Origin of the sequence: Sphaerochaeta halotolerans (assembly GCF_003429665.1) — a bacterium.
GTDB lineage: Bacteria > Spirochaetota > Spirochaetia > Sphaerochaetales > Sphaerochaetaceae > Sphaerochaeta > Sphaerochaeta halotolerans.
In genome coordinates this window covers 1-56131 of record NZ_QUWK01000003.1, presented here as the reverse complement: position 1 = coordinate 56131, position 56131 = coordinate 1, and the positions used below count along the sequence as shown (strand labels likewise).

The window sequence follows — 56131 nt, the reverse complement described above, 5'->3', positions numbered from 1 at the left end:
ATAGGAATTGAGACCATATGGTCGCAAAGGCGCTGGGTCAGCTGACCAATTCCCTTCCCTTCATTACCCATGACCAACACAGTTCGATTAGGGAATGTAGTTTTATAGACTGCCTGACCATTCATGGCTGCCCCATAGACCCAGAAGCCCTGACTCTTCAGGTACTCAATCTCACGGTTGATGTTAGTCACCTGTGCCATCGGAACATAATGGGCAGCCCCAGAGGAGACCTTGATCACCGTGCTGTTTGCATGGGCACTCCGTCTATCAGGAACCACCACCAAGGATACAGAGAATTGGTCTGCCGAGCGGAGGATTGCTCCAAGGTTTTGCGGGTCGGTAATTTCATCAAGCACCAGAATCAGTGCACTGTCATCATCGTGAAGATTCTTACAAAAATCCTTTACAGAAAGATTCTGAACCTTTCCACCCAGCTCTTGTGCAGAACTCACAAGATCCAGAACAGCACCACGGTGGTCCGCTTGACTTACCATACGGTCCATCTCAACCTTTGCAATCTTCTTAACCACAACTTTCGAACTCAGTAGAGCTTGCCGTTCCAAATCTTGGGTATGCCCACCCATTCCCCTGGCGATGTAGAGCACCGACCCTGAGGAAGCCTTCTTCAGCCCCTCTTCTATAGCATGAAAACCAATGATTTTTTCACCCATGCAATGCTCCTATGCATTACGCTATAAAAGGGCTACCAACCATGGCAGCCCAATTCACTACGCTTCGAAAGGAACTGGATTGGGGGATTCGTCCTCACCCAATGCAGCACTTAATTCCTGCATCAGCTTCTTTGCCTTCATTCCCAATCGCTTGGGAATCTGGACCTGTAGCTTGATGTACATATCACCCCGGTCATTTGTATTGAGTTTGGTAACTCCCCGACCCTTCACTCGTAGCATTTTGCCGCTCTGGATTCCAGAAGGAATGTTCACCTTGATGGAATTCCCATCAATGGTAGGAACCTTTATCTCCCCGCCTAGTGAGGCCTGTGTTATTGATATAGGTATCTGGCAGAAAAGATCATAGTCTTGACGAACGAAATACTTATGGGGTTTGACAGTGATATATACATACAAATCCCCGGAAGGTCCCCCATTGGGACCTGCATCACCCATTCCTCTCAGTACAACTCTGCTACCGGTATCCACACCAGCAGGGATGGCCACTTTCACCTTCTGCTGCTTTCGTTTCAAGCCAGTGCCATGACAGGATGAACAAGGATTCTCAATGACATGACCGGAGCCTCCACAGGTCGGACATGTACTAGCAATTGCAAAGAATCCACTGTTCCGTCTGACTTGTCCTGAACCATTACAGGTAGGACAGACTTTGGTTCCAGAGCCTCCCTCGCTTCCACTTCCATGACAAACATCACATGCTACTTGGTGGGAATATGCTACTTCAATTTTCGTGCCGAAAACAGCATCCTTGAAATCGACGTCCACATCATACCTAAGAGAGGATCCTGCTTCCGGACCTCGCTGGCCACTCCTGCCTTGAGCTCTGCCACCACCACCTCCAAAGAAGGAGCTGAAGATATCCTCAAAGCCACCACCACCAAAACCACCACCAAAGATGTCGCTGAAATCACGGTACACGTTGGAGTAGTCGTGACCACCACCATTGGCTCCATCAACTCCTGCAAAACCGTATTGATCGTACATCTTGCGTTTCTTTTCATCACCAAGGACATCATATGCTTCAGTTGCTTCCTTGAAGCGGTCCTCGGCTGCCTTGTCTCCCGGATTACGGTCTGGGTGGTTGGCAATTGCCAATTTGCGATAGGCCTTTTTAATTTCGTCTAGTGTTGCAGTCTTTCCAACTCCAAGCACTTCATAATAATCACGTTTCGCCACGGTGCGACTTCCTTAGAACAGATTGGCTTTAGAAACATCATGTCGGCCGAAGCCGACATGATGGTAAGCCGTTCACTATAGTACCTTGTAATCGACTCCTTAGTCTACGACTTCAAAGTCAGCATCTTCGACGCCATCCTTAGGCTTCTTGGTCTCCCCGGTTGACTCCTGGGAGGAAGAATCCTGTGCCTGCCCTTCCGCGCCTTCAGCACCGGAAGCAGCACTCTGCTTGTAGACTTCCTCAGCCAGCTTGTAGGAAGCTTGCTGCAAAGTCTCGACTTTGGCCTTAATCTCTTCTGCAGTTGCGCCTTGGTTGTCCATGACGCCCCTGAGGTCTGCTACAGCACGTTCGATAGTAGCCTTATCCTCACTACTGATCTTGTCACCATAATCCTTGAGGGATTTCTCAGTGGAGTAGATCAAGCTGTCAGCTTCATTGCGGGCATCAATACGGGCACGTTCTCTCTTGTCCTCTTCAGCGTGGGCCTCTGCTTCTTTGACCATCTTGTTGATCTCATCTTCGCTTAGTCCGCTGGAGGATTCAATACGAATCTTCTGTTCCTTACCGGTACCCAGATCCTTTGCAGAAACGTGCACAATGCCGTTAGCATCAATGTCGAAGGTAACCTCAATCTGAGGTACACCACGTGGGGCAGCAGGAATACCGACCAAATCGAACTTTCCGAGTGTCCTGTTCTGGCTGGCCATCTCACGCTCACCCTGCAGGACATGAATACTTACTGCAGTCTGACCATCAGCGGCTGTGCTGAAAATCTGGCTCTTACGGGTTGGGATTGTCGTATTACGCTCGATCAAACGGGTGCAGACACCACCAAGCGTCTCAATACCCAAAGAGAGCGGAGTAACATCCAACAGAAGGACATCTTTGACAGAACCACCAAGGATACCACCCTGGATAGCAGCTCCCATAGCCACTACTTCATCGGGGTTAACTCCCTTATGAGGTTCTTTCTTGAATAGCTCTCGAACCATTGTCTGTACTGCTGGAATTCTTGTGGAACCTCCAACCAGAATGACCTCATCAACATCAGCAGCACTCAGCCCTGCATCACGAAGTGCATTCTGTACAGGAAGTTTGGAGCGTTCAATCAGGTCGGCAACCAGTTGCTCAAACTTCGAGCGGGTCAAGCTCATCTGCAAGTGCTTCGGGCCGCTGCTGTCAGCGGTGATGAACGGCAGGTTAATATCAGTACTTGTTGAGTTGGAGAGCTCAATCTTTGCTTTTTCTGCTGCTTCTCTCAACCTCTGCAAGGCCATCTTGTCAGCAGCCAAGTCGATTCCATTGGATTTCTTGAACTCACTCACCATCCACTCGATAATTCGCTGGTCAAAGTCGTCACCACCAAGGTGTGTATCACCATTCGTAGATTTTACTTCGAATACGCCATCACCAAGCTCAAGGATAGAGATATCAAATGTACCACCACCTAGGTCATAGACGGCAATTTTCTCTTCACGAGTAGCGTCCTTGCCCAAACCATAAGCCAATGCAGCTGCAGTCGGCTCATTGACGATACGCTTAACATCAAGACCAGCAATCTTACCAGCATCCTTGGTAGCCTGTCTCTGGGCATCATTAAAGTATGCAGGGACGGTGATAACGGCCTCAGTGACCGGTTCCCCAAGGTAGTCCTCAGCTGTCTTCTTCATCTTCTGCAAGATTGCTGCTGAAATTTCCTGAGGAGAGAACGACTCTCCACGGATTTCAACTTTTATTTCATCGCCACTTCCAGCGGTTACCTTATAGGAAACCTTCTGGAGTTCAGAAGGAACTTCACGGTATTTTCTTCCCATGAAACGCTTGATGGAATACACGGTATTCTCAGCATTGGTAACAATCTGGTTCTTGGCAGGCTGCCCAACCAGGCGGTCTCCCTTGGCGGTAAATCCAACAACACTGGGGGTAGTCCGCTGACCTTCGCTGTTCGCGATGACCACGGGATCATTTCCTTCCATTACTGCTACGCAGCTATTGGTAGTCCCCAAGTCAATTCCAATAATTCTTCCCATGTTATATTTCTCCTCTCCAAATTAACTATCAAATATTTAATTTCGGGTATCTAGCCCGTAAACCAAAGGTACTCATACCATCACCAATCGTCAAATGTTTGGCTTACCAACCTTTACTTTAGCAGGTCTGAGCACCCGGCCATGCAATTTATACCCAACGGCGTACTCTTCAAGTACTACTTCATGTTCCAGGGAGTCATCAACTGCCACTTGGTATGCTTCATGTTCCAGTGGGTCAAATTCCTTGCCTACAGAATCAATTTTCTGTAGACCCCAGTTTTTTTCCAGAGTGGAATAAAGCTGCTTATTAACCATCACCACCCCATCATGCACTTTTTCATAGTCTTTAGTGGACTCTGCAATCTGAATGGCCCTACCCAGATCATCCAGTGGTTGCAGAAGATCCCTAATCAGGTTTTCATTTGCAAACTTTACCGTCTCTTCCTTGTCACGGATGAGACGTTTCCTATAATTCTCTAGATCTGCACGATCCCGAAGCATTTGCTCCTTCAAAGAGGCAGCTTCCTCCTGTGCAGTAGCAAGCTGTTCTTTTAATCGCACGATTTCCAACTCCTTCTGTTCCAGTTCAGACATTTCCTGTACTTCTTGTTCTTGTGCAGGCTGATTTTCACTCTCCTGTGGGTGAAGTTCTTCTTTCACTTCTGGTTCAACATCAGGTTGTGCGCTTTTGGACTTGCTTTTTTCTTTCTGTTTCTTTTCCATTCCATTCCTCAATTTCCCATATACCCACGAAAGGCGCAGGCACATGTCTATTCACAAGCCCAACCTGCAATTACTTGCAATATGTCAGGCCAAAGGTCTTAATAGTGTATAGCGTAAAGAGTAGCCCACCCCTGGGCTTGCCGATAACATACTCACACCGATGTGTAAGCGTCAAGTAGTTTTATCGTCTTCATCCTCTAAAGAGATTTCTTCCTCATCTCCCTCAGGAACGTATTCGACCCAAGGGGTACGTTCATCCTCCACCTCAGCGACTACCTGGTCCTGTTCCAGGGAAGCAAGTTCTTCCTGTTTTGATTGCAATGTTTGTTCAATACTGTGCAAGGCTTCTTGTTCTTCTGTTAGGTGTAGGGCTAGGGCCTCAAAAGAAGCTGCTTGAAGCCCTTCAGCATGCTCAGAGGCTAATGCCTCGTGCTTTTGCTTCATTACACCCAGCTCACCCTGCAACGCACTAGCCTCTTCCCTCAGATAAAGAATGATTTGCTGAAGTTCCTCTTGCTTGCGCCCACTTTTCCGCAAGTTTTCTGTTGCGCGATCATGTTGCTCACATAGTTTTTGGATTTCATCACTGAAACTATGCAAGCTGTCATATTCCTGTTGTTCCAGCTTCTTGCTTATTGTTTGAGCCTGATCCATCCGCTTTTGCAGTTCCTCAAGATAGGAAGAAATCGTATGAACCATGGTTTGGAACGCTTGGTCAGTCTTGGTTATGGTATGCGTGAATACAGCTTCCATATCGTGATCGCATTGCTGGCTGAATTGGGTTAGAGACTCAGTAACACGGTTCTTGACTTCCTCAATCAAAGATAAGAGACTTTCTTTCTCTGTCATGAAGAACTCCCGGCTCTCTGTCTTTATAGCCTCGTACTGGCTCTTTTGTTCCTGTACATCCTGGAAGGACTGCTCTCTTACAGCTTCCAACTCACGTTTGCTGTTGGTGATGATCTGCTCTGCATCATCCCCGATTTGCCTGATTTTTGCCAATTGTGTGGTCAATACAGAGAGCGAGTCTGCTTCATTGCTCTTCAGTGTCTCTGCATGGGAAGCTACTCGATTCTGGTTTTGCCGTTCGACTTCTTGCACCTCTGCTTCATATTCCTGTAACGTAGCATAGGATGCATCAAGAAGTTGCTTCACCTTCAGCTGTTGTTGGCTGATGGAATTGGTACTCTCTTCAACTGCATCCTGGAGCATCCGCTTGAAGGCTTCTATACGTTCATCAAATTGTTTGATTGTTGTATCAACGGCCTCGATACGCTGAATTTCATTCTTTGTATGCGCTATACGAGCTTCAATCTGTGTGGTGGTTGTTCCCAATTTGGTGAGTGAATCGCGATATGTATTGAGAACATCCTGCAATTTTGCAAGATCATCACTCCTCACTTCAAGTTCCGTCATCTGGTCTTCTATTCTAAGCATCATCTGGTTGGCAGCATCGATTCGGTGGTTGATCCGCTCTTCCACTTGCTGGGAGGTATCCTTGAACTGATTACGCGATGCTTCCAGTTCCCGAGAAAACTGCCCTACCTTCTGTTTCATGAGATCCAGACGTCTATCACGCTTATCCTCGACACGGAGCATATAGATAATGATTAACGTGATGATAAACAGGATTACCGGAAGCAAAAGCTCAAGTCCCATAGAGAAACCTCCTACCAGAACATCCTCAGAGTACCAGAGAAGCAAACTCCTTCCAAGAGCTTACCACTAGGTCAGCCTCAGGGAAGCTTTTGTATGTAGCCTTGGTAATCAGACAGGAATGCATCCCTGCTCGCTTTGCTCCCTTGCAATCCTTGGAGTAACTATCACCCATGTAGAGTACCTGGTCAGGATCCACCAGTAAGCGATCAAGCAAGAAATTGAATGCCTTTGCACTCGGTTTCAAGTATCCACTCGCCTCTGCACTGTAGGCACAGTCTACCAGACCATCAATGCCAAGTGCCTGCAACTTACCAGCAACGGGAAAATCACTGAAAACAGCTATCCTCACCCCTTGGGAAAGCACTTGCTCAAGTGTCTCAACCATTTCCGGATACGCCTTGATACTCATGAAAGAACGTTCCCAAGCCTGATAAAACTGCTTGTCAACAGCAGCCTTAACCTGGTCAGTTGTTTTATTCCCCTTGAGACGGGAAGCTACAAGCTGAGCCTGACGATCCAGAAATCCCTCTCGATTTTCAGGAGTAGTAGGGTACATCTCCTGCACCCTACGATACTCCTTTCTTGCCCAGTTGAAAGCCTTGGCAAGAGAAAGGGAGGGAACCATGGAACGAACCATTCTTGCATTGAGCATCCTTTTAGGATACAGCGTCCCATCAATATCGAGTGCGAGAACCTTGATACCTTTCTCTCCAAGATACCCCATTCTCAACCTCGTTTCTTGCCGGTGGTGCGCTTTGCCTGCTTTTCAATACGCTTACGAGATTTATCAACTGAAGCTACATTGCCCGGTTTGTTTGCCATGGGCTTTGCAAACGCCCTTCCTCCGACATTTCGCTTCTGCTCGGGCTTCGGACCTTGAACCAATGGTTTCTTTGGACCTCTCTCATGTAAGGAAGGATTACGCCGACGCTCTCGGAGATCTACCTCGATGGGAATCTGGGTAAACCCGAGGTCTCTTCGAATACAGTTCTTCAAATACTGGATGTAAATCGGCGGAAAATCCTTGATTCGATTGACGAACATTAGGAATTTCACCGGGTTGGCACTAAACTGGGTACCATAATAGACCTTGTAATGGCCCATGCTTCCACGAGGTGGCTGATATGCTTCTCCCCACTCCTTGATTGCTTCGTTCAGCTGGGAAGTATCGACACGCTTGTTGAGTTGCCTCCATACCCCCCATACTGTATCGAGCAATTTCCCAATATCCTGCCCCTTGAGTGCACTGATTGAAGTGATGGGTGCAAAACCAAGAATGGGAAAGAGGAATCTTATTCTGTCCTTGATCGCCTGCAACTCATTACCAATTCCGGTGAGCAAATCAATCTTGTTCAGTACCAGGATGATTCCCTTACCCCTTCGGACAATAAGATTAGCAATCTTTTTATCCTGGTCCGAAAGTCCTTCGATTGCATCCACCATCAACAACACAACATCTGCCTCATCAATGGTCTTGATGGCACGATTGACGGAGTAATATTCCACATCCTCCTCAACCTTGCTCTTACGCCTGATTCCTGCAGTATCGAGTACAGTGAAATCACTTCCCTTGTAGGAGAAAGTACCCATGACAACATCGCGGGTGGTTCCCGCAATTTCACTGACTATTGAGACATCCGAACCAACGAGAAGGTTGGTAAGTGTGGACTTGCCTGTATTGGGTTTCCCCATGATGGCCAACTTGACGCGCTCGGTCTCTTCTGGCGCCTCATCAAGGCTTACCATATTGAGCATACCAAGCAGGGTATCCTCAAGGTCCTCGATACCCAGCCCATGTGTTGCAGAGATACCCACCACGCGCTGGAATCCATACTGGTAATATTCCCAGACCAGATCATCACGCTTGGGACCATCTACCTTGTTTACGACGAGCAACACCTTTTCGCTATAGGGACGCAAGGCTGTAAGCAACTCTTCATCCTCAGCGGTGACAGCAGTACATTCCATCATGAAAAGGATGGCATCACTCTGTGAAAGGAGGCTCAAACTCTTGTTGGCAACCAAGTCATCAAATCCTTCTCGCTCGACCTTTACACCGCCACTGTCGACAAGCGTAACAGGGTGGTTCCCCAAATACCAGCGCTCAGGAATCAAGTCACGGGTAACCCCTGGGGTTGGATCGGTAATTGCTCGTCTCTTGCCAATCAAGCGATTGAACAGCGTGGACTTACCCACATTGGGACGGCCTACAATAGAAATAACCGGAATCTTAGCCGGTGAATCTTGTGTGTCAAATGGTGGTGAAATGATCGAATCGGTCATGCATCCACTCCCTTATAAACGTATTAATCGTGAGATAAGAGTCCATTTCCAGAGCCTGCTGTGCCAGTGCTCTCGCCTCTTCAAAGGAGACCGATCGCAAGATTTTTCGCACTTGCAGGAGGCTTTGGGACCCCATGCTCAGTTCATCCAACCCTATACCGGCCAACAGCACGGAACAGAGAGGATCAGAAGCCATCTCCCCGCAGAGGCTTACCGGTATATTATTCTGGTGGGCTTTCTCCACGATCATTTGGATCAATCGCAGCACCCCGGGGTGAAATGGCTGATATAGGTAGGCTATCTTCTCATTACCCCGATCGACAGCAATTGTGTACTGGATCAGGTCATTGGTTCCGATAGAGAAGAAGTCTACCTTTTTTGCCAATATATCTGCACACAAGGCTGCAGACGGTACCTCAATCATGGTTCCTATTTTGATATCAGGGTCGAAGGGGATCTGCTCATTGCGGCAATCCTCCTTGACATGTGCAAGGAGATGCAAGACCGCATTCAACTCCTCGATGCCGCTGATCATAGGAAACATGATCTGCAACTTACCATATACGCTGGCACGGAGCAATGCTCTCAGCTGTACGATAAAGATATCCTTCCGGGAGAGGCAGAAACGTACAGCCCTCCACCCAAGTACAGGATTTTTCTCATCAATTCCCAACCCTTTCACAATTTTGTCACCACCAATATCAATGGTACGAATGGTGACCGGCTTGGGTGAAACGGCTTCCAGGACTTGCTTGTAAGCCTCAAACTGCCTTTGTTCGGAAGGGAGTTCCACGGATTCCATGAAAAGAAATTCCGAGCGGAACAAACCAACTCCACTCGCACCACTCTTCTTGGCTGCATCCACCTCGATACTGGTTTGGATATTTGCCTTCAGCAACATGGTATGCCCATCGGTCATCTCGGTGGGAAGATCAATCATCTTCTTCAGTTCGGCTTCATGCTCCTGCCAGAGCGCAAAACGCTCATCGAGCATCTGAGCAACAATCAGGTCAGGACGGACATAGACTTCCCCATATGATCCATCGAGAATAATCTCATCGCCATCCTTCACATTCCTCGAGGCGGTTCCAGTCGCCAGGACCGTCGGGATATTAAAAGCGCGCACCAGGATTGCCACATGGCTAGCCCTTCCACCCCCATCCAGACTGATTCCCAAGATATGGGTCTTGTCCATGCTGAACAATTCAGAGGGCATGAGAGAATCGGCAATCAGGACGACATCCTCATCAAGCGATTCCAGCGGTCGCTGTCCATCTCCCTTGACTGCATCAATCAAATGAAGGGAGACATCCTTGAAATCAAGAGCCCGCTCTCGCAGGAGTTCATCCTTGGATTGTTCCAACAGACGTACCATTTCATTTGTCACTGAATCTATGGCCCATTGGCTACAGACCAGATTGGTTGTGATGTATGCCTCAATCTGTCCGATGTATTCGGGATCATCGAGCATCATCAGGTGGGTCTCCAGGATATCCTTTGACTCTTTGGAAATTTTGCTGGTGTTGTGTTCTTGCAGATGAGTTTTCGCTGAATGAACAGCTTCCTTGAACGTATCAAGTTCAGATGCCACTCCATCTGCAAGGATATGCCGTTTTTCCGCAACACTTGCGGCGTTGCGATGCACCAACGCCCTACCCTTTGCCAGCCCCTCTGAGGCCGCTATACCCTTGAATATCCTCATATGTAATGTACTATACGGACTTTATGGTCAGATGTAAAGCTGGAAACCCTCCTACAGTTCTGGTAGAATGGCTTGCATGGAAATGGATGAAGCCCCCAAACCAAGACGCTCTGTACGCCCCCTACTCATACTGCTAGCATGGATACTTTTCTCCCTAGTAATTTTCGCCCTTGGGTATCCCAGGGTCCGCCAGGCAGTCATTTCCAGTGGTGTCTTACAATACGCAAACCAGGGGAAAAACAGTACCTTGCTACCCGATCAGGTTAGGTCTGTGCAAGTTGCATTCATCACAGCGAGCGGAGAAAGCCAACTTATATCCCTCCAAACGCAACGCATGGGTGGAAGTCGATACCATGACAGTTTTGAAGCTCTCCTCAAGGGACCAACGAGAGATGCACTCAACTTGGGAATGGTTAGTTATATTCACCCAAAAACTTCCCTCATTGGGATAACCCTCTCGAACAAGATTCTGTTTGTCAGCGTGAGCAAGGAATTCTTGCAAAGCATGGATCTTGAAAAAGCTACAGAACAACTTAAGGCCACGGCTCTCGCATTCGACCAAGTCAAGGACTTGGTGGTATTGGTGGAGAATAAGCCGTTAATCCAATAGCGAATGTACCCGAAAAGCAAACAAATCCTTATCCATTCCGACTTCCCGTTTCAAGAGTGCTAGGAATTCAACGTTACCTTTGTGCCCCTTGATCGGGCTTTTTGCAAGTGCATGGATTCCCACTCCGTCTTCAGCGAGCAAATCATACACCCTCTGCATCACTTCCATAAGAACCTGGGAATCCTCCACAACACCGTTGAAATTCTCCAAACCCTTCGGAACTTCAAACTGTGGCTTGATCAGAGACACCAACCAATTGTTGTTGCAGAGTGAAAGGATGTGGCTGGCAGCTCCAGCAATTGAACGAAATGAAAGATCACACACAGCAGCATCACAGGGAGGGTCCAATACCTCGAGCGTCATGATATTCTGCCGTTCATGTACCAGCACCTGGGCATGGGTACGGAGCCTCCAATCGAGCTGGTTGTACCCTACGTCTACACTATGCACCAATGTTGCTCCGCGCTTGAGCAGGCAATCAGTGAAGCCTCCTGTGGAAGAGCCAGCATCGAGCATAACCAATCCGTGCACATCCAAGGAGAACTCATGCAATGCATGTTCAAGCTTGTATCCTCCACGCGATACATAGGTGTCGAAGGTAAAAGAAAAGGTCGCTGTAGAGGGGACCAATTGTTTGGGATCGGTGGTCAACACCCCATCCACCAATACATTACGGCAGACGATGTATGCAGTGAGTTGGTCCTTGGTGTACTCATCGTACTGCTGGCTTAGTGCCTGCAGTAGCGTTACCTTCCTCTCTTTCATCAGATATCGTACAACCTCGTAAATCGTTCAATACTGAGCGCCTGTCCGCTCGCGGTATCCAGGGTAACACAGACCCCTTGGATGAGTGGTGCAGTATCGGCAATCTCACTACGAAGAGGCATTTGCGTAAGTTGCCTGGCAATTGATATATCAGGTTTCGAGCCAATGACACTCTCCGAAGGGCCACAAAGACCCAAATCAGTGATATACGCAGTCTTATGGGGGAGAATTTTCTCATCCGCAGTCTGTACGTGGGTATGCGTACCAACTACCGCACTAACCTTACCATCAAAATGGAGAGCCAGTGCTTCCTTTTCCTCAGGGTTCTCTGCATGGAAATCCACCAAAATCAAAGGAGTCTGCTTTCGCAATTTTGCCACTTGCTCAGAACCAACACGAAAAGGACAATCGATAGAGGGCAGGGACTGCCTCCCCTGTAGATTGAGCACTCCTACCTTATGGCCCTTGATTTCAACAATTACAGAACCATGGCCAGGCGCTGCAGGTGGATAATTGGCGGGACGAAGCAAGCGTTTCTCACTATCCAGCAACGGCCTTAAGTCATCCTGTTGCCAGATATGGTTCCCACTGGTTATAACATCTACACCAAGCGAGAAGAATTGGTTCATCAATTCTGCATTCAGGCCAAACCCACCGGCTGCATTCTCGCCGTTCACAATGACCATGTCAGATCGATAATCCTTGACCAACGTATGCAATCCAAGAAAGAGAGCCCTGCTCCCGGGCTGTCCACAGATATCGCCCAAAAGCAGGACTACCATTGTTTTTGTATCAGACACAAACAACCTACCTAGCGTACTCGACGACCCGCATCTCTCGGATGATGGTCACCTTGATTCTGCCCGGATACCTCAGTTCAGCTTCGATGCGGCTGGCGATGCCTTTTGCAATCTCCTTGGCCCCATCATCGTTCACCTGGTCGTTATTTACCAGAATTCTGAGCTCTCTACCGGCTTGGATGGCATATGCCTTATCCACCCCTTCAAAGCTCTCAGCAATGTGTTCCAGCGATTCAAGACGCTTGATGTAATTATCAAGTGTTTCCCGTCTTGCTCCTGGCCGCGCTGCACTGATGGCATCCGCTATCTGTACAATTACCGCTTCCAAGGTCTGCGGTTCCGTATCGTTGTGGTGGGCAAGGATGGCATTCACAATCTTGGGGTCTTCTCCAAGCCGTTTTGCCATTTCTGCACCCATCTCAGCGTGGTTTGCATCACTCTCCGTCTCAGTACCCTTTCCAATGTCATGCAGGAGTCCGGCACGGATCGCCATCTCACTGTTTGCACCGACCTCACTGGCGATCATACCAGAGAGAATGGCCACTTCTTTGGAGTGATTCAACACGTTCTGACCATAACTGGTCCTAAAGTACAGCCGGCCAAGCGCACGAATCATCTCGGGACTTACATTGTGTACCCCTAGATCGAAGATGACTTTCTCCCCTTCATCTGCAATGATTCTTCCTACTTCCTTCGATACCTTGTTCACGACTTCTTCGATTCGAGCGGGGTGGATTCTTCCATCCTGGACCAGCCTCTCAAGGGCAACACGGGCAATCTCCTTCCGAACTGGGTCAAAACAGGATATGACTACAGCCTCAGGTGTATCGTCGATGATTACGTCTACACCAGTGAGTGTCTCCAGAGTACGGATATTCCTGCCTTCACGACCAATTATCCTTCCTTTCATCTCATCACTGGGAAGATTCACCGAACTGACCGTCGCATCACTGACTACCTCAGTTGCCAACCTTTGAATCGAGGTAACGACGATATCCCTTGCTTTTTTGTCAGCGGAGAGCTGAGCCTCTTGCTCAATCTTATTGATCATGAGCTGTGCATCTCTCCTCGCATCGTTGTACATGGTCTCCATAATGATGTTCTTAGCCTCATCAGCGGAGAGCCCAGCGATACGTTCAAGTTCAGTAATCAAGCTGCCTTCTTTCTCGGCAATCTCTTGTTCTTTCTTGGAAAGGTTTCCTTCCCAATCTCCCAATTGCTTTTTGATAGCATCCAATTCTGCCTGCTTATGCTCAAGATTCTCCTCTTTTTGCGTGAGTCGTCTCTCAGAACGTTGCAGTTCAATCCGTCTTTCTCTAGCCTCTCGTTCCTGCTGTTGTTGTTCTTTCAACAACTGATCCCGAGTCTCAAGCAAAAGCTCTTTGCTTTTCGCTTCCGCTTCCTTTATAGCTTCCTCATTCAACCTAATAGCTTTCTGTTCAACGGAGGTAAGCTTAAATTTCGCATACAGCCAACGGCCTAACCAACCAAAGATGATACCAATAAAACAACTTAGGAGGATCAAAAGTATATTGTTCATATACCACCCCCTATTATAATGGTACAATAATACGTATGACCATCAGAATTGTCAAGGCTAAACCTATCTGTTATCTTGTCTTACAGTACAAGTTATACAACAGTTCGTCAAGAAATACTGTTTCCTGAAGCAAAACAAAACCGCTGTCGTTGAAACAGCGGTCTTACCCATATGGGTATATAAAACAGGTGAAGAGACCCAATAGAGGCTTATTTCTCCTCTTTGTCCTTCTTCTCAGCCTTCTTGGCTGGTTTTGAGGCCTTTTTTTCAGTCTTCTTATCGGCCTTCTTCGCGGGTTTTGAAGTTTTCTCCACCAGCTCGAGGATAACCATCTCGGCAGCGTCTCCGAGACGATTGCCGGTCTTCAGGATACGGGTATACCCGCCCTTTCGCTCGACAAACAAGGGAGCGATCTCTGTGAAGAGCTTTGCAACAATAGCTTCATCATAGATATCCCGTGCGATCTGGCGGCGATTGGCCACACTGTCGACTTTTGCACGGGTAATCATTTTCTCTGCCATTCTGCGTACTTCCAGAGCCTTTGCCTTGGTGGTCTCAATCCGCTCATATCTGAACAGACTGGTCACCATGTTGCGCTTCAAAGCCTTGCGGTGAGCAGAGCTTCTACTAAGCGCATTGAATCCAATCTTATGCTTCATTCTCTTCTTCCTTGTTCCCAGGTACTTTGATTGCAGTTTTCAGGACACTGTAGTCGGTCATCCCAAGGCTGAGATTCCATTCCTTCAGTTTTTCCTTAATTTCTTGGAGGCTCTTCTTGCCAAAGTTCCTCGTCTTTGCAATCTCTTCCTCAGTCTTCTTGGTAAGATCGCCGATGGTGCGGATATTTGCGTTCTTCAGACAGTTGCTGGAGCGCACCGTCAGTTCAAGCTCCTCAACGGAAGTGTTGAGAATCTTGCGGACGCGTTCCTCTTCCTCATCTACTTCGTCATTGTTGTTGATCAACGTTTCATCGAAGTTAATGAAGATCTGGAAGTAATCCTTCGCAATCTTAGCGGCCTCTGCCAGTGCATTCTGAGGAACAATCGTACCATCAGTGTAGATTTCCAGTGTGAGTTTGTCGTAATCACTACGATAGCCGACACGGGTGGGTTCAATCGAATACTTTACGCGGGTAACCGGTGAGAAGCTGGCATCAATGGGGATAGTCCCAATCTCTTCCACATACTTCTCGTTGATTTCAGACGGGACATAGCCCCTACCAAGGTCTATCTGGACTTCCATCTCGATGTTGGCATCATCCATCATCGTGAAGATTATCAGATCCTTGTTGGTGATCTCAACCTGGTCACGCTCGAAGTTTGCGCCGGTGACAATGCCGGGACCCTTGCACTCGATAAGGAGGTTTGTTCCCTCCGAATCATCAGGCATCTTGATCTGCAGTTTTTTCAGTGCAGCTATGATATCCGCGATATCTTCGCGAACACCAGGAAGTTGCTCATACTCACTGGAGATCAAGTGGGGAACACCATCTTCATTGAAGCTGGTGAACTTTACGGCAGTGACGGCATACCCCTGGATCGATGAGAGGAGCACCCTCCTAAGCGTGTTACCGATAGTGGTGCCAAAGCCTCTCTCAAATGGATAAGCGATGAATTTCCCATAGTTCGGCTCAACTGCGCTATGTTCGAAGGTTATCCCCTTGGGCTTCTTAAAGCCCTTCAGAAGGTTTTTGCGTGCCATGGTTACTCCTTATCTGGAATACAACTCGACAACCAGCTGCTCGTTTATCTTTTCGAGCTCGGTGACTTCACTTCTTCTCGGAACTGCGATGAAAGTGCCTTTCATGGCATCTACATCTAGGTTCAGCCACTGGCATACGCCACTCTTGGTGTATTCCTTGAGGTTTTCTTTAATAATCAACATCTTCTGACCACTCTTGCCTAGGGAAACCTCATCACCTGGGCGAAGGCGGTAAGAAGGAATGGAAACACGCTTGCCATTCACGAAAACATGTCCGTGATTAACCAGCTGTGCAGCCTGGCTGCGGCTTGAAGCAAAGTGGAGTCTAAACACCACATTATCAAGCCTCTGTTCAAGAAGCATAATCAAGTTTTCACCAGTTTTGCCGGGAATTCTAGTTGCTTCATTAAATGTAAGCTTGAACTGCTTTTCAAGCATACAATAGGTTCTTTTCAGTTTCTGTTTCTCGCGCAACTGCAGACCGTAGTCGGTCGGCTTCTTGGAACGCGCACGGGGATCCTTACCAGGAAGCCCAGTGGACTTGATGTCATTAAGCGGGCATTTACCGCCGTGGCATCGATCACCCTTGAGGAACAACTTGGTCCTCTCTGCTCTACAATATCTGCACTTAGGTCCAGTATATCTAGCCATGTATCTGCTCTCTCCTCATCAGACTCTTCTACTCTTGCGAGGTCTGCATCCATTGTGTGGGATAGGGGTGACATCACGAATGGATCGGACCTTTAGCCCGAGCACACCCAACGTCCTGATGGCGCTTTCACGTCCAACACCGGGTCCCTTCACAAATACGTTCACTTCCTGCAATCCACTGTCCATGGCAGCCTTGGCAGCCTTCTCGGCAGTAACCTGGGCTGCATAGGGAGTGGACTTCTTAGCACCACGGAAACCAAGTCCACCGGCGCTCGCCCAGGATACCGCATTCCCGTTTAGGTCGGTAACGGTAACAATGGTATTGTTGAAGGTCGCCTGGATATAGACATTGCCTTCATATACCGTTTTCTTGACTTTACGTTTAATAGTAGCCATGTGCTATCTGCTCCTTATTTCTTCTTGGACGCAACGGTCTTCTTCTTACCCTTGCGAGTACGGGCATTGGTTTTCGTCCTCTGTCCGTTAACGGGAAGACCCTTACGATGACGAAGGCCACGATAGCAACCAATGTCCATAAGGCGCTTAATGTTCAGAGCGACCTCTGTTCTCAGACGTCCCTCTACTTTGTACTCTTCCTCAATAACCTTACGCAATACTGCGAGGTCATCACTGGAAAGGGTGTTAATACTTGTATCGGGATCAATTTTTGTTTTTTCACAAATCTCAACCGCCGAACACCTACCAATCCCATAAATATAGGTCAAGGCTATTTTTACTGCCTTGTTCGGCAAATCTACACCTGCAATTCTCGCCATTCATGGCCTCCTGAATTTCTCTAATAGAGTGGAAGGCTTGCGCCGGACCCTGTTTATTTCTGTCTCTGCTTGTGCTTGGGGTTCTCACAAATAATGCGGACCACCCCATTCCGTCTGACTACTTTGCACTTGTCACAAATCGGTTTGACACTTGCTCTTACTTTCATGTTCTAGCTCCTAGCCTAAATGTGTTTCGACTTCCTCTTCTTGCCGTCGACATTGAAACCATCGTAGTGGTGCATCTTCATAACACCTTCAATTTGTCGCATGGTATCCAAGTCAACACCGACAAGAATCAGCAGTGACGTTCCACCGAAAAGCATTGCAACAGATGAAGGAAAGTTGAAAAACATCTGCACCAGCGTAGGAATCAAGGCGATAAAAGCCAAGAACAGGGAGCCAGGGAGAACAATGCGGTTCAGTACCTTGGTTAGGTACTCTTCTAGTTTCTCGGAACGTACGCCGGGAACTGAACCACCATTCTCACGAATCTGTTTGGCCATCTCCACCGGGTTCATTGAAACCTGGGTATAGAAGAAGGCAAACCCTACGATCAACAGGGCGTAGATAATCAGATAGGGGGCACCCTGTGGATTCAACCAATTAGCGAAGGTAGCAAGCCACCTCACCTCTTGTCCCAATGTAGTTGCAATCTGCAACGGGAAGGAAAGCAAAGCACTTGCAAAGATAACCGGGATAACACCTGATGGGTTGACCTTGATGGGGATGTACGTACTTTGGGCACCATACATCTTACGGCCTACCACACGCTTGGCATAGTTCACGGGAATCTTTCTTACGCCCTGCTCTTCATACACCACGAGAGCAACAACCACCAAGAACATCACCAAGACCACCAAGACGACGATTGGGTTCAGAACACCCGCGGAGATATTCTGGAACAAAACCGAAACAGCCTGAGGGAATCTTGCAACAATACCGGCGAAGATCAACAGGCTGATACCGTTTCCGATACCCCAATGGGTGATCTTGTTACCAATCCATATCAACAGCATCGAACCGGCTGTCACAGTAAGCATTGCTATCAACGTGAACGGAACGATGTTCATTGTCATCACGCCGGGAATGGAATTGGCGTAGATGGTAACTACATACGACTGAATCAGACAAACTACAATCGTACCATATCTGGTGTACTGCTGTATCTTCTTATGCCCGGAGGGGTCCTGAGACAGCTTCTTCAGTGAAGGGACAACCAACATCAACAGCTGCACAATAATCTGTGTACTGATGTACGGCATGACACCCAACATAAACAGGGAGAAGTTGGAGAACGCACCACCCGAAAAGAAGTTCAAATATTCGGTAAGACCAATATTTGAATTTGAACTCTGGGATAAAAAAAACAGTTTCAGAACTTCCGGATCAATCCCAGGGATAGGAATCACAGCCCCAATCCTGCTGACAACCAGCAGGCCCAGGGTAATGAAAATCTTCTTCCGGAGATCCTTAATTCTATACATCTCAACTAAGGAGTTTGCCATAAAGCCCTTCTTTGTTATTTAATCTCGCCACCCGCAGCTGTAATCTTTTCGATTGCAGTAGCGGAAACCTTCAAACCGTCAATGACTACCTTCTTGGTAAGTTCCCCGTTACAGAGAACTTTCGCCTGTGTATTGTAGCCCTTGACCAACCCAACGTCCTTCAAGGCGTCGAGGGTAACAACATCTCCATCTTCGAAGTTAGCAGAAATAACATCAAGGGAGACAACGGCATACTCTTTCTTAAATACGCTGTTGGAAAAACCTCTACGAGCGACACGGCGGTACAAAGGCATCTGCCCGCCTTCAAAGCCAAGACGAACACCACCACCGGAGCGGGAATTCTGTCCGTCATGACCCCTACCGCAGGAGCGACCCTTCGAGGAAGCGCCACGTCCTACGATTGTCTTCTTCTTATTGGCACCTTTCGGTGCATGAATTTGTCCCATCTTACATCTCCTCGACTTTCACAAGGTGTGCTACTACACGGACCATCCCAAGCGTTGCGGGAGTAGCATCGTGTACAACCGAGCTGGAAATCTTGCCAAGTCCGAGAGCCTTCACCGTTCTTCGCTGCTTAGGCAACGACCCGGCAAGTCCTCTGACAAGGGTAACCTTGATTTTCTTTGCATCAGCCATCTCTTACCCCCACATCTCATTCAGGGATTTACCCCGATTCTTTGCAACCACTTTGGCATCGAAAAGATTCTCGAACCCGTTAAAGGCAGCCTTTACAGTATTGATTGCATTCTTGGAGCCAAGTGACTTACCCTGGATATCAGAAATACCACAGACGTCACAAATGGCGCGCACTGCACCACCGGCAATAACACCCGTACCAGGCCTTGCAGGCTTCAGGAGCACACTTGCACTCTTGTAGTTACCCAAGATCTCGTGAGGAATGGTTGTCTTCTTCATCGGTACCACAATCATGTTTGACTTAGCACGATCAACAGCCTTTCTGATCGCCTCAGTGACGTCATTGGCCTTACCGAAACCATATCCAACCTTACCATTCTGGTCACCAACGACCACCAGTGCGGAGAAGGAGAACCTTCTACCACCCTTGACAACCTTGGCAACACGGTTCAGCTTGACCAGCTTCTCGACATACCCGTCGTTCTTATCTCTATCTCTATCTCTCGATCTATCCACAGTATCCCCCTAGAACTTTACGCCAACTTTGCGTGCGCCATCTGCGATGCTCTTGACAACTCCATGGAACAGATAGCCATTGCGATCAAACACACAAGTGTCGATCTGCTTCTCGAGCATTCTCTTACCAATGGTTTCCCCGAGTTTTGCTGCATCTGCAACCGTGTTCTTCAAGCCCTTGAGCTCTTTTTCCATGGTGCTTGCAGCAACAAGGGTGTTACCAGCTACATCGTCGATGACCTGTACATACATGTGGGAATTGCTGCGGAATACGCTCATTCTCGGCTTACTTGCGGTACCGGAGATGTGCTTACGAATATGATACTTACGACGAGCAAGTTTCCTTCTTTTATCGATAACTCTATTCATCTTATCTACCTACCCACTATTTCTTAGCAGAAGCTGTCTTACCAGCCTTGCGCCTAATTACCTCGTCCTCATACCGGATCCCCTTGCCCTTATATGGCTCAGGTTCTCGGAGGGAACGAATCTCTGCACAAGTCTGCCCAACGAGCTGCTTGTCGATACCGCTGATGGTAACCCTATTGGGGTTTTCCACGGTAGCAGTGATTCCCTGGGGAAGTACAACTTCAATCAATTCAGAGTACCCGAGGTTGAGGGTCAAGATGTTAGCCTTCAGGTCTGCACGAAAACCAACACCATTAATTATGAGGGTCTTGGAGAATCCCTTGGATACTCCAATAACCATGTTGTTGACCAACTGGCGGTAGAGCCCCTGGAAACTATTACTTTCCTTGGACTCATCCCTGGGAAGCACCTTGATTGTGGACTCCTCCATGTTGATTACAACCTCAGGGCGGGTTGGGCAACTGAGCTTTCCTTTCGGACCTTCAACATTAATCAAACCACCGTTGATGGCAACTTTGACCCCTTGCGGTACTGTGATTGGCAATTTTCCAACTCTGGACATTCTTTACCACCTTACCAAATAGAGCAGATCAGCTCGCCACCGACCTTGTTCTCTGTAGCCTTCTTCCCGGTGATGACACCCGAAGAAGTAGATACTACAACGACGCCATGCCCATTGTACACACGGGGCATCCCACGATAGCCGGTGTACACACGACGGCCGGGAGTGCTGATGCGTTGAATCCCATGGAGCACTGGACTCTGATTATCATCATACTTCAGGAAAACTCGGATATAGGAAATCCCATCCTTGGTCACCTTCTTGAAGTTCTTGATATATCCTTCATTCTTTAGAATCTTCACTATCTGAAGCTTCATCTTGGAAGTAGAAACATCTACTTTCTCATGCTTGGCCATGTTAGCATTTCTAACCTTAGTCAGCATATCAGCTACTGGATCACTTACAGCCATTTTTCTCTCCTACCAACTGGATTTGGTAACACCAGGAATCTGGCCTTCACTAGCCAATTTACGGAAACAGATCCTGCACATGTCGAACTGGCGCATATAGCCACGGGGTCTCCCGCAAATTCTACAGCGATTGACGTGTCTGGTGCTGAACTTAGGCTCTCTCTTGGCCTTTACGATCATTGATTTCTTTGCCATATGTCTCTTACCCCTTATTTACTGAAGGGCATGCCAAGCTTTGCAAGCAGGGCGTAGCCTTCTTCATCGGTCTTTGCGGTCGTTACAATGGCGACATTTAAACCGCTGACGCGTTCGATCTTATCGAAGTCAATCTCAGGGAAAATAATTTGCTCGGTGATACCGAGTGAATAGTTCCCGTGCCCATCAAAAGCGTTGGGTTTGACACCTCTAAAGTCCTTAACGCGGGGAAGAGCGATGCTGATCAGCCTCTCCAGGAAGAACCACATGTTTTCACCACGCAGTGTCACCATGGCACCAATCTCATAACCTTCACGAACCTTGAAGTTTGCGATGGACTTTTTGGCCTTGGTTTTCAATACATGCTGACCGGTAATCTGCTCAAGCTCCTTGACAGCAGCATCGAGGAGTTTCTTATTGGTAATGGCTTCGCCGACACCGACACTGACGACAACCTTCTCGAGAGCGGGGATCTGCATTTTGGAGCTATAGCCAAATTCTTCGGACAGAGCAGGAGCTACTGTTTCCAGGTATTTTTTCTTAAGGTTTGGTATAAACTTTTCCATTAGATTACTTCCCCGGTTTTCTTGGCATAGCGGACTTTTTTGCCGCTTTCATCAAACTTGTATCCAATCCTTGTAGTTTCACCTTTTCCGGTGACGTAAGCTACATTTGAAACATGGATTGGTGCCTCAATTTCCACGATGCCGCCTTTATCCTGTTGGTTCTTCTTACGCATGGACTTTTTCACCATGTTGGCACCCTGGACAACGACCCTCTCTTTCTCACGGTCTACCTTCACAATCTTGCCGGACTTTCCTTTGTCTTTACCAGCAATGATCATTACGGTGTCGTTCTTCTTAAGCTTCATGTGTATACTCCTACAACACTTCCGGCGCGAGAGAAACAATCTTCATGTACCCATTACGCAGCTCTCTAGCTACGGGTCCAAAGATACGCTTACCGCGCGGGTTATTGTTGGCATCAATGATAACGCAAGCGTTGTCATCGAACCTGATATAGGTACCGTCAGGTCTGCGGTATTCCTTCTTCGTTCGAACAATGACTGCCTTCATAACGTCACCCTTCTTGATGGCGCCATTTGGCAATGCGGCCTTTACAGCCACAACAATAATGTCACCAACACCGGCAACATAGCGATGGCTTCCGCCAAGAACCTTGATGCACTGCACACGCTTAGCACCACTGTTATCCGCTACATTCAAATAGGTCTGCATCTGTACCATATCGTCTCTCTCCTATTAGCGAGCGCGCTCGACGATCTGCACGAGACGCCAGCACTTATCCTTGCTGATGTGGCGGCATTCCAAAACACGTACGGTGTCGCCGATTTTTGCCTCGTTCCTCTCATCATGTGCCTTCACCTTTTTGGTGGTAGTCACATACTTCTTATACAGGGGATGCAGTCTTCTTGAGGAAACAGCAACGACAATCGTCTTATCCATCTTGTCACTGACCACCCGGCCGGTAAAACTTTTTTTATTAGCTTCCATCTGAATCGCTCTCCCTTACTTTGCCACGTTCCGAATTCCGAGTTCATACTCACGAATACGGGTATTCACACGAGCGATGTTCCTCCTGACGGTACGAACAGCAAGTGGATTCTCCACATGTCCGAGCACTCTTCCCATACGAAGGTCGAAGTACTCCTTGTGAAGTTGCTCCTTCTTGGCTACCAGCTCGTCAAGGGTTAAATCTTTATATGAATTTTTCATACTCTTACTCCACTTCCCTTCTGGCGACAAACTTCGTCTTGATCGGAAGCTTGGAAGCTGCAAGCTCCAAAGCCTCACGAGCGAGCTCTTCAGGAACGCCACCCATTTCAAACATCACAGCGCCTGTCTTCACGACAGCGACCCAACCTTCAGGGTTCCCCTTACCGTTACCCTGTCTGGTTTCAGCGGGCTTCTTGGTATAGGGCATGTCAGGGAAAATCCTAATCCATACCTTACCACCACGCTTAATGTGACGGGTCATGGCGATACGGGCTGCCTCAATCTGGCGATTGGTGATCCACTTCGGCTCAAGTGCGAGCAAACCGAATTCACCGAAAGCAATAGTAGTCCCGCGATGTGCAACACCATCAGTGGTGCCACGCTGTTTCTTTCTGTGTTTAATTCTCTTTGGACTAAGCATGGCCTACTAACTCCTTGCCTCAACACCATCGCTCTTGGTTGGCTTTTTCACCAAACCACCAGCGTCGTTCTTGACTGCACGATCGTAGATTTCACCATTGTACACCCACACCTTGACGCCAATGACACCGAAGGAGGTATTAGCTGTAGTGAATCCATAGTCGATGTCGCTGCGCAGCGTGTGAAGGGGAATTCTTCCTTCCTTCATCCACTCCGAGCGTGCAATTTCTGCACCACCGATACGACCGGAGAGCCGGATCTTAACACCCTGAGCACCATTCTGCATTGCCTTGGAAACAGCCATTTTCATTGAACGGCGGAATGAACCGCGACTCACAAGCTGTCTAGCAACGTTTAAGGCGATCAGCTGGGCATCAGCCTCTGGCTTCTTGATTTCCTTGATCTTAATCTGCACTTTCTTGTCGGAAAGCTTCTGGAGACGTACTCCAAGCTTCTCAACATTTGCACCCTTGCTACCAATGATGATACCAGGGCGGCTGGTGGTGATCACGATCGTGATGCGCTGGGGCTTACGAATGATTTCAACATCCGAAATCTCAGCACCCTGGACTTCAGGGCATTCAACCAAAGCCTTTCTCAGCTTCAGATCTTCATGCAGAGTGTCCGCATACTCCCTGGGGTCCACATACCATTTGGACTTCCAGGTCTTGTTGACTCCAAGACGGAGCCCAATAGGATTGACTTTCTGACCCATTTACTTCCTCACGCTTGCTTTTTCGTCAACGACGACGGTAATGTGTGACATCCTCTTAAGCAGAATATCCCGTCTTCCATGGGATCTCGGCCAGACTCTCTTGAGCCTTGGCCCCTCGTTAACCTGCAACTCCTTGATCACAAGATTCTCTTCATCGATCTTCTTGTTCTGATCAAGCGCATTTGCACAAGCGGATTGCAAAACTTTCAGGATCAGATTAGATCCTTTCTGAGGCATAGCCTCAAGAATTGCTACTGCTTCCACATACGACTTATTCCGAACAAGATTGGCAACCGGGCGAACCTTGGAAGGAGATACCATCAAAAATTTGGCAGTTGCTGAATACCCTTTCTTATCTTCCATTTTACTACCCATACCGCTTACCCAACCTTCTTGTCGGAAGCATGACCGCGGAAAATTCTGGTGGGAGAAAACTCACCGAGTTTGTGTCCTACCAAGTTTTCCGTTATATATACTGGAATCCAGGTTTTTCCATTGTACACAGAAATCGTGAACCCCACCATTTCAGGGATGATCGTGGAAGAGCGGGAATAAGTCTTAATCATCTGCTTCTGATTTGTCTTAAGAGACTCCTGAATCCTCTTATACAGTTTCTTTTCAATAAAAGGACCTTTTTTGATTGATCTAGCCACTTTCTACTCCTACTTCCGCTTCTTAACGATGAATGCACCGGAAGGTTTTTTCTTGGAACGGGTTTTTCCACCCTTTGCCGGCTTCCCCCATGGGGATACAGGGTTTCTACCTGCAGCAGTCTTACCTTCACCACCACCATGCGGGTGATCGATCGGGTTCATTGCTACACCACGAACCTTCGGCCGTCTTCCAAGGTGGCGACTTGCACCAGCCTTTCCGAGCGAGACGTTCATATGATCTTCGTTGCCAAGCTGCCCGAGGGTAGCATAGCACTCACCAAACACCATGCGCATTTCACCTGAAGGCAGGCGGAGGGTGACATAGTCCCCTTCCTTTGCAACCAGGGTAGCTCCCAAACCAGCACTGCGGACGAGTTGTCCACCGCGACCGAGGGTCAACTCCACATTATGCACCACCAAACCGAGGGGTACTTTCTTCAAAGGAAGAGCATTCCCTACTTGAACCGGAGCATCCGGTCCACTCAGCACTGTGGTTCCCACCTTGATTCCCCGGGGAGCAATCATGTAGCGCTTCTCACCATCGGCATAAAATACCAATGCAATGTTTGCACTGCGGTTCGGATCGTATTCGATTGTCTTCACAACGCCGGGAATCCCGTATTTGTCGCGTTTAAAATCGATTACACGATATGCACGCTTATGGCCACCGCCTCTACGGCGAACACTGATGCGCCCGAAGGTATCCCGACCTGCCTTTTTGCTAAGACCACTGGTCAACGACTTCTCAGGCTTGCTGGCAGTCAGCTCGCTGAAGACCAGAGTGGTCTTCTGGCGAAGGCCGGGAGTATTGGGCTTGTATGATTTAAGTGCCATAATCCAACTTCTCCTTATACGCCTTCGATGGCCTGGATGGTATCACCCTTGGCCAGGGTTACGACAGCCTTCTTCCAGTTACCGGTGTTACCAAGGATGGAACCACCCTTACCACGGGAATACTTTGGCTTGCCCTTCACAATCATTACGTTACAAGCTGCAACCTCAACACCAAAGAGCTCTTTAACAGCTTCCATGATCTGATACTTGTTGCTATCCATACGGACCTTGAACGAATACTTCTTTGTTTCGCCCTCACGAGCAAGATTGGTTTTCTCACTCAGGACGGGTTCAATAATTACTTGGTCAGCTCTCATCTCCGGTCCCCTTATTTGTCGCCGTAGAATTCATTCAAATTCTTAGCAGCCCCTTCCAGAACCAGGAGCTTTCTCCCATACAACAATTCCTTTGCAGAAAGCCTGTTGTAAGAAAGAACACGCAGGTACGGAATGTTCCTTGCAGCACGGCGCACCATAGCATCGTCATCCTTGAGGATCAGAATGGTTCTGCTCTCATCCTCGACGAAATTCTTGAGGATCTTATTCAGATCCCTGGTTTTGCCACTTTCGATGGAGAAATCCTCTACAACAACGAGACGATCCTCCTTGACTCCCATAGACAACAGGCTCTTCATAGCAAGCCTCTTCATCTTCTTGGGGAGGGTAATACTATAATCACGCGGCTTGGGTCCAAAAATCGTTCCACCACCAACTCTGATAGGGCTTTTTTTATCACCGGCACGTGCGTTACCAGTACCCTTCTGCTTGTATGGTTTATTATTGCTGTATCTGACCTCTGCGCGGGTCTTCGTACTTGCAGTACCAACGCGGTGGTTTGCAAGCTCGCTGTTCACGGCATAATAAATGGTACCATCACTGATCTCTCTGTTGAACACTTCATCATTCAACACGAGGGTTCGGACCTCTTTGCCGTCGATTGAAAAGACTTTCGTTTCCATATATCTCGCCCCTACTTCTTGATCGCTTTCTTGACGATGACGACACTCTGGGCGGGGCCAGGGATAGCACCCTTAACCATAAGGACCTGCATCTCTTCATCGACACGGACTACCTTCAGGTTCTGGACCGTCGTCCTCTCATTACCCATATGGCCAGCCATCCGAGTACCTTTGAACGTACGGGAAGGGGTCGAAGACATAGACGTACCGCCGATATCGCGATGGAATTTGGAACCGTGGGTAGCACGACCGCCTTTAAAGCCATGTCGTTTCATACCGCCGGCAAAACCCTTTCCCTTAGAAGTCCCAGTGACATCCACAAATGAGATGTCCTTAAATATATCCACGCCCAGCACCTCGCCGACTGCAACCTCTCGGTCATAGTCACGGAATTCCACAACATGCTGCTTCGGTTCACATACTTCCTTGAACTGGCCAGCATACGGTTTGGTGACAGTGCTTTTCTTTTTGTCAATCGAACCCAATACAGCAGCAGAATATCCATTCTTCTCCTCATTGCGGTCCGAGACAACAACGTTGCCCTCTATTTTTATTACAGTCACGGGTGTGAGCCTGCCTTGCGCATCAAACACCTGTGTCATTCCAACTTTTTTGCCGATAAGCCCTAACATCTCTTACCTCAACTCTCTTACTGTTTAATCTCTACATCCACACCGGCAGGGAGCTCAAGCTTCATGAGGGCATCCATGACTTTTGATGTAGGATCCAAAATGTCAATCAACCTTTTGTGGGTTCTCATCTCAAATTGTTCACGAGACTTTTTGTTGACAAAGGGCGATCTCAGGACAGTGTACTTGTTGATACGAGTCGGGAGAGGAACAGGACCTGACACAGTGGCTCCAGCCCTGACAACGGTATCTACGATAGCTTTTGAGCTCTGTTCAACCAGCTCAATATCAAAACCTCTCAACCTAACTCGAATTCTCTCTTTAGCCATTATTCCTCCAAAAAACGGGCCCTGCCACCATCATATGATGATGGCAAGACATTCGTCGGTACAGTTATTCAATGATCTCGGTAACCTGGCCGGAAGCAACGGTTCTACCACCCTCGCGGATAGCGAAGCGGAGTCCCTTGTCCATAGCAACAGGGTGAATGAGCTCAACATTGATGTCGGTATGATCCCCAGGCAGAACCATCTGCTTGTCTTCAGGCAGAGTTACCGTACCAGTGATATCAGTGGTGCGGAAATAGAACTGCGGGCGATAGCCGCTAAAGAATGGGGAGTGACGACCACCCTCGTCCTTGCTCAGTACGTATACAGTACCGGAGAACTTGGCATGTGGATGGATGGACTTGGGCTTTGCCAGAACTTGGCCTCGAACAACGTCCTTCTTGTCAACACCACGAAGCAATGCACCGATATTATCACCAGCTTGACCTTCGTCGAGCAACTTGTTGAACATCTCAACACCAGTGACAACAGTGTCACGGGTATCGCGAATACCAACGATTGAAGCAGGATCGTTAACCTTGACGATACCACGCTCGATACGACCGGTCACAACAGTACCACGGCCGGAAATGGAGAAGATGTCCTCAATCGGCATCAGGAAGGGCTGATCGATAGCGCGCTCCGGAAGCGGAATGAAGTTATCCATAGCATCAAGCAGTTCGTCGATGCACTTGGTTTTTTCAGGATCATCAGGGTTGGTCATTGCATCGAATGCAGAGCCGCGAATGACAGGAGCATTGTCACCGTCGAAACCATACTCGCGGAGCAGGTCGCGCATCTCTTCTTCAACGAGGTCAATCAATTCAGGATCATCAACCTGGTCAGTCTTGTTGATGAACACGATCAAGCAAGGTACACCAACCTGGCGTGCGAGCAGGATGTGCTCTTTGGTCTGTGCCATAGCACCGTCAGTTGCTGCAACGACGATGATGGCGCCGTCCATCTGCGCAGCACCGGTGATCATGTTCTTGATGTAGTCAGCGTGTCCCGGACAGTCAACGTGTGCATAGTGTCTATTTGTAGACTGATACTCAACGTGTCTGGTGTTAATGGTAATACCACGCTCTTTTTCCTCAGGGGCGTTGTCGATTGAATCGTAAGCAAGTGCCTTATCGCCAAACAACTTAGCACAGTGCATGGTAATTGCTGCGGTAAGGGTAGTCTTACCATGGTCAACGTGACCGATGGTACCTACGTTTACGTGTGGCTTCGTCCTCTGAAATTTCTCTTTTGCCATCATTTCCTCCTTGTGACATCCAATGTTAGTCACAAAAAATAATTAATATGTGCTCATAAAGGCGCAAAGCCTTTACCATTTCGATTGAGACAAACTAATTATAGGGAAACAAAAACATAAGAGGATTCCAGAGGTCGGCAGGTCTGGAGGACCCATCCTGACGACATAGTATAAGTTTATAAAAAACTTTGTACTGCCTGAAACCACCTTATCATTGCTCCAGCAATAATCGGTTTGGCTCTACATACTGCCACATAGACGTACCTATGCGGACACCTTTAGCAATATACGGGAAAGCAGTTTTTATGTCAAGCGATTAGGTATAATTCTATTAAGATAAAGAAAAACCGGCTCTTCACAATGGAAAAGCCGGACTTTTTCGGTTTTTTTACCAACGGTAATGACTGAAAGCCTTGTTGGCCTCTGCCATTCTGTGGGTATCTTCCTTCTTCTTGAAGGCAGAACCGGTGTTCTGGTAAGCATCCAAAAGCTCTGCACCTAGCTTCTCGGCCATACTGTGTCCGTTACGGGAACGAGCAGCGGCGATAATCCAGCGCATTGCAAGGGCTTCGCGGCGATTCTCGCGAATCTCCACAGGAACCTGGTAGGTAGCACCACCAACACGGCGGCTCTTAACCTCAACGACCGGCTTTACATTTTCCAATGCCTTGAGGAAAACATCGAGCGGCTTTTCGCCGGTTTTCTCTCCAATGGTCAGCATGGCATTGTAAATGATCCTGGTGCTGAGGGACTTCTTTCCATCATACATCATGCGACGGATGAATTTCTCAACAACAACACTCCCATATACGGGATCCGGCAACACTTCCCTGACGGGAGCAGTAGTTCTTCTAGACATATTCCAACTCCTCCCTTATCAAGCCTTGGGTTTCTTGGCGCCGTATTTGGAGCGGCTTCTCTTACGATCTGCAACACCAAGAGTATCCTTGGCACCACGAACAATGTGATAGCGAACACCAGGAAGGTCTTTGACCCTTCCACCACGAAGGAGTACTACCGAGTGCTCCTGCAGGTTATGTCCGATACCGGGGATATAGGCGGTAACTTCAATTCCATTGGAAAGACGCACACGTGCGACCTTTCTCAAAGCAGAGTTCGGCTTCTTCGGGGTTACGGTCATGACCCTGGTGCATACACCACGCTTCTGGGGACAACCTTCGAGGGCTGGAGACTTTGTCTTCTGGACAATGGTCTTCCTTCCCTTTCTGATCAGCTGATTAATAGTAGGCATCTTATAGACACACTCCCTTTTCTTTCTTTGACCCACTGCTTCTCACAAAAACAGGGATCTGCGCCACCCCTACGGGCAACACGTCATATGTAAAATCCGTACCCAGCATGGACACAGTGGTGTGGTTTTACACGATCCGGCAAGGCTACCAATGCGCCAACAGGCGCATCAATCAATCCTCGTAGGAATCGTCCACATCCACGGTATCACCCACGGATTTCATGTCTGCCAAATCTTCAACATCGAACTCATCATCTGCAATCATCTCCTGATGTCTTGAAGCTTTTACTGCATCAACTCTCTGCTGCAGTCTCAGCAACTCTTCATCCTTGAGCTTAATATCGCGATAGATGCGCATACCTGTTCCCGCAGGAATCAAATGACCGATGATGACGTTCTCTTTCAAACCACGCAACTCATCTTTACTACCAGCTATTGCTGCATTTGTCAAGACCTTGGTTGTTTCCTGGAAGGAAGCTGCACTAATGAAAGAATCGATACTCAGGGACGCTCGAGTGATGCCAAGAAGCAGTGGTTGTGCAACAGCAGGCTCACCACCTTCAGTAATCACCCGGTCGTTCTCCTCGAAGAACCGGTACTTATCCACCTGCTGGCCGTGTATCAGGTTGGTATCACCAACATGAACCACCTCGACCTTACGCAGCATCTGCCTAACTATAACTCCCAAGTGCTTATCGTTGATCTGCACACCCTGCATTCTGTAGACTTCCTGGACTTCATCCACAAGGAAGGACTGCAATGCATTTTCCCCAAGGATATCTAGGATATCATGTGGGTCCACAGCACCGTCACAGAGAGGCTCTGCAGCCTCAACCGAATCACCATCTCGTACCAACAGATTCTTCCCCATCGGCACCATATGCTTGTATTCGGTACCGAACGGATCGGTTACCAGTATAGTACGTTTGCCCTTCACAATATTGCCAAAACTGATTAAGCCGGCAACTTGTGCAAGAACTGCAGCATTCTTCGGCCGACGAGCCTCAAACAACTCTCCGACACGAGGAAGACCACCGGTGATATCTTTGGTTTTTGTACTTTCCTTGAGCAACTTGGCAAGAATCATGCCCTTTTCAATCCTCACATTGTCCTGGGTCTGGATGTAGGATCCTCCAGGCAACAAGTAGACTGCGAGCACCTCACCTTTGCCATGTTCCTGACTGGCAATCTCAATGCGAGGCTGCAAGGACTCGAGGCTGTGTTCGGTAATCTTCTTTTCGATATTACCGGTTTCCTCATTGACCTCTTCAGCCAAGGTTGTACCCAGCTTGATATCAACGAAGTGGGAGAAACCTCCCTCTTCAGCAATTACCGGCTCACTGAACGGGTCGAAGGTTACAAGTGGAGTCTTTGGTTCCAGATAGTCCCCCTTCTTGACCAAGAGCTCTGAACCAGCCTTCACCACCTGACTGGTGGAGTGACCGATCAAATACACCTTGGATTCGTGAATCCTGACAGTTCCGTTCTCCTCACTAGTAATCACTTCCCCGTCTTTTTCATAGAACGGAGTACCCTTGGCAACAATTTTTCCATCCTCAACAAGGAGTTTGTCATAGAATGTATCATCTATGATGGTGTTCACGCGGAAGTACTCAATATGGCCCTTACGGGTAAAAACTTCCATCTTGTCACTCTCACGAATCACCCTTGAACCAGTGATGGTCCCAATGATAATCGGATAGTTGAAGGTGAGCTTACTTTCCTCGGAACTGGTAGAAGCTGTACCACCAACGTGGAACGTACGCATGGTAAGCTGAGTACCCGGCTGGCCAATTGACTGGGCGGCAATGATACCTACAGCCTCACCAATTACTACTGGCCGGTTTGTGGCCAAGTTTCGGCCATAACACTTACGGCAAACACCATGCTTAGCCTCACAGGTGAGTACTGTCCTCAGGAGGACCTGTTCAATGCCAGCTTCCTCAATCTTTCGAGCAGTAATCTCATCAATCTCCTCATTTGCAGGGGCAAGGACTTCACGAGTAAAGGGATGAAGAATATCCTCTACCGGACAACGCCCAACAATGCGGTCCGCAAGATTCTCCACGATTTCATCACCATCCTTGAGTGCTCCACGCCAAATACCGTTGATGGTGTGACAGTCATCCTCATTGACCACAACGTCCTGACTGATATCAACCAGACGACGGGTGAGATACCCTGCTTCAGCAGTCTTCAATGCAGTATCGGAGAGACCCTTACGAGCACCATTGGTGGAGATAAAGAACTCGATGATTGACAACCCTTCCTTGAAGTTCGATTTGATGGGGAACTCAATGACATCACCACTGGGCTTTGCCATCAAGCCACGCATACCACCGAGCTGCCTGATCTGGGTCTTCGAACCACGAGCACCTGAGTCTGCCATAAGAAAGAGCGGGTTGAAGCCATTCTGGCTAATCTTCAGTTCCTTCATCAACTCATCGGTCAGAAGATCATTGGTCTGAGTCCAAACCTCAATAACCCTGTTGTACCGTTCTTCCTGGGTGATGTGGCCCTGACGATACTGATCAAGAATCTTCTGTTGCTCAAGATTGGCCTTTGCCATGAGCGCTTCCTTGCCAGCTGGAACAATCATGTCAGAAAGGCCGATGGTGGCACCGAAGAATGTTGCATAGTGGTATCCGAGATCCTTGATGGAATCAAGCATCTCTACAGCGATTGAGTTGTTATTTGCTTTCAGTGTATCACCAATGAGAGCCTTCAACTCCTTATCACCCATTGTTGTATTCTGGAAAGGAATCCCTTCTGGCAGAGCTGCGTTGAACAACACTCTTCCTGGAGTTGTTTCCAAACGAGTACCATCCTCGAATCTATAGCGGATCTTTGCATTGTGGGAGAGCAACCCACTGTCGATGGCCTGCTCCAACTCACCAATGTTGGTATAATACTTGCCTTCACCAGGTGCGCCGTCCATCTCACGGGTCAGATAGTTGATACCCATGACCATATCCTGGGAAGGATACACGATTGGCTTACCGTTTGCAGGGTCCAGAAGATTGGTAACCGAAAGCATCAAGGTCCAGCATTCCAACTGGGCAGCATGCGTCAGGGGTACGTGTACAGCCATCTGGTCACCATCGAAGTCAGCATTATATGCATGACACACCAAGGGGTGTAGCTTAATGGCTTTTCCGTCAACCAATACCGGTTCAAAGGCCTGGATACCAAGGCGGTGTAGCGTAGGTGCACGGTTGAGCAGCACCGGGTGATCCTTGACGACATCGTCAAGAATTGACCAGACGGCATCCGTCTCTTCCTCGACCAGACTCTTCGCCTTCTTGATATTGTAGACAACACCATCCTGTACCAACTTTTTCATAATGAAAGGCTTGTACAGTTCGAGAGCCATCTTGGAAGGAAGACCACACTGATGCATCCTCAACTCTGGGCCGACAACGATAACAGAACGACCTGAGTAGTCGACACGCTTTCCGAGCAGGTTCTGTCTGAAACGTCCCTGCTTTCCCTTGAGCATGTCTGAAAGGCTCTTGAGTGGCCTATTGCTTGCACCTTTGACTACCCGCTTTCTCTTGGAGTTGTCAAACAATGCATCTACAGCCTCCTGCAACATCCGCTTCTCATTGCGAATGATGATATCAGGGGCATTAAGCTTGACCAAACGGTCAAGACGATTGTTTCTATTGATTACCCTGCGGTAGAGATCATTGAGGTCACTGGTAGCAAACCTTCCTCCATCGAGCTGGACCATAGGTCTCAGGTCTGGTGGAATAACAGGAATAACCGTAAGAATCATCCATTCAGGGCGATTGCCACTGTCTCGGAAGTTCTCACATACCTCAATGCGCTTGAGCAGGCGCTTGTCAGCCTTGTCGGCTTTCTGGCGCATCTGTTCACGCAGTTCACGGCTGAGTTCTTCAAGGTCGAGATTCACGAGCAATTTGCGAACCGCCTCTGCCCCCATACCTGCCTCAAAAGAGTCTCCATACTGCTCACGAGCTTGCCAGAACTCCTCCTCGCTGAGCAGCTGCTTGGGCTTCAAGCTGGTGTCCCCAGCATTGATGACCACATACTTCTCATAATAGAGAACACTCTGCAGAGCGTTACGAGAGATGTCAAGCAACATGCTCATACGGCTAGGAACCGAGCGATAATACCAAATGTGTGATACCGGAGCAGCCAAGGAGATGTGTCCCATACGCTCACGGCGAACCTTGGTGTTGGTTACTTCAACACCACAACGGTCACAAATGACACCCTTGTATCGAATCGATTTGAACTTTCCGCAGTAGCACTCCCACTCCTTTGTGGTACCGAAGATTTTCTCACAGAACAGGCCATCGCGCTCTGGGCGCAATGTCCGGTAATTGATTGTCTCCGGCTTCTTCACTTCACCATAAGACCAATCTCTGATCTGTTCTGGTGAAGCTAGTTTTATCATGATGCTATCGAAATCTTGAATTTCCTTCATCTGTATTTCTCCTGGTTAGTTGAGGGAGCCTTTCGACTGCTTGGCGATCAACTCTTCATCACGTTCGGTAAGGGGCACCTGCTGACCCTTGGAGTCATACACCGACATATCCAAAGCCAAGCCACGGATCTCCTGAACCAATACATTGAATGCCTCAGGCATTCCCGCAGTGGAGGCTGGTTCACCCTTGACAATACTCTCATAAATCTTGACACGACCGTTCATGTCATCGCTCTTGATCGTCAAGAGTTCCTGGAGGGTATTCGCAGCTCCGTACGCTTCAAGCGCCCAGACTTCCATTTCTCCAAGTCGCTGACCACCAAACTGAGCCTTACCACCAAGCGGCTGCTGGGTTACCAGCGAGTAAGGTCCTGTGGAACGAGCGTGCATCTTATCATCGACCAAGTGGTGCAATTTCAGGTAATAAATATAACCGCAGAATACCGGATTGATGAACGGAACACCGGTCTGCCCATCGTAGAGTCTAACCTTGGAATTCTCAGGAAGGCCGGCCGAGCGCATTTTTTCCTCAATCTGATTCATAGTAGCACTCTGGAAAACCGGAGTGGAATACCATTCACCCAGTTTGACAGCTGCCCAGCCAAGCTGTGTCTCCATCAACTGACCGATATTCATTCGGGATGGGACACCGAGCGGATTCAAGCAAACATCAAGTGGGGTGCCATCCTCCATGAAGGGCATGTCCTCTTCAGCAAGAATCCGGCTGACAACACCCTTGTTACCGTGTCGTCCTGCCATTTTGTCTCCCTGCCGGAGTTTTCGCTTGGTAGCGATAAGGACCTTGACGGTTTCCTCAACACCTGGGGGTAGCTCATCATTGTTGCTGCGCTTCAAGCGTTGAATGTCAATGACAGTTCCCTCTGTCCCATGAGGAACCTTCAGGGAAGTATCACGAACTTCTTTTGCCTTTTCACCAAAGATGGAGTTGAGCAACTTAAACTCAGGGGTAGTGTCACTCTCACTCTTCGGAGTTACCTTGCCTACCAGAATCGATCCTGGGCGGACCATGGTACCAATGCGGACGATACCATCCTCATCAAGTTGCTCCAGCATCTTCTCGCTGGTATTTGGAATGTCACGGGTCAACTTCTCGGGACCAAGCTTGGTCTCACGAATATCGGTTGTGAATTCCTTGATATGTACACTGGTGAAAATATCATCCTTGATGACACGTTCACTGATCAAGACCGCATCCTCATAGTTATATCCATGCCAGGGCACGAAGCCAACGAGTATATTTCTTCCAAGTGCTAACTCACCTTCCTGTGTTGCAGGACCGTCAGCAAGCACTGCTCCAGCTTCCACGTGCTGGCCAAAGGTAACAATCGGCTTCTGGTTGAAACAGGTATCCTGGTTGGTCCTCTGGAACTTCTGGATTGGGTAGACATCCATCTCACCCTCAATCTCAGCATCATCAACACTAATTACTACTTTCTCTGCACTGACATAGGCAATAGTTCCTGCACGCTTTGCCTTGACCAAGACACCGCTATCGTAAGCAGCCTTTCCTTCCATACCGGTTCCAACTCTTGGTGTTTCGGGGAAGACAAGGGGGACTGCTTGGCGCTGCATGTTTGATCCCATCAATGCACGGTTTGCGTCATCGTGCTCAAGGAAGGGAATCAAGGACGCTGCAACACTGAGTACCTGCTTAGGAGAAACGTCAATGTATTTAATCTCGTTTGCCGGCTTCGTGGAATAATCTCCACTGCGTCGAACTGGAATTTCCTTGTCGAGGAAGTTGCCGTCATCATCAACCTTGGCATTTGCCTGGGCGATGAAGAACTTCTCCTCATCATTCGCATCAAGGTAGCGATACTGCTTGGATACCACCCCATTCACTACCTTGCGGTACGGGGACTCCAAGAAACCGTGCTGATTGATGCGAGTATAGTTTGCCAATGAGACGATAAGACCGATATTTGGTCCTTCAGGAGTCTCAATAGGACAAATTCTTCCATAGTGTGTGTAGTGAACATCACGAACTTCAAAACCCGCACGATCACGACTGAGACCGCCAGGTCCTAATGCATTGAGCCTTCGCTTGTGGGTCAACTCAGCAAGAGGGTTTACCTGGTCCATGAATTGGGAGAGCTGGCTACTGCCAAAGAACTCCTTAATGGCCGCAATGATTGGTTTGATGGAGATCAGGTCCTGTGGCTTTACAGAACCAGACTCAAGATTCATGCGTTCCTTTGCAATACGCTCCATACGGGCAAACGCACTCTTGAGGGCATTCTGCAATAGCTCTCCAACAGAGCGAACACGGCGGTTACCAAGATGGTCAATGTCATCGACATTTTCCTCGCGGATAAACACCTTAATCAAGAATCCCATGGTGTTAACAATATCTTGTGGAGTAAGGACCGTTAGATCGGTGGAAGCCATTTTTTCTTCCTCTTCACTACCGGTTCCAAACTTCTTGTTGAACTTATAACGACCCACAGAACCAAGGTCATAGCGACGGCTCGAGAAGAACATGTCAGGAAGATCACGCTCAGCCCGCTCGATGGCTATCATCTCCCCAGGCATCAAAACGGAGAAAATGGGAGAAAGGACGTCTTCCTTGGTAGGTTCGTCGTATCCCTCACGGGTGTACTTGGCATCCTCGATCTCAAAACAGTTGAGAATAATATCGCTGTGCAGCGTGCCCTCTCCACGAAGATTGACCAACTCTACTGTAGTTACTTTCAACTCCAGGAGTTCATCAATCTCATGGGCATGCAGCATATCACCGGCACGGAGCACTTTCTTTGATGCTCCTTCAACCGTTGCGTACACATCCTTGTAGAGATATCGATTCTCCAAACTTGACTTGAAATCAGCATCATCTACCAGGTCGACCATTTCACTTGTGTAGAAATGCTCAAGAATTTTCTCTCGAGTATCCAACCCAATTGCACGCAAGAAGAGCGTACCGAGGATACGCTTCTTACGGTCAATCTTGGTATAGATGAGATGCTTCTTATCATCAATCTCAAACTCCAACCAAGAACCCCTGTATGGGATGATCCTGGAGGAGTAGACATCTTTTTCGTTGGAAAAAATGACACCGGGAGAACGGTGGATCTGGCTGACCACTACGCGTTCTGCTCCATTGATAATAAATGTGCCACGATCGGTCATCAGCGGGATATCCCCAAAGAAGATTTCCTTCTCCCTCATCTCTCCATTGGAGAACTCGAGGCTGATCGTGACTTTGATGGGTACGCTGTAGGATCGACCCTTCTTCTTGCACTCCATCTCTGAGAACTTGATGTTGTCATAGTCGATTGTATACCCTTTGTAAGCGAGACGCATCTCGCCATTGGGACTATCAATGGGAAATGTTGACTGGAACACTTCCTCCAGCCCGTACGACGGATCTGGCGCCATCCCTTTCAAGCAGCGATCCAGCTGTAGGAACCTCTCATAGGAATCGAGCTGGACTCCAATCAAGTTGGGAAGTTCACAGACTTCATGTAATTCAGAACCGATGTACGTGCGTGTTATGGATTTGCCGTTGGCAACCATCATGTACCCTCCAAAGTCAAAAGAAAAACAGACATAATCCCTTGCATAACAAGGAAAACAAAGACACAGTTGGCCACCGGTGTCTATCCGGTGGCTTGGTGAACCGGGCTATCGCCCTCTTACAAAGAACAAGAGCAGGGAACCAGGGATTGCCTGGCTCCCCAGACTCAGATTAGTCAACGGGCTTGATCTCAACAGTACAGCCGGTAGCCTCAAGTTTCTCCTTGAGTGCATCTGCGTCTGCCTTGCTGACACTTTCCTTGACAACCTTATCGCCAGCCTCAACAAGTTCCTTTGCTTCCTTCAGGCCGAGGCCGGTGATAGCACGGACTTCCTTGATGGCAGCAATCTTCTTGGAAGGATCTGCGGCCTTGAGGATGACGTTGAATTCGGTCGGCTCTTCAACTGCTTCAACAGCAGCAGCAGGACCGGCAGCAACAGCAGCGGCTGCAGCCTGAACACCGAATTTCTCTTCCATCATCTTGATGAGGTCAGCGACCTCCATGACGGACATACTCGCGATTGATTCCAAAATCTCTTCTTTAGTAGCCATATTATCTTCTCCTTATACAGTTTTCTCTCTACACAGTCATAGCAGGTTACCTGTGAAGACTAAGACTGTGTCTAGTTCTCTTCGCTGGCAGACTCCACTGAGCCACCATTTTTCTCGACATAGGCAAGCAAGGTTGCTGCCAGCTTCTGCACAGGAGCCTTCATGGTTCCCATCAAGGATGCAATCAGCTCCAATCTGGAGGGGAGCTTGCTGAAAGCCTCAATCTGTTCTGCATTGTAGAATTCACCATCAAGGAGAGCACCTTTCACTTCAATGGAAGCACCCTCTTTCTTGATTGCAAACAAATCCTTGGCAACCACATTGGCCTCGTCACCTTTCACCAAAGCGATGGCGGTGGGTCCAATCAGCTGATCATCAGCAGTTCTATCCAAATCAGTAAGTGCAATCTTTGCAAACCTGTTCTTTACCACACGGAATGCTGCATCCTTTTCCATAAGAGTTCTACGAAGCCTAGTAATCTGTTCAACAGTCATGCCTCGATAATCGGTAAAGATATACCCGGTGTACTGGCTGAACTCATCCTTGAGAGCCTTGACGGCCTCTTCCTTCGCAGGGGTAATACGAGTTTTATGATCCATACTATGTTTCTCCTCTTACACCGTGGCCGACATATCCTTCACATTGACCCGGACTCCGGGACCCATGGTGGAGGAAAGTGCGACGCTGACCACGAAGTCAGCCTTTGCGTCAGATGGCTTCTTTCGGACGATTTCCTTGACAACAGATTTAGCGTTTTCACTTACCAAAGCTGGATCCATGGAGACCTTACCGATAGGAAGATGAACAACGTTGGTCTTATCAGAACGGAACTCAACACGGCCCTGGGACAACTCTGCAAGAGCACCCTTGATGTCGAAAGTTACCGTTTGAGTCTTGGGGTTCGGCATCAAGCCTCTGCGGCCAAGAATAGGACCAAGACGACCTACGTCCTTCATCATGTCGGGAGTGGCGACTGCCACATCGAAATCCATCCAACCGCCACGAATTTTCTCGATCAAGTCGGTATCACCTACATAGGCCGCACCAGCTTCACGAGCTTCTTCTGCCTTCTCTCCCTTTGCGAATACGAGGATACGCTTCTGAGCAGAAAACTGATTGGGGAGGACAACCGTGTCACGAACACTCTGACTTTTCTTGAGGGTCAGTTTAACAGCAACCTCAACAGTCTCATCAAATGAAGCGAAAGCTAGCTCTTTCACCAAAGCTGCCGCTTCGTCGAATGTATAGAGCCTCTCACGGTCAACGTTCTTAATTGCTTCTCGATACTTCTTTCCGTGTTTCATACTACTGCTCCACCTCTACACCCATACTGCGTGCTGTTCCAGCAACAATTCTCTTGGCGGCCTCGATGTCATTTGCATTGAGGTCCTTCATTTTAGTTGTTGCGATTTCAGTCAGCTGGTCCTGCGAGAGTTTACCAACCTTCACCTTATTGGGACTGCCACTACCACTACTTAGGCCAAGAGCCTTCTTGATAAGTACTGCAGCAGGGGGAGTCTTCAGGATGAACGTGAAGCTCTTGTCGGCATACACCGTGATGATAACGGGAAGAATGAGCCCAGGTTCATAGTTCTTTGTCTTGTCATTGAACTCCTGGACAAACTTTGGGGCACTGACTCCATGGGGACCTAGCGCAGGCCCGATTGGGGGTGCCGGCGTAGCCTTCTGGGCAGGGCACTGCAACTTAATAATTGCAGACACCTTTTTCTTTGCCATGTTTCTCTCCTTACGCAATAAATCCAACCTATGGATTGGATTATGCGCTGGTATTAACGCCTGTCATACGATCAGGCTCCCACCTCATTTCACAATGAGGGAGTAATCACAAACAAATGGACTCGGTTGTAAAAGAACAGAAAAATCTCGTGTAGTAATCCAGTCCAAAGACTACTACAGAATCTTTTCTACTTGGAGGAAATCCACCTCAACCGGAGTGGAGCGTCCAAAAATTCCGACGCTGACCCGCATACGAGCCTTTTCCAGATTGACTTCCTCAATGACTCCTGTAAAGGAATCGAAAGGACCGTCAATGATGCGTACCTGCTCACCAACAGAGAAGGTCTGCTTAGGTTTGAATACTTTCTCAGCAGGAAGATCACCTGTCTTTTGAAAAAGATTCTTTACTTCTGCTGCTGTCAAGGGTTGTGGCTTAACGCTATCACTCGGGCTGACAAACCCGGTAACACCTTGTATACGCTTGATGTGTGAACACCAAGTCTTCCAACTTGTATCAGGCAGGTCAAGCTCAACCAGGATATAGCCAGGAAGAATCTTACGCTTCACCTCACGTCTTACCCCTTCCTTCACCTCTACAACGGTTTCGAAAGGAACTTTGACATCTGTACAAACAAGCGCGAAGTCCATATCGGTCTCGCGCATCTTGTTGATGATTCGCTCAATCTTCTGTTCGTACCCAGAATATGTGTGTACTACGTACCAGCCTTTAGCCATGACTCCGCCTTACAGTATAAACAATACACCTTTAAGCAGGAGGAAGTCCACCAACCCAAGGAATATTGCAACGATGGCTGTAGATACAAGTACGACCTTTGTGGAAGAAATAACAGCTTCACGGGAGGGCCAGACAACCTTCTTCAGTTCCTGGGAAGACTCCTTGAAATACCTAAATAGCTTCTTCATTGAAGGGCTCCTTGAGGGATAAAGATCGAGAAGCTAACAGGCCAAGAAGGATTCGAACCCTCAACATCCGGTTTTGGAGACCAGCGCTCTACCAGTTGGAGCTATTGGCCTATTTGCTTCTCGATCGAAACAACCTTATTTAATTTTTGCCTCGCGGTGCAAGGTGTGCTTGCGCTCGAACGGACAATACTTCATCAACTCAAGCTTACCCTGAGTGTTTCTCCGATTTTTCTCGGTAGTATAATTTTTCTGCTTACATTCGGTGCACTGAAGAGCAATTTTCTCAACAGGACCTTTTTTCTTCGAATCAGCCATTACGTGCTCCTCGGTGAGTTTTCACCTCAATTCCACTCCCCTTGGAAGGGGATAAAAAAAGAGCCCTCGAACGGATTTGAACCGTTGACCCCCACCTTACCATGGTGGTGCTCTACCGACTGAGCTACAAGGGCGTCGGTCATATACAGGCAAATCCACGAGATAGTCAACCTGCAACATGCAGAAGCAAACTTATCAAAGAGAAGGGTTTTTGTCAATATACCTATTCAAGAAAGAAGAAAAAGTTGAACCAGTTGCCCAGAAAACTCCAATCTTATATAGTGGAGGTGTGCTATTTGTACAAAACACAAGGAGTTCCTATGCAGGATCAACAGAAAACCAAGTATGGTCACCGTGCAAAAGATATTGCCCAAGACTTCGCTGAACACCTAAAGTACAGTCAAGATGCAGATATTTATCATACCACACAAGAAGGTCGTTATACAGCCCTAGCCCTCTCCGTTCGGGACAGAATAATTCATCAGTGGAATCAAAGCCGCAAGACCCAGCGAGCAAACGGAACAAAACGGGTCTATTACCTATCCCTTGAATTTCTCATGGGAAGAGCAATGACGAACAACATCATCAACCTTGGAATCGAGAATGAGGTTAGAGATGCCCTTACATCACTAGGGTATACCTATGAAGAACTTAGTGAAGTCGAACCAGATGCCGGATTGGGGAATGGTGGCCTTGGAAGACTTGCATCCTGTTTCCTCGACTCGCTGGCTACCCTTGAGATTCCAGCCTATGGATATGGGATTCGTTACAACTACGGAATCTTCCGTCAACAAATCAAAAACGGATGGCAAACAGAACAACCAGACAACTGGTTGCGTGATGGCAATCCGTGGGAAATCCATAGACCGGACGTTGTCTATCCTGTCCAGTTTGGAGGAGATGTCCAAGTCATCAGGGAACATGGACGCGATCGTTTCAAGTGGAGCGGTTCAGAAATTGTCAACGGTGTAGCATATGATACACCAATTATCGGATATGGATGCAAGACGGTGAACACCCTGCGCCTCTGGTCTGCAAAAAGCCCGGAAGAGTTCAACTTCCATGAATTCAATGATGGAGATTACACCGAAGCAGTTCGCTCCAAGATCAGCGCAGAAAATTTAAGCCAAGTACTCTACCCCAATGATACCCTCTATATGGGCAAGGAACTGAGACTGAAACAACAGTACTTCTTCGTCGCCTGCTCCCTTGCAGACATCATCAACCGCTTCAAGAGAAAAGAGAGCAATTGGGAAGTTCTGCCAGATTATGCAGCAATCCAACTCAACGACACACACCCCTCCCTAGCCGTCCCCGAATTGATGCGTCTTCTTATCGATGAAGAGAACCTCGAATGGGACAAGGCATGGGAGATTACTGTAAAAACCATGGGCTACACCAACCACACGCTCATGCCCGAAGCCCTTGAGAAGTGGTCCCTCCCAATGTTGCAGAAAATCCTTCCCCGGCATATGCAAATCATTTTTGAAATCAATCACCGGTTTCTGCAACAGGCAGTTTCCTACTTCCCTCTCCAACCACAAATGCTCAGCAAGGTGAGCATAATTGAAGAGACAAACCCCAAGCAGGTCCGCATGGCGCATCTCGCCATTATTGGAAGCCATAGTACCAACGGTGTTGCAGAATTGCATTCCCAGTTGCTGAAGAAATCCATGTTCCCGCAGTTCAATCTTATCTTCAAGGATCGTTTCAACAACAAGACAAATGGTATTACACAACGAAGATGGTTGCTTGCTGCCAACCCCAAACTTGCGAAATTGATAAACAGTGCCATCGGAGATGGCTGGATCACTGACTATAACCAGATTGAAAAACTCAAGCCGTTTGCTGAAGACAAGAACTTCATCTCTGATTTTGCAGCAATCAAGCAGGAGAACAAGATTCGCGCTTCTTCTTTCCTGCAAAAAGACAGTAACATGCTCATCAATCCAAATACCTTCTTCGATGTCCAGGTAAAAAGAATCCATGAGTACAAGCGACAACTGCTCAATGCATTGAACATACTGCTCATCTACAATGACTTGAAACAAGGAGGGACTGCTACAAAGGATATGGAACCAATCTCCTTCCTCTTCGGAGGTAAAGCAGCCCCTGGGTATGTCAATGCAAAACTGATTATCAAGCTGATAAACAATATTGCAAAGGTGATCAATGCAGACCCTGCAACCAAGGACCGCCTTGCCATTCATTTCATGCCGAACTACCGTGTCTCGATGGCAGAAGCAATTATCCCGGCAACCAATCTCTCTGAGCAGATTTCAACTGCAGGGACTGAGGCATCAGGCACTGGTAACATGAAGTTCATGTGCAATGGTGCCTTGACCATAGGCACCATGGATGGTGCAAACATTGAAATCGCCCAAGAGGTTGGAGAAGAGAATATGTTCATCTTCGGTAATACTGAAGAAGAAATCCAGAAACTAAGCTTGTCCTACGACCCCTTCACATTCGTGATGGCAGACAAAGAGATCAAGGATGCGATCGACTTGCTCTTCAGCGGCTACTTCAATATCAATGAACCAAACATCTTTGAACCGCTACGCAGGAGCTTATTCGAGGAAGGGGACAGATACTACCACTTTGCAGACCTCCGGATGTACAGCGATGCACATCGCAAAGCAAGGGAACTCTACAAGGAAGACAGAGATGCCTGGAATCGGATTGCAGTAATAAATATTGCCTCAAGTGGAAAATTCTCCAGTGACCGGACCATTGCTCAATATGCCAAGGAAATCTGGAATATTGAGGCGTGTCCGGTTGAAAAGGACCTTAGCGAGGATACCGCACTGCAGGATGCAGTAAAACGACCGTAACACAACCAAACTGACAATGAATCATCATCTATTCTTCATGGATGATGATTATTTGTCATGCTTTTGATATTTTTACTGGTTACTTTATATGTAATTATAATTTTGTATTATTTATTTCTACAAATATATGACATAATATCGTCATTGCATCGATTTTCTTGCTATATTCATAGCATGCAAACATTCTGGGACAGAGTCATACTTCTTCTTAATTCACCTACGGTGGTGGAACTATCTACCATGCTTGATGTCAAACGCAGCACACTCTCCAGTTGGATTCATACTGACAGACGCCCCCCATTGCATGTTGCAATGAAAATAATGGAACTCACCGGAGTAAGTCTTGAATGGCTGGAGCATGGAAACAATTGGGAATCCATGGCAAGTGAAGAAGCTGCTGAAAACATTTCCCAATACAAAAAGCTTATCATGGCCCAGATAGAAGAACTTGACCAACAACAGCTGGAAGTCATCCAAGCTCTTTTATACTACTTCAAGAACCATAGCGCTACAAACCAAACACTGGAAAAAGATTCTTGACCGCCGGGGAAATCAGCGCCAGAATCGGAGCAATAATCATTGCTGGAAGGAAGTTGCCGGTCTTTGTTTTTCTAATATCCAAGAGGCCGAACCCAATCATCAGCAAGAGGACACCACCCACAGATGCAAGCTCATTGATGCCTGCCTCACCAAGAATGGGGGCCAGCCAACCACCCGCCAAGGTAAAAAACCCTTGATAGAGCAGGATGAATAGAGCACTAGCCATAACCCCTGCCCCATAGGCAGCACTGAATATGATCGCCATACAGCCATCCATGATGGATTTTACCATAATCAGCTGATAATCTCCGACAGTTCCTGCTTGAATTGCACCTACCACCGTCATGGCCCCACTGCAGAACAGCAGGGATGCGTTAAGAAATCCCAAAGCAAAGTTGCGTGCACTCTCTGCACTTCCCTGGCCCCTGCTGAGTCGTCTTTCCATCCATGACCCGAAGGACATCACCCCATCCTCAATTTTTAAGGCATATCCTATAAAGCCACCGATAACCACAGAAAAAAGCAGGATCAAATAAGAACCAGTCTGCATTGCCATGGAAAACCCGATGACCAACGTAATCAGACCGGAAGAGGTAAAAACAACCTCCTGATAGGAAGCTTTCAGCCTATGTTTCAGAAATAATCCAATAAAGGAGCCGAGAACAACCATCAAGGCATTGAAGTAGGTGGCAATCATAATGGCTTGGAGTATAATATGATTACGAAACTCTCTCAAGGATGAACCATGCAGAATCTTATTCTGGCCGCAGGCCTAGGAATGCGAAGTAAAGGGAAAAAACTCCTGCTACCCTACAAAGGGACTACCATCGTCGCCCACGCAGTGGAACAGTCACTGATGGCAGGACTCAAGACAGTGCTTGTCACCGGCTTTAGGGCAGAGCAGGTGGCTCAGGCTGTCGCGCATTTAGCATGTTCCCAACTCCAGATCGTCCACAATGAACACTACCGCAAAGGGCAAGGAAGCTCCACAATCTGTGGAGCCTCCTATCTTAGCCATGAATCGCCATTTTTTATTTCACTTGCGGATATGCCACTCATCGAGAGTAGACACTACCTCTATTTGATGGAACAGGCTGTGGAACCAGTTGCCAGACCCTCATACCACGGAAGGCTCGGACACCCGGTATTGCTTGATCCGAGTTTTCTGGCAATCATCAAGTCACAAAAAAGCTCGTTCACCATGCGGGAGCTCCTGCAGAAATACCCTGTGCAGGCAATCGAGGTTGCCGATGAGGCGTATATCACCGACATCGACACACTCGATGCATACCACCGCTTGGTGGAGTCTAGTCAATCTTACGGGCAACCACCTCATCACCCTGAAGCGTGAGCAAGATCTTCGAGCCTGGGCCGAAATCACCTGACAGCAATTGCACAGACAAGGGGTTCTCCACAAGTCGCTGCACAGCGCGGCGAATCGGACGTGCTCCAAAGACCGGATCATAGCCCTCCTTGTAGAGCAACGAAAGTACCTCATCTTCCCAAGTCAAGAAGAACCCACGTTTCTGCAACCGCTCCTGAAGTTGCTCAAGCTGTAGAACCACAATCTTACGAATCTGCTCCTCTCCCAATCGCTCGAAGATGATGATCTCATCAAGCCGATTGATAAACTCCGGTTTGAAGGATTGATGGATTATCTCACCAACCAGGCGGACACCTTCCTCATGGGACTCTGCACTCAGCAACTGCTGGCTTCCCAGATTACTGGTCATGATGATGACGGTATTGGTAAAGTCAACCACTCTTCCCTGCCCATCGGTCAATCGGCCATCATCCAACAATTGTAGCAACACGTTGAATACATCGGGATGGGCTTTTTCAATCTCATCAAAAAGAATTACAGAATAGGGACGCCTACGAACTACCTCAGTCAGTTGCCCTCCTTGGTCATACCCCACATACCCTGGAGGCGCTCCAATCAATCTGCTGACAGAGAACTTCTCCATATACTCACTCATATCGATGCGGGTAAGGGCTTTCTCATCATCAAAGAGAAATTCTGCAAGTACCTTGGCAAGCAAGGTCTTTCCTACTCCTGTGGGACCTGCAAACAGGAAGGTCCCTAAGGGCTTTCTCTCATCCCCGATTCCTGCCTTGTTTCGCCGGATTGCATTGCTTACTGCCTCAATCGCCTGCTTCTGCCCTATGACTTGCTTAGAGAGGGTCTGTTCAAGATTCAGATACTTGTGCAGCTCACTCTCCTTCATTTTGGCCACAGGCACACCTGTCCAGTTACTGACAATACGAGCAATGTCATCCTCACTGACTTCCTCTCGGAGCATCTGCTTTCCTTCAACTTGCACGGATGCAAGCTGTTCAGTCATATCTTCAATCTGTTTAAGCAGCTCGGGAATCTCCCCATGCTTAATCTGGGCAGCTTTTGCAAGATCGCCCTCTCTTTCAGCACGTTGTTCTTCCGCCTTCAGCTGCTCAAGCTTTGCCTTTGTCTCCCTTAGCCTGGCAATGGAGTTCCGCTCATTGCCCCATTGCAAGTGCATGGCATCACGGGTTCCCTGGAGCTCACTCAGCTCACGCTCGAGTTTTTCCAACCGCTCTTTGCTTGCCTTGTCGGTTTCCCTGGAAAGCGCCTGCTTCTCAATGTTGAGCTGGAGGATCTTGCGCTCTATTTGATCCAACTCTTCCGGCTGACTCTCTATTTCCATCTTGAGCTGGCTAGCAGCCTCATCCACCAAGTCGATAGCCTTGTCTGGGAGGAACCGGTTGGTGATATACCGGTTGCTCAGGGTAGCTGCAGCAACCAAGGCTTCATCCTTGATTCGTACGCCATGGTGGACTTCGTACCGTTCTTTAAGTCCCCTGAGAATGGCAATCGTCGATTCAACCGAAGGCTCCTTGGTGAATATCGGCTGAAACCGTCGTTCCAAGGCTTTGTCGGGTTCAATATATTTCCGGTATTCGTCAAGGGTAGTCGCACCGATGGCATGCAACTCACCCCTGGAGAGAGCTGGTTTGATCAGGTTTGAGGCATCTGTTGACCCTTCACTCGCCCCTGCCCCAACAATGGTATGCAACTCGTCAATGAACAGAATGATCCTGCCTTCACTGGCAGTCACTTCCTTAACCACTGCTTTTAGCCGTTCCTCAAACTCTCCCCTGAACTTGGCACCTGCCACTAAGGCTCCAAGGTCCAAGCTGAGAATTTGCTTATTTTTCAGCGACTCAGGGACATCCTCGGAAGCAATACGTAAGGCAAGGCCTTCTACAATTGCAGTTTTTCCGACTCCTGGTTCTCCAATCAATACGGGATTGTTCTTGGTCCTTCTGGAGAGCACCTGCATGACCCGTCGAATTTCCTCATCACGCCCGATGACCGGATCGAGCTTCCCCTGCCGGGCAAGGGTGGTCATATCCTTGCAGTACTTTTCCAATGCCTGATATCTGCTTTCAGGATCTTCACTTTGGATCGTCTGGTTCCCTCGGATCGTCTGCAATGCTTGCATAAGCGCGTCCTTGGTAACACCAAGGGACTTGAGTGCCTTGCTTGCCTCCGAGCCATCCTCCAAGACAGCAAGCAGGAAGTGTTCTGCGCTCAAGTATTGATCCTTGAAGTCTGAAGCAATCTTGTCTGCTTCATAAAGCTGGTTCCCCAGTTGTGCAGATAGGGACCGTTGTGCGTTACCACCATATGACTTGGGAAGTTTGTTGACCAGATTTCCCAATTTTTCACTCACCATGGCAGGGGGAACCCCCAAACGCTCAAGGAGCGGGGTGAGCAACCCTTCCTTCTGATTGAGTAAAGCCAATAAAAGGTGTTCTGTGGTAATTTCTGCGTTGCCATGTTCATTGGCAAGCATATCGGCATCGCCGATTGCCTGACGCAGCTTGATAGTCATTTTGTCTATATTCATGGATACTCCTCACCTTCAGGTATGAAGCAACCGGCCCTTCTCGGGTCTTCTCCTGTACGTAGATAAATATAATGACGAATCAGGGTATCGGCTAGGCCCTGTAGAAATCGAGGTAAGTGCTGATCAGCTGCTTGGAGAGTTGCATGTCGAACGTATCCAAGAATGCAACCTGGAAGCAGGATGATTCAAGCAACATGAGAAGATGATCTGCGACCTTATTCACATCACAGTCAACAATATCCCCTGTCTTGACCCCCATGCGAAGCAAGCGCTTGAACAAGATGGTGAGCTTGGCGGTTCGTCTGAGAATGATCTCATTGAAATCCCGTCCCTCCTTCTTCATCTGGAGCATAACATCTACTAAACTGGTCAATTCCCCTTCGTGCTCGTTTGCTTCTTGCATGATGTCTAGACAAATGGTCGTAATCCTGCTTACCAAATCCTGGTCGGTCGACCAAACATAGGCAACATACTTGTTGAACATTCTTCCCGTTACCAGCTTCACCGCATAATAGTAAATCTCTTCCTTATCTTTGAAGTATTGGTAAATGGTAGGACGGGAAACACCACATTCGGTGGCTATCAGAGAGAGATTGGAATCACGATAGCCTTCTCTTGCAAAGACCTTCAGTGCAGTTTGTAGAATCTTTTCCTTTCTCTCTTCATGATCGATCTTTTTCGGCATGCGCCCTGCTCTCCTACTATTGGTAGAAATTTCTTGTTGCATTACAATATACCATTATACTGTAAAAAACACTAGAATTCGTGTGGAGTTTCAACATGCTTTTCCTTTTGCTCTCAATTTTTCTCCTGTTGTTCCTTGTAGCATTAGTCTGTAGGACTGCAATACTGCGAATACATACCAACATGGCTATAATGCCTTCCCATGTGCAAACAGGCACTGAAGCAGAGGCCATCCTCTCCAAGGCTGTGGCATGCAGAACTGTCTCACATGCAGAGCCCGATCAGACAGATTGGGATGAGTTCTCTCATCTGATTGCTCTCTTGGAGAAGTCCTTCCCTCTTTGCAACAACCAGAGAATCATCAATGAGACAATCGGCCCCTATAACCTGGTCTACTGTTTCAAAGGAGTAGAGAACGACCGGGAACCAGCACTGCTCACTGCGCATCTGGATGTGGTGGGAGCAACTGAGCACGAGTGGACATACCCTCCGTTCGAGGGACACATAGGAAATGGGTACCTCTACGGACGAGGCAGTTTTGACTGTAAGCTACAGGTAATCAGTATACTCGCAACCTTTGAACATATACTGAAAACGAAAAAACCGGTAAAGAATACTTGGTATGTGGCTTTTGGATGTGACGAGGAGAGCAACAGCAGTAAAGAAGGAGCTGTTCGTATTGCTCAATACTTTCAAAGCAAAGGACTCCATTTCAGCTTCGTTTTGGACGAAGGTGGTGTGGTTAGCCAAGAGTACATCAAAGGCTTTGCACAAAGCATAGCTGTAGTGGGGGTGGCAGAGAAAGGGTACCTCGATCTCGAGCTTTCGGTTGAAAGAAATGCAGGCCACTCCTCCACTCCTACCTTCCCCACAGCCTTGGGAACACTTTCCCAGGCAGTAAGTAGACTGGAAAGAAAGCAGATGCCCGCAAGGTTGACTCCTTCTGTGAAGCAGATGCTTACCAATCTGGGAAAGGAAGGCCCCTTTGCCTACAGCCTGCTTTTTCTTAATCTCTGGTTGACAGCAGGCCTTCTGAAGCTTGTATTCTCCAAACAGGCAACCCTCAATGCTGTAATCCGAAGCACAATAGTCCCCACAGTCATCTCTGCGAGCGACAAAAGCAATGTCATCGCGAAGAAAGCAACAGCAATTGTGAACTGCCGTTTGCTCCCAGGTGATACACAAGAAACTATTGTTTCCTGGGTTACCAGAACCATTGCCTCTGATTCTGTCATGGTAACACCCTTGCATTGCACTCCCCCCTCCCATATCAGCAAGGCAGACGGAGATGCTTTCAGATTTCTCTCAGAAACCATTAAAAGAACGTTTCCTGAGTCGATTGTTACGCCATATCTCATGATGGGTGCGACTGATGCAAGGAAATACCAAGATTTGAGTGACGCTATCTACCGTTTTACACCTGCTAGGATGAACCGTAGCGAGGTGGACCGTATGCATGCCCCCGATGAGCGAATCAGCCTGGAGAACATAACACTGGCACAACAGTTTTATGCTCATGTAATCACCAACTGGTAAACATGCACAAGCCCCGCATCTTGCGGGGCCTTGCATGTACAGGATGGTTGTTCCATCACTTATTTAATTTTAACTTCAATTGCCTTGGGTTTAGCAACTTCCTTCTTTGGAAGGGTCAATGTAAGGATACCGTCGGCAAACTCGCCAGAGATTTTCTCCTCATCCACATCCTCAGGCAATGAGAACGATCGCTCGAAGCTCTGATAGTAGCGCTCAGAAACAAGATGCTTCTTGTCCTTCTCTTCCTTCTTGGTTTCCTTTGTAGAGCTCAGTTTCAGGACATGCTTCTCGATATTGACCTTCACTTCCCTCTGCTTATAGCCAGGAAGTTCCGCTTCCAAGATGTAGGCATCATCGTTCTCGGTAATATCTACAGCCGGAAATCTCGAGGGATACACCCCCCAGTCCCCAAGCATGTCGTTGAACAGAGAGTCAAATGCTGACAATGCCGGTAAATCATAATTCCTTCTTGTTGTTAAAGATTTCATAGTACACCTCCGTGTTCTATAATATTCTTCATCAATCCCTTTCGGGGTTCATCTGTAATTTTGCAAAAAGCGTGCCAATTCATCTTCCATTATCTAGAAATATAGCTAATTTACGTTAATATAATAATTTATACGATTTCATTATATAACAGCAATGAAACCAAATAAGCTTACTACGTAGCGATTCTGAATCAACTCGTCCCTTTCTCCACATCTACTTTATCTCTTTTTGTTTCATTTTGACACATATCTGTCCATTATGACCCAACTTACTGGGGTAGATTAGCCCGAAAAGCGCAAAGAAAAGCAGTATCTCCCGCAAAAAGGAAACACTGCTCTGTACATATGCATGAATACGAGCTAGTTGAGGTCAGCGAGCGTGGCAACCATCACAGCCTTGATGGTGTGCATTCGGTTTTCCGCCTCATCAAAAACAACGGAGTGCCTGCTTCTGAACACCTCGTCTGTTACCTCCAGTTCCGTAAGGCCGAACTGTTCATGGATCTGCTGTGCAACACTGGTATTGAGATCATGGAACGAGGGGAGACAGTGCTCGAATAACACCTGCTCATTTCCCGATGCCTTGAGTAAATCCATTGTTACCTGATAGTCCTTCAGCAGGGAGATCCGCGATGCTGTCTGGTCCTCCTCCCCCATGGAAACCCATACATCGGTGTAGATGACATCCACGCCCTGCACGGCTTTAAGGGGGTCGGTGGTAGCCCACAGCTTTGCTCCAGACTCCTTTGCCACAGGAGCCAATTCTTCAAGCAACTCCTGGGAAGGGAACAGTTCTTTTGGAGCAGCAATCCTGTACTCCATCCCCAGCTTTGCCGCACCGATCATCAATGCATTGGAAACATTGTTCCTTCCATCCCCGATGTAGGCGAACTTCAGATCCTTGGGGGCTTTCTTAGTATGCTCCATGGCTGTGAGAACGTCCGCCAGCACCTGTGTTGGATGATCATCATCTGTCAACCCATTCCATACTGGAACATTGCTGTAGCGGGCAATATCCCTAATTACCTGAGGAGAGAACCCACGATACTGGATGCCATCATACATGCTCCCCAGTACTTTTGCAGTATCCTCGATGGATTCCTTTTTCCCCATTTGGCTATTGGTCAGAAAGGTAACACAGGCCCCTTCATCAAAGGCAGCTACCTCAAACGAACAACGGGTACGGGTCGAGCTCTTATCAAAGATCAAAACAATATTTTTCCCTGCAAGCAGCTTTCCCTGAAGCCTCTCGGGATAATGCTTCCCTTGTTTTTTTGCCTTCAGGCCGGCTGAGAGCTGGAGAAGGTCCAAAATCTCCTGTCCTGAGTAATCTTTGAGGGTCAAAAAGCTGCGTCCTTTCATCGATATCATGTCAGCCTCCATTATTATGATAGGAATCGTACATATTTATACAATACGTGTCAAGTTTTACCGTATTATTATTCATTTTTACGAATATTATTGTATATCTATACGAAAAAACCTCCAAGCATCACTGCAAGGAGGCAAAGTACAATTACAATACTGTTACTCAGTTACAAGCACTACTTCACCATTGGGATAGCGCTCTGCAACATAGGAAGCAATCTTCTCTCTGCGCAGGGCATCAACCAGAGCGACAATAGCCTTGTCATTCTCTCGGCCTTGCTTGACAGCAACGACATTCACATAAGGGCTGTCGGCACCTTCTACAAGCAGGCCATCCCGGGTTGCAATCAGACCAGCGGGAATGGCGTAGTTGCCATTGATGATGGCAGCATCGACATCAGAGAGAACACGAGGAAGACTTGCTGCCTCAATCTCACGGAAAGAGAAACCCTTGGGGTTGGATGCGATATCCAGCGGTGTAGCTTCAAGACCTACATTCGCATCAAGAGTCAACAAACCTGCACTCTGGAGCAGCAGCAACGCTCTGCCCTCGTTGGTGGGATCGTTAGGAATTGCAATCGTAGCACCCTTAGGAAGCTCCTCAATTGAGTTGTACTGCTCTGAGTATAGGGCAAACGGCTCCACATGGATGCCTCCTGCATTAACCAGGTGATATCCTCTTTCCTTGTTGAATGACTCAAGGTACGGAATATGCTGGAAGAAGTTTGCGTCCAGCTCTCCGCTTTCCAGAGCCTCGTTTGGAGTGACATAGTCAGTGAACTCCTGAATCTTCAGGGTTATTCCCTGCTGGGCAAGATCCTCAACCACCAACTCGAGAAAAACAGCATGGGGTTCTGGGGTGGCTCCGACTACCAAAGTATTGGAATCGGCCTGTTCTTTGGTGCCTGCTGCAAACAATGAAAGTGCAAGCAACAACACAAGTGAAATACTCAAAATCTTTTTCATGAACAACATCTCCTTCTCTCGCCCTCTTGGATGAGAGGTACATATAACCTGTGCTTTGGAATCAACGCCGCGCTAGCAACTTGGCGCTGATCTTGTTTCCGATGACCTGGATTACCTCAACGAGGACCAGAATGACAACAACCGCTACTACCATGATGTCGCCTCGGAACCGTTGGTACCCATACCTTATAGCCAAGTCTCCCAAACCGCCCCCACCGATTGCTCCTGCCATGGCCGAATAACCGATAAGATTGATGATGGTCAGGGTAATTCCACTAACCAATGACGGAAGTGCTTCTGGTATCAATACCTTACGGACAATCTGGAAATTGGTGGAACCCATAGCACGGGCGGCCTGAACGACCCCCGGATCCACCTCCTTCAGTGCGGTCTCAATTACTCGAGCCACGAACGGCGCTGCTGCTATCGACAGCGGGACAATGGTTGCTGTGGTACCAATACTGGTACCGATCAACAATCTCGACAAGGGAAACAGAAGTATCATAAGTATAATAAATGGGAAAGAGCGGAGCACATTTACAATCCTTCCCAACACGTTATTCACTATTGGATGAGGTATAATGCCCCCTTGGTCCACAGGAGCTGTCGCGGAAAGGAGAATCCCAAGAGGGAAACCAAGAATAAGAGAAAAGAGCGTGGAGAAAAAAACCATGCTCAGTGTTTCCATGGTTGCTCCAAATACAAGTATCCAAAGTTTGCTCATACACTCTCCTCCTCTTCAACGATTACACCCATTTGAGAGAGAGATTCGATAGCTTTTTTGCGGGTTGTTTCATCACCACTGATGTCCACGATCATTGTCCCAATCTCTGTATCACCGACTTTCTGAACACCACCGGCCCTAATATTGAAATCCACGCCAAGCTGCCTGCTGATCTTGCTGAGAATCGGCTGGTCAGTGGTTCCCCCACGGAAACGCAACGTATACGCACCGCTTTTCTTGGACCATTGGACCATCTTATCCCCTACCTTTGCAGCTTCGTCCACCCCCACCAGATGGGAAAGGAAATCCTTGGTAACTTCACTGCTGGGATTGGCAAAGATATCAGTGACAAATCCCTGTTCAACAACCACGCCATCGTTCAAAACAGCAACTTGGTCACATGCATCACGAACCACTTCCATCTGGTGAGTGATCATGACAACGGTAAGGCTCATTTTTCTCTGGATTTCTTTCAGCAAGGCCAGAATAGAGTGTGTAGTCTGAGGATCGAGTGCGCTGGTGGCTTCATCACAGAAGAGAATATCTGGGTTACAAGCCAATGCACGGGCAATTGCAACTCGTTGTTTTTGCCCACCGCTGAGGGTACTGATCGGGGCTTTGCCCCTCCCGTCCAGTCCAACAAGGGAGAGCAGTGTCTCAACACGGCTCTTAATCTCGCTTTTTGGAGTACCGGTTATCTCCAATGGGTAAGCAATGTTCTGTTCTGCATTCCTACTGGAAAAGAGATTGAAGTTCTGAAAAATCATCCCAACTCTTCTCCGTCTCTGGATAAGTGATTGTTTCTGGAGATTATCAACTCGAACGTCATCAAAGAATATTTCCCCTTCATCAGGTCGTTCAAGCAAGCTGACCAGACGAACCAATGTCGACTTTCCGGCCCCACTCTTCCCAATAATTCCATAGACGGTATTCGAGGGTATCTCCAAGCTTATTCCATTGACCGCATGCAAATCTCCATACGTTCGCTTTAGGTTATGTAACTTTATTTGCATACTTATACCCTCAATATTCATTTCACAAATGAAAGGTATCAATACCCCAAGGCAAGCCCTGGACTCAGGAGGCGTTGCCTCCTTTTCCGCCCCAAGGGACGGGGCATCTCACCTTACTTTCCCGGCACTCGCTCGGGAGAGGAACCATCATGCTGATTCCTTTCCTCTCGCTCCGTTGGAGAATGAATTGGTACCATCATAGTAAAAAGGAAGGGTACTGACAAGAGCAAGAGCACAGATTTCTGCATATATCCTAGTCTATTACTAGCTTATAAACAGCGAAGTTCATGCTCCCTAACTATGAGAAAAGGACGCAAATGCGTCCTCTTCTCTATCTATGTTTTAAACCGGGATTACCGGTTGAAAGCAAAAAAAGGGCCCGGCGGCTACCTACTCTCCCACGGTTGCCCGTAGTACCATCGGCGTGAGGGTGCTTAACTTCCGTGTTCGGGATGGGAACGGGTGTGTCCACCCTGCTGTGGCCACCGG

The 56131-nt window shown here is 48.0% G+C and carries 65 protein-coding genes, 2 tRNA genes and 1 rRNA gene (1 of these 68 cut by a window edge); 6 read left to right on the top strand and 62 right to left on the bottom strand.

The features are described from left to right. The 8 genes from rlmB to ptsP form a co-directional block, all read right to left on the bottom strand. Positions 1-671, bottom strand: the 5' portion of a protein-coding gene (gene rlmB, locus DYP60_RS03345; protein ID WP_117329470.1) for a 23S rRNA (guanosine(2251)-2'-O)-methyltransferase RlmB. 85 nt of this gene lie to the left of the window's left edge; the window shows 671 of its 756 coding nt (coding positions 1-671); the start codon lies at positions 669-671; its stop codon lies off the left edge, out of view. A gap of 57 nt (positions 672-728) precedes the next feature. After that, positions 729-1868 (bottom strand): molecular chaperone DnaJ, encoded by a 1140-nt coding sequence (gene dnaJ, locus DYP60_RS03340; protein WP_117329469.1) that lies wholly within the window; start codon positions 1866-1868, stop codon positions 729-731. Positions 1869-1967: 99 nt separating this feature from the next. Next, positions 1968-3899: a molecular chaperone DnaK gene (gene dnaK / locus DYP60_RS03335; protein ID WP_117329468.1), complete on the bottom strand. Its 1932-nt coding sequence runs from the start codon at positions 3897-3899 to the stop codon at positions 1968-1970. A gap of 90 nt (positions 3900-3989) precedes the next feature. Further along, on the bottom strand, positions 3990-4622 hold the full coding sequence (locus tag DYP60_RS03330; protein WP_117329467.1) for a nucleotide exchange factor GrpE: 633 nt from the start codon (positions 4620-4622) through the stop codon (positions 3990-3992). Positions 4623-4793: 171 nt separating this feature from the next. Then, positions 4794-6281: a SpiroCoCo family coiled-coil protein gene (locus DYP60_RS03325; RefSeq protein WP_133299273.1), complete on the bottom strand. Its 1488-nt coding sequence runs from the start codon at positions 6279-6281 to the stop codon at positions 4794-4796. A gap of 25 nt (positions 6282-6306) precedes the next feature. Further along, entirely contained in the window at positions 6307-7005 is a 699-nt protein-coding gene (locus tag DYP60_RS03320) for an HAD family hydrolase (RefSeq protein WP_117329465.1), read from the bottom strand. 2 nt (positions 7006-7007) lie between these two features. Beyond that, positions 7008-8564 carry a ribosome biogenesis GTPase Der gene (gene der, locus DYP60_RS03315; RefSeq protein WP_117329464.1) on the bottom strand — a complete coding sequence of 519 codons (1557 nt, stop codon included), beginning with the start codon at positions 8562-8564 and terminating at the stop codon, positions 7008-7010. Then, positions 8533-10266: a phosphoenolpyruvate--protein phosphotransferase gene (gene ptsP / locus DYP60_RS03310; RefSeq protein ID WP_117329463.1), complete on the bottom strand. Its 1734-nt coding sequence runs from the start codon at positions 10264-10266 to the stop codon at positions 8533-8535. Before ptsP ends, der begins: the two co-directional genes overlap by 32 nt. A 76-nt stretch (positions 10267-10342) precedes the next feature. Here ptsP and DYP60_RS03305 point away from each other — a divergent pair, with 76 nt between their 5' ends. Then, positions 10343-10876, top strand: a complete 534-nt coding sequence (locus DYP60_RS03305) for a GerMN domain-containing protein (RefSeq protein WP_165849482.1) — start codon at positions 10343-10345, stop codon at positions 10874-10876. Here the strand turns inward: DYP60_RS03305 and DYP60_RS03300 are convergent. The 45 genes from DYP60_RS03300 to DYP60_RS03080 all read right to left on the bottom strand — a co-directional run bounded on the left by DYP60_RS03300 (position 10865) and on the right by DYP60_RS03080 (position 41733). After that, a complete protein-coding gene (locus DYP60_RS03300) occupies positions 10865-11641 on the bottom strand; it encodes a TlyA family RNA methyltransferase (protein WP_117329461.1) in 777 nt (258 codons plus the stop codon). The genes DYP60_RS03305 and DYP60_RS03300 overlap by 12 nt on opposite strands. Further along, positions 11641-12441 (bottom strand): TIGR00282 family metallophosphoesterase, encoded by an 801-nt coding sequence (locus DYP60_RS03295; RefSeq protein ID WP_117329460.1) that lies wholly within the window; start codon positions 12439-12441, stop codon positions 11641-11643. The genes DYP60_RS03300 and DYP60_RS03295 overlap by 1 nt, the downstream gene beginning before the upstream one ends. A 7-nt stretch (positions 12442-12448) precedes the next feature. After that, entirely contained in the window at positions 12449-13981 is a 1533-nt protein-coding gene (gene rny / locus DYP60_RS03290) for a ribonuclease Y (RefSeq protein WP_117329459.1), read from the bottom strand. A gap of 209 nt (positions 13982-14190) precedes the next feature. After that, positions 14191-14640, bottom strand: coding sequence for a 50S ribosomal protein L17 (rplQ, locus tag DYP60_RS03285; protein WP_117329458.1), 450 nt, complete (start codon positions 14638-14640; stop codon positions 14191-14193). Beyond that, positions 14630-15682: a DNA-directed RNA polymerase subunit alpha gene (locus tag DYP60_RS03280; RefSeq protein ID WP_117329457.1), complete on the bottom strand. Its 1053-nt coding sequence runs from the start codon at positions 15680-15682 to the stop codon at positions 14630-14632. The genes rplQ and DYP60_RS03280 overlap by 11 nt, the downstream gene beginning before the upstream one ends. Positions 15683-15691: 9 nt before the next feature. Beyond that, positions 15692-16333, bottom strand: coding sequence for a 30S ribosomal protein S4 (gene rpsD, locus DYP60_RS03275; protein ID WP_117329456.1), 642 nt, complete (start codon positions 16331-16333; stop codon positions 15692-15694). Positions 16334-16351: 18 nt separating this feature from the next. Further along, positions 16352-16729, bottom strand: a complete 378-nt coding sequence (gene rpsK / locus DYP60_RS03270; protein ID WP_117329455.1) for a 30S ribosomal protein S11 — start codon at positions 16727-16729, stop codon at positions 16352-16354. Positions 16730-16743: 14 nt separating this feature from the next. Then, positions 16744-17109: a 30S ribosomal protein S13 gene (rpsM, locus tag DYP60_RS03265; RefSeq protein ID WP_117329454.1), complete on the bottom strand. Its 366-nt coding sequence runs from the start codon at positions 17107-17109 to the stop codon at positions 16744-16746. Positions 17110-17162: 53 nt separating this feature from the next. Beyond that, positions 17163-17276, bottom strand: a complete 114-nt coding sequence (rpmJ, locus tag DYP60_RS03260; RefSeq protein ID WP_117329453.1) for a 50S ribosomal protein L36 — start codon at positions 17274-17276, stop codon at positions 17163-17165. 15 nt (positions 17277-17291) lie between these two features. Beyond that, entirely contained in the window at positions 17292-18614 is a 1323-nt protein-coding gene (gene secY / locus DYP60_RS03255) for a preprotein translocase subunit SecY (protein WP_117329452.1), read from the bottom strand. A 14-nt stretch (positions 18615-18628) separates the two neighbouring features. After that, complete coding sequence (gene rplO, locus DYP60_RS03250) at positions 18629-19060, bottom strand: 50S ribosomal protein L15 (protein WP_117329451.1); 432 nt, start codon at positions 19058-19060, stop codon at positions 18629-18631. Between the two features lies 1 nt (position 19061). Then, the gene (rpmD, locus tag DYP60_RS03245; RefSeq protein WP_117329450.1) at positions 19062-19250 is read right to left on the bottom strand and encodes a 50S ribosomal protein L30; all 189 of its coding nucleotides are present in this window, start codon (positions 19248-19250) and stop codon (positions 19062-19064) included. A gap of 3 nt (positions 19251-19253) precedes the next feature. Continuing rightward, positions 19254-19766, bottom strand: coding sequence for a 30S ribosomal protein S5 (rpsE, locus tag DYP60_RS03240; protein ID WP_117329449.1), 513 nt, complete (start codon positions 19764-19766; stop codon positions 19254-19256). Positions 19767-19775: 9 nt separating this feature from the next. Then, on the bottom strand, positions 19776-20135 hold the full coding sequence (gene rplR / locus DYP60_RS03235) for a 50S ribosomal protein L18 (RefSeq protein WP_117329448.1): 360 nt from the start codon (positions 20133-20135) through the stop codon (positions 19776-19778). Positions 20136-20151: 16 nt separating this feature from the next. Beyond that, positions 20152-20697: a 50S ribosomal protein L6 gene (gene rplF / locus DYP60_RS03230; RefSeq protein WP_117329447.1), complete on the bottom strand. Its 546-nt coding sequence runs from the start codon at positions 20695-20697 to the stop codon at positions 20152-20154. A gap of 11 nt (positions 20698-20708) precedes the next feature. Further along, complete coding sequence (rpsH, locus tag DYP60_RS03225) at positions 20709-21107, bottom strand: 30S ribosomal protein S8 (protein WP_117329446.1); 399 nt, start codon at positions 21105-21107, stop codon at positions 20709-20711. 9 nt (positions 21108-21116) lie between these two features. Then, positions 21117-21302 (bottom strand): type Z 30S ribosomal protein S14, encoded by a 186-nt coding sequence (locus DYP60_RS03220; protein WP_117329445.1) that lies wholly within the window; start codon positions 21300-21302, stop codon positions 21117-21119. A 14-nt stretch (positions 21303-21316) separates the two neighbouring features. Continuing rightward, positions 21317-21868, bottom strand: a complete 552-nt coding sequence (gene rplE / locus DYP60_RS03215; RefSeq protein ID WP_117329444.1) for a 50S ribosomal protein L5 — start codon at positions 21866-21868, stop codon at positions 21317-21319. Further along, on the bottom strand, positions 21868-22173 hold the full coding sequence (rplX, locus tag DYP60_RS03210; protein ID WP_117329443.1) for a 50S ribosomal protein L24: 306 nt from the start codon (positions 22171-22173) through the stop codon (positions 21868-21870). The genes rplE and rplX overlap by 1 nt, the downstream gene beginning before the upstream one ends. A gap of 10 nt (positions 22174-22183) precedes the next feature. After that, the gene (gene rplN, locus DYP60_RS03205; protein WP_117329442.1) at positions 22184-22549 is read right to left on the bottom strand and encodes a 50S ribosomal protein L14; all 366 of its coding nucleotides are present in this window, start codon (positions 22547-22549) and stop codon (positions 22184-22186) included. 15 nt (positions 22550-22564) lie between these two features. Beyond that, a complete protein-coding gene (gene rpsQ, locus DYP60_RS03200) occupies positions 22565-22816 on the bottom strand; it encodes a 30S ribosomal protein S17 (RefSeq protein ID WP_117329441.1) in 252 nt (83 codons plus the stop codon). A 15-nt stretch (positions 22817-22831) separates the two neighbouring features. Beyond that, positions 22832-23038 carry a 50S ribosomal protein L29 gene (rpmC, locus tag DYP60_RS03195; RefSeq protein WP_117329440.1) on the bottom strand — a complete coding sequence of 69 codons (207 nt, stop codon included), beginning with the start codon at positions 23036-23038 and terminating at the stop codon, positions 22832-22834. Between the two features lie 4 nt (positions 23039-23042). Further along, the gene (rplP, locus tag DYP60_RS03190; RefSeq protein WP_117329439.1) at positions 23043-23459 is read right to left on the bottom strand and encodes a 50S ribosomal protein L16; all 417 of its coding nucleotides are present in this window, start codon (positions 23457-23459) and stop codon (positions 23043-23045) included. Between the two features lie 6 nt (positions 23460-23465). Continuing rightward, positions 23466-24173 carry a 30S ribosomal protein S3 gene (gene rpsC, locus DYP60_RS03185; protein WP_117329438.1) on the bottom strand — a complete coding sequence of 236 codons (708 nt, stop codon included), beginning with the start codon at positions 24171-24173 and terminating at the stop codon, positions 23466-23468. Then, complete coding sequence (gene rplV / locus DYP60_RS03180) at positions 24174-24548, bottom strand: 50S ribosomal protein L22 (protein ID WP_117329437.1); 375 nt, start codon at positions 24546-24548, stop codon at positions 24174-24176. A 5-nt stretch (positions 24549-24553) separates the two neighbouring features. Further along, the gene (rpsS, locus tag DYP60_RS03175; protein WP_117329436.1) at positions 24554-24826 is read right to left on the bottom strand and encodes a 30S ribosomal protein S19; all 273 of its coding nucleotides are present in this window, start codon (positions 24824-24826) and stop codon (positions 24554-24556) included. A 9-nt stretch (positions 24827-24835) separates the two neighbouring features. After that, complete coding sequence (rplB, locus tag DYP60_RS03170; RefSeq protein WP_117329435.1) at positions 24836-25660, bottom strand: 50S ribosomal protein L2; 825 nt, start codon at positions 25658-25660, stop codon at positions 24836-24838. Between the two features lie 14 nt (positions 25661-25674). Further along, positions 25675-25977 (bottom strand): 50S ribosomal protein L23, encoded by a 303-nt coding sequence (gene rplW, locus DYP60_RS03165; RefSeq protein ID WP_117329434.1) that lies wholly within the window; start codon positions 25975-25977, stop codon positions 25675-25677. Between the two features lie 11 nt (positions 25978-25988). Next, complete coding sequence (gene rplD / locus DYP60_RS03160) at positions 25989-26618, bottom strand: 50S ribosomal protein L4 (protein WP_117329433.1); 630 nt, start codon at positions 26616-26618, stop codon at positions 25989-25991. An 11-nt stretch (positions 26619-26629) separates the two neighbouring features. Beyond that, positions 26630-27250, bottom strand: coding sequence for a 50S ribosomal protein L3 (gene rplC, locus DYP60_RS03155; RefSeq protein ID WP_117329432.1), 621 nt, complete (start codon positions 27248-27250; stop codon positions 26630-26632). Positions 27251-27267: 17 nt separating this feature from the next. Further along, entirely contained in the window at positions 27268-27576 is a 309-nt protein-coding gene (gene rpsJ, locus DYP60_RS03150; protein WP_117329431.1) for a 30S ribosomal protein S10, read from the bottom strand. A gap of 64 nt (positions 27577-27640) precedes the next feature. After that, positions 27641-28831: an elongation factor Tu gene (gene tuf / locus DYP60_RS03145; RefSeq protein WP_117329430.1), complete on the bottom strand. Its 1191-nt coding sequence runs from the start codon at positions 28829-28831 to the stop codon at positions 27641-27643. A gap of 388 nt (positions 28832-29219) precedes the next feature. Beyond that, a complete protein-coding gene (gene rpsG, locus DYP60_RS03140) occupies positions 29220-29690 on the bottom strand; it encodes a 30S ribosomal protein S7 (RefSeq protein ID WP_117329429.1) in 471 nt (156 codons plus the stop codon). Positions 29691-29708: 18 nt separating this feature from the next. Further along, positions 29709-30083, bottom strand: coding sequence for a 30S ribosomal protein S12 (gene rpsL / locus DYP60_RS03135; RefSeq protein ID WP_117329428.1), 375 nt, complete (start codon positions 30081-30083; stop codon positions 29709-29711). Between the two features lie 172 nt (positions 30084-30255). Then, positions 30256-34536 carry a DNA-directed RNA polymerase subunit beta' gene (gene rpoC, locus DYP60_RS03130; RefSeq protein WP_117329427.1) on the bottom strand — a complete coding sequence of 1427 codons (4281 nt, stop codon included), beginning with the start codon at positions 34534-34536 and terminating at the stop codon, positions 30256-30258. Between the two features lie 15 nt (positions 34537-34551). Beyond that, positions 34552-38070 (bottom strand): DNA-directed RNA polymerase subunit beta, encoded by a 3519-nt coding sequence (rpoB, locus tag DYP60_RS03125; protein ID WP_117329661.1) that lies wholly within the window; start codon positions 38068-38070, stop codon positions 34552-34554. Between the two features lie 172 nt (positions 38071-38242). Then, positions 38243-38623: a 50S ribosomal protein L7/L12 gene (gene rplL, locus DYP60_RS03120; protein ID WP_117329426.1), complete on the bottom strand. Its 381-nt coding sequence runs from the start codon at positions 38621-38623 to the stop codon at positions 38243-38245. A gap of 71 nt (positions 38624-38694) precedes the next feature. After that, positions 38695-39222: a 50S ribosomal protein L10 gene (gene rplJ / locus DYP60_RS03115; RefSeq protein WP_117329425.1), complete on the bottom strand. Its 528-nt coding sequence runs from the start codon at positions 39220-39222 to the stop codon at positions 38695-38697. 15 nt (positions 39223-39237) lie between these two features. After that, positions 39238-39927, bottom strand: a complete 690-nt coding sequence (rplA, locus tag DYP60_RS03110) for a 50S ribosomal protein L1 (RefSeq protein ID WP_117329424.1) — start codon at positions 39925-39927, stop codon at positions 39238-39240. Position 39928: 1 nt separating this feature from the next. Continuing rightward, complete coding sequence (gene rplK / locus DYP60_RS03105) at positions 39929-40360, bottom strand: 50S ribosomal protein L11 (RefSeq protein ID WP_117329423.1); 432 nt, start codon at positions 40358-40360, stop codon at positions 39929-39931. A 174-nt stretch (positions 40361-40534) separates the two neighbouring features. Continuing rightward, entirely contained in the window at positions 40535-41095 is a 561-nt protein-coding gene (nusG, locus tag DYP60_RS03100) for a transcription termination/antitermination protein NusG (protein ID WP_117329422.1), read from the bottom strand. A gap of 9 nt (positions 41096-41104) precedes the next feature. Next, on the bottom strand, positions 41105-41284 hold the full coding sequence (gene secE, locus DYP60_RS03095) for a preprotein translocase subunit SecE (protein WP_117329421.1): 180 nt from the start codon (positions 41282-41284) through the stop codon (positions 41105-41107). 37 nt (positions 41285-41321) lie between these two features. Next, positions 41322-41395: transfer RNA gene (locus DYP60_RS03090), tRNA-Trp, on the bottom strand. Between the two features lie 24 nt (positions 41396-41419). Beyond that, the gene (gene rpmG, locus DYP60_RS03085) at positions 41420-41599 is read right to left on the bottom strand and encodes a 50S ribosomal protein L33 (protein ID WP_117329420.1); all 180 of its coding nucleotides are present in this window, start codon (positions 41597-41599) and stop codon (positions 41420-41422) included. A 61-nt stretch (positions 41600-41660) separates the two neighbouring features. Continuing rightward, a tRNA-Thr gene (locus tag DYP60_RS03080) sits at positions 41661-41733 on the bottom strand. 186 nt (positions 41734-41919) lie between these two features. Here DYP60_RS03080 and DYP60_RS03075 point away from each other — a divergent pair. After that, on the top strand, positions 41920-44433 hold the full coding sequence (locus tag DYP60_RS03075) for a glycogen/starch/alpha-glucan phosphorylase (protein WP_117329419.1): 2514 nt from the start codon (positions 41920-41922) through the stop codon (positions 44431-44433). A gap of 174 nt (positions 44434-44607) precedes the next feature. Then, positions 44608-44973, top strand: a complete 366-nt coding sequence (locus tag DYP60_RS03070; protein ID WP_165849481.1) for a helix-turn-helix domain-containing protein — start codon at positions 44608-44610, stop codon at positions 44971-44973. Here DYP60_RS03070 and DYP60_RS03065 read toward each other — a convergent pair. Continuing rightward, the gene (locus DYP60_RS03065; RefSeq protein ID WP_117329417.1) at positions 44942-45670 is read right to left on the bottom strand and encodes a DUF554 domain-containing protein; all 729 of its coding nucleotides are present in this window, start codon (positions 45668-45670) and stop codon (positions 44942-44944) included. The genes DYP60_RS03070 and DYP60_RS03065 overlap by 32 nt on opposite strands. 48 nt (positions 45671-45718) lie before the next feature. Here DYP60_RS03065 and DYP60_RS03060 point away from each other — a divergent pair, with 48 nt between their 5' ends. After that, a complete protein-coding gene (locus DYP60_RS03060) occupies positions 45719-46324 on the top strand; it encodes a nucleotidyltransferase family protein (protein ID WP_117329416.1) in 606 nt (201 codons plus the stop codon). Here the strand turns inward: DYP60_RS03060 and clpB are convergent. After that, entirely contained in the window at positions 46281-48863 is a 2583-nt protein-coding gene (gene clpB, locus DYP60_RS03055; protein WP_117329415.1) for an ATP-dependent chaperone ClpB, read from the bottom strand. The two genes, DYP60_RS03060 and clpB, sit on opposite strands and share 44 nt — an antisense overlap. A 91-nt stretch (positions 48864-48954) precedes the next feature. Continuing rightward, positions 48955-49548, bottom strand: coding sequence for a TetR/AcrR family transcriptional regulator (locus tag DYP60_RS03050; protein WP_117329414.1), 594 nt, complete (start codon positions 49546-49548; stop codon positions 48955-48957). Between the two features lie 203 nt (positions 49549-49751). Between DYP60_RS03050 and DYP60_RS03045 the strand changes: the two genes are divergently transcribed. Then, positions 49752-51083 carry a M20/M25/M40 family metallo-hydrolase gene (locus DYP60_RS03045; protein WP_165849480.1) on the top strand — a complete coding sequence of 444 codons (1332 nt, stop codon included), beginning with the start codon at positions 49752-49754 and terminating at the stop codon, positions 51081-51083. Positions 51084-51142: 59 nt separating this feature from the next. On the opposite strand, the gene DYP60_RS03040 is transcribed toward DYP60_RS03045, so the two are convergent. The 5 genes from DYP60_RS03040 to DYP60_RS03020 form a co-directional block, all read right to left on the bottom strand. Beyond that, on the bottom strand, positions 51143-51571 hold the full coding sequence (locus tag DYP60_RS03040; RefSeq protein WP_117329412.1) for an Hsp20/alpha crystallin family protein: 429 nt from the start codon (positions 51569-51571) through the stop codon (positions 51143-51145). A 360-nt stretch (positions 51572-51931) separates the two neighbouring features. Then, on the bottom strand, positions 51932-52942 hold the full coding sequence (gene argF / locus DYP60_RS03035; protein ID WP_206363096.1) for an ornithine carbamoyltransferase: 1011 nt from the start codon (positions 52940-52942) through the stop codon (positions 51932-51934). A gap of 156 nt (positions 52943-53098) precedes the next feature. Further along, the gene (locus DYP60_RS03030; protein ID WP_206363095.1) at positions 53099-53905 is read right to left on the bottom strand and encodes a MetQ/NlpA family ABC transporter substrate-binding protein; all 807 of its coding nucleotides are present in this window, start codon (positions 53903-53905) and stop codon (positions 53099-53101) included. A gap of 61 nt (positions 53906-53966) precedes the next feature. Continuing rightward, positions 53967-54629, bottom strand: coding sequence for a methionine ABC transporter permease (locus tag DYP60_RS03025; protein WP_117329409.1), 663 nt, complete (start codon positions 54627-54629; stop codon positions 53967-53969). Beyond that, positions 54626-55642, bottom strand: coding sequence for a methionine ABC transporter ATP-binding protein (locus tag DYP60_RS03020; protein WP_117329408.1), 1017 nt, complete (start codon positions 55640-55642; stop codon positions 54626-54628). Before DYP60_RS03020 ends, DYP60_RS03025 begins: the two co-directional genes overlap by 4 nt. A 28-nt stretch (positions 55643-55670) precedes the next feature. Between DYP60_RS03020 and DYP60_RS14115 the strand changes: the two genes are divergently transcribed. Continuing rightward, positions 55671-55844 (top strand): hypothetical protein, encoded by a 174-nt coding sequence (locus DYP60_RS14115; protein WP_165849479.1) that lies wholly within the window; start codon positions 55671-55673, stop codon positions 55842-55844. 175 nt (positions 55845-56019) lie between these two features. Here DYP60_RS14115 and rrf read toward each other — a convergent pair. After that, positions 56020-56131 (bottom strand): 5S ribosomal RNA (gene rrf, locus DYP60_RS03015).

Excerpts from the sequence above, each read along its gene's own strand:
- rplK (WP_117329423.1), bottom strand. The coding sequence starts at position 40,360 with ATGGCAAAGAAAAAGGTGTCTGCAATTATTAAGTTGCAGTGCCCTGCC.
- rplO (WP_117329451.1), bottom strand. The coding sequence starts at position 19,060 with ATGGGACAAATTCATGCACCGAAAGGTGCCAATAAGAAGAAGACAATC.
- DYP60_RS03220 (WP_117329445.1), bottom strand. The coding sequence starts at position 21,302 with ATGGCAAAGAAATCAATGATCGTAAAGGCCAAGAGAGAGCCTAAGTTC.
- rpsH (WP_117329446.1), bottom strand. The coding sequence starts at position 21,107 with ATGGCTGTAAGTGATCCAGTAGCTGATATGCTGACTAAGGTTAGAAAT.
- rplA (WP_117329424.1), bottom strand. The coding sequence starts at position 39,927 with ATGAAACACGGAAAGAAGTATCGAGAAGCAATTAAGAACGTTGACCGT.
- secY (WP_117329452.1), bottom strand. The coding sequence starts at position 18,614 with ATGGCAAACTCCTTAGTTGAGATGTATAGAATTAAGGATCTCCGGAAG.
- DYP60_RS03325 (WP_133299273.1), bottom strand. The coding sequence starts at position 6,281 with ATGGGACTTGAGCTTTTGCTTCCGGTAATCCTGTTTATCATCACGTTA.
- rplD (WP_117329433.1), bottom strand. The coding sequence starts at position 26,618 with ATGGAAACGAAAGTCTTTTCAATCGACGGCAAAGAGGTCCGAACCCTC.
- DYP60_RS03305 (WP_165849482.1), top strand. The coding sequence starts at position 10,343 with ATGGAAATGGATGAAGCCCCCAAACCAAGACGCTCTGTACGCCCCCTA.
- rpsJ (WP_117329431.1), bottom strand. The coding sequence starts at position 27,576 with ATGGCTAAAGAGAGAATTCGAGTTAGGTTGAGAGGTTTTGATATTGAG.
- rplN (WP_117329442.1), bottom strand. The coding sequence starts at position 22,549 with ATGGTACAGATGCAGACCTATTTGAATGTAGCGGATAACAGTGGTGCT.
- rplF (WP_117329447.1), bottom strand. The coding sequence starts at position 20,697 with ATGTCCAGAGTTGGAAAATTGCCAATCACAGTACCGCAAGGGGTCAAA.
- rpsD (WP_117329456.1), bottom strand. The coding sequence starts at position 16,333 with ATGGCTAGATATACTGGACCTAAGTGCAGATATTGTAGAGCAGAGAGG.
- DYP60_RS03060 (WP_117329416.1), top strand. The coding sequence starts at position 45,719 with ATGCAGAATCTTATTCTGGCCGCAGGCCTAGGAATGCGAAGTAAAGGG.
- dnaK (WP_117329468.1), bottom strand. The coding sequence starts at position 3,899 with ATGGGAAGAATTATTGGAATTGACTTGGGGACTACCAATAGCTGCGTA.
- DYP60_RS03280 (WP_117329457.1), bottom strand. The coding sequence starts at position 15,682 with ATGGCACGCAAAAACCTTCTGAAGGGCTTTAAGAAGCCCAAGGGGATA.
- nusG (WP_117329422.1), bottom strand. The coding sequence starts at position 41,095 with ATGGCTAAAGGCTGGTACGTAGTACACACATATTCTGGGTACGAACAG.
- DYP60_RS03300 (WP_117329461.1), bottom strand. The coding sequence starts at position 11,641 with ATGAAAGAGAGGAAGGTAACGCTACTGCAGGCACTAAGCCAGCAGTAC.
- DYP60_RS03065 (WP_117329417.1), bottom strand. The coding sequence starts at position 45,670 with ATGATTGCCACCTACTTCAATGCCTTGATGGTTGTTCTCGGCTCCTTT.
- tuf (WP_117329430.1), bottom strand. The coding sequence starts at position 28,831 with ATGGCAAAAGAGAAATTTCAGAGGACGAAGCCACACGTAAACGTAGGT.
- rny (WP_117329459.1), bottom strand. The coding sequence starts at position 13,981 with ATGAACAATATACTTTTGATCCTCCTAAGTTGTTTTATTGGTATCATC.
- DYP60_RS03040 (WP_117329412.1), bottom strand. The coding sequence starts at position 51,571 with ATGAAATCTTTAACAACAAGAAGGAATTATGATTTACCGGCATTGTCA.
- rpoB (WP_117329661.1), bottom strand. The coding sequence starts at position 38,070 with ATGGTTGCCAACGGCAAATCCATAACACGCACGTACATCGGTTCTGAA.
- DYP60_RS14115 (WP_165849479.1), top strand. The coding sequence starts at position 55,671 with ATGAAAGGTATCAATACCCCAAGGCAAGCCCTGGACTCAGGAGGCGTT.
- rplB (WP_117329435.1), bottom strand. The coding sequence starts at position 25,660 with ATGGCACTTAAATCATACAAGCCCAATACTCCCGGCCTTCGCCAGAAG.
- rplJ (WP_117329425.1), bottom strand. The coding sequence starts at position 39,222 with ATGGATCATAAAACTCGTATTACCCCTGCGAAGGAAGAGGCCGTCAAG.
- rplE (WP_117329444.1), bottom strand. The coding sequence starts at position 21,868 with ATGGAAAAGTTTATACCAAACCTTAAGAAAAAATACCTGGAAACAGTA.
- secE (WP_117329421.1), bottom strand. The coding sequence starts at position 41,284 with ATGAAGAAGCTATTTAGGTATTTCAAGGAGTCTTCCCAGGAACTGAAG.
- rpsC (WP_117329438.1), bottom strand. The coding sequence starts at position 24,173 with ATGGGTCAGAAAGTCAATCCTATTGGGCTCCGTCTTGGAGTCAACAAG.
- rpoC (WP_117329427.1), bottom strand. The coding sequence starts at position 34,536 with ATGAAGGAAATTCAAGATTTCGATAGCATCATGATAAAACTAGCTTCA.
- der (WP_117329464.1), bottom strand. The coding sequence starts at position 8,564 with ATGACCGATTCGATCATTTCACCACCATTTGACACACAAGATTCACCG.
- DYP60_RS03075 (WP_117329419.1), top strand. The coding sequence starts at position 41,920 with ATGCAGGATCAACAGAAAACCAAGTATGGTCACCGTGCAAAAGATATT.
- rplV (WP_117329437.1), bottom strand. The coding sequence starts at position 24,548 with ATGGGTAGTAAAATGGAAGATAAGAAAGGGTATTCAGCAACTGCCAAA.
- DYP60_RS03025 (WP_117329409.1), bottom strand. The coding sequence starts at position 54,629 with ATGAGCAAACTTTGGATACTTGTATTTGGAGCAACCATGGAAACACTG.
- rplQ (WP_117329458.1), bottom strand. The coding sequence starts at position 14,640 with ATGAAGCATAAGATTGGATTCAATGCGCTTAGTAGAAGCTCTGCTCAC.
- DYP60_RS03330 (WP_117329467.1), bottom strand. The coding sequence starts at position 4,622 with ATGGAAAAGAAACAGAAAGAAAAAAGCAAGTCCAAAAGCGCACAACCT.
- rpmC (WP_117329440.1), bottom strand. The coding sequence starts at position 23,038 with ATGAAAAATTCATATAAAGATTTAACCCTTGACGAGCTGGTAGCCAAG.
- argF (WP_206363096.1), bottom strand. The coding sequence starts at position 52,942 with ATGATATCGATGAAAGGACGCAGCTTTTTGACCCTCAAAGATTACTCA.
- rpsG (WP_117329429.1), bottom strand. The coding sequence starts at position 29,690 with ATGTCTAGAAGAACTACTGCTCCCGTCAGGGAAGTGTTGCCGGATCCC.
- rpsK (WP_117329455.1), bottom strand. The coding sequence starts at position 16,729 with ATGGCTACTATTAAACGTAAAGTCAAGAAAACGGTATATGAAGGCAAT.
- clpB (WP_117329415.1), bottom strand. The coding sequence starts at position 48,863 with ATGAATATAGACAAAATGACTATCAAGCTGCGTCAGGCAATCGGCGAT.
- DYP60_RS03020 (WP_117329408.1), bottom strand. The coding sequence starts at position 55,642 with ATGCAAATAAAGTTACATAACCTAAAGCGAACGTATGGAGATTTGCAT.
- ptsP (WP_117329463.1), bottom strand. The coding sequence starts at position 10,266 with ATGAGGATATTCAAGGGTATAGCGGCCTCAGAGGGGCTGGCAAAGGGT.
- rplC (WP_117329432.1), bottom strand. The coding sequence starts at position 27,250 with ATGTTAGGGCTTATCGGCAAAAAAGTTGGAATGACACAGGTGTTTGAT.
- rpsL (WP_117329428.1), bottom strand. The coding sequence starts at position 30,083 with ATGCCTACTATTAATCAGCTGATCAGAAAGGGAAGGAAGACCATTGTC.
- rplL (WP_117329426.1), bottom strand. The coding sequence starts at position 38,623 with ATGGCTACTAAAGAAGAGATTTTGGAATCAATCGCGAGTATGTCCGTC.
- rplR (WP_117329448.1), bottom strand. The coding sequence starts at position 20,135 with ATGAATAGAGTTATCGATAAAAGAAGGAAACTTGCTCGTCGTAAGTAT.
- DYP60_RS03320 (WP_117329465.1), bottom strand. The coding sequence starts at position 7,005 with ATGGGGTATCTTGGAGAGAAAGGTATCAAGGTTCTCGCACTCGATATT.
- rpmG (WP_117329420.1), bottom strand. The coding sequence starts at position 41,599 with ATGGCTGATTCGAAGAAAAAAGGTCCTGTTGAGAAAATTGCTCTTCAG.
- rpsQ (WP_117329441.1), bottom strand. The coding sequence starts at position 22,816 with ATGGAAGCTAATAAAAAAAGTTTTACCGGCCGGGTGGTCAGTGACAAG.
- DYP60_RS03030 (WP_206363095.1), bottom strand. The coding sequence starts at position 53,905 with ATGAAAAAGATTTTGAGTATTTCACTTGTGTTGTTGCTTGCACTTTCA.
- rpmD (WP_117329450.1), bottom strand. The coding sequence starts at position 19,250 with ATGGCTGATGCAAAGAAAATCAAGGTTACCCTTGTCAGAGGACTTGCC.
- rplP (WP_117329439.1), bottom strand. The coding sequence starts at position 23,459 with ATGCTTAGTCCAAAGAGAATTAAACACAGAAAGAAACAGCGTGGCACC.
- rpsM (WP_117329454.1), bottom strand. The coding sequence starts at position 17,109 with ATGGCGAGAATTGCAGGTGTAGATTTGCCGAACAAGGCAGTAAAAATA.
- rplX (WP_117329443.1), bottom strand. The coding sequence starts at position 22,173 with ATGAAGCTTAAGAAGAACGACACCGTAATGATCATTGCTGGTAAAGAC.
- rpmJ (WP_117329453.1), bottom strand. The coding sequence starts at position 17,276 with ATGAAAGTAAGAGCAAGTGTCAAACCGATTTGTGACAAGTGCAAAGTA.
- rplW (WP_117329434.1), bottom strand. The coding sequence starts at position 25,977 with ATGAGAGCTGACCAAGTAATTATTGAACCCGTCCTGAGTGAGAAAACC.
- DYP60_RS03070 (WP_165849481.1), top strand. The coding sequence starts at position 44,608 with ATGCAAACATTCTGGGACAGAGTCATACTTCTTCTTAATTCACCTACG.
- DYP60_RS03050 (WP_117329414.1), bottom strand. The coding sequence starts at position 49,548 with ATGCCGAAAAAGATCGATCATGAAGAGAGAAAGGAAAAGATTCTACAA.